55 protein-coding genes and 1 pseudogene (1 of these 56 running past the window's edge) are annotated in these 56,567 nt (G+C 62.6%); 30 read left to right on the top strand and 26 right to left on the bottom strand.

Annotation, left to right across the window (positions count from 1 at the left end):
• Positions 1-125 carry the 5' portion of a class I SAM-dependent methyltransferase gene (locus tag JNB71_RS22465; protein ID WP_220374011.1) on the bottom strand. It extends 919 nt beyond the left edge of the window, so only the first 125 of its 1,044 coding nucleotides appear in the window; the start codon lies at positions 123-125; its stop codon lies beyond the left edge, outside the window.
• A 309-nt stretch (positions 126-434) separates the two neighbouring features.
• Here JNB71_RS22465 and JNB71_RS22460 point away from each other — a divergent pair, with 309 nt between their 5' ends.
• The 14 genes and pseudogenes from JNB71_RS22460 (at position 435) to JNB71_RS22395 (ending at position 15,528) form a co-directional block, all read left to right on the top strand.
• Complete coding sequence (locus JNB71_RS22460; RefSeq protein ID WP_220374010.1) at positions 435-2,435, top strand: putative bifunctional diguanylate cyclase/phosphodiesterase; 2,001 nt, start codon at positions 435-437, stop codon at positions 2,433-2,435.
• Positions 2,436-3,503: 1,068 nt separating this feature from the next.
• A complete protein-coding gene (gene rpsF, locus JNB71_RS22455; protein ID WP_026204037.1) occupies positions 3,504-3,950 on the top strand; it encodes a 30S ribosomal protein S6 in 447 nt (148 codons plus the stop codon).
• Between the two features lie 12 nt (positions 3,951-3,962).
• The gene (gene rpsR, locus JNB71_RS22450; protein ID WP_018329714.1) at positions 3,963-4,211 is read left to right on the top strand and encodes a 30S ribosomal protein S18; all 249 of its coding nucleotides are present in this window, start codon (positions 3,963-3,965) and stop codon (positions 4,209-4,211) included.
• 252 nt (positions 4,212-4,463) lie between these two features.
• Positions 4,464-5,440: pseudogene (locus JNB71_RS22445) on the top strand (DUF2232 domain-containing protein).
• Between the two features lie 24 nt (positions 5,441-5,464).
• Positions 5,465-6,040, top strand: a complete 576-nt coding sequence (gene rplI, locus JNB71_RS22440) for a 50S ribosomal protein L9 (protein WP_220374009.1) — start codon at positions 5,465-5,467, stop codon at positions 6,038-6,040.
• Between the two features lie 390 nt (positions 6,041-6,430).
• Positions 6,431-7,930: a replicative DNA helicase gene (locus tag JNB71_RS22435; protein ID WP_220374008.1), complete on the top strand. Its 1,500-nt coding sequence runs from the start codon at positions 6,431-6,433 to the stop codon at positions 7,928-7,930.
• Positions 7,931-8,074: 144 nt separating this feature from the next.
• The gene (locus JNB71_RS22430) at positions 8,075-8,716 is read left to right on the top strand and encodes a TerC family protein (RefSeq protein ID WP_220374007.1); all 642 of its coding nucleotides are present in this window, start codon (positions 8,075-8,077) and stop codon (positions 8,714-8,716) included.
• A 126-nt stretch (positions 8,717-8,842) separates the two neighbouring features.
• Positions 8,843-10,003, top strand: coding sequence for an alanine racemase (alr, locus tag JNB71_RS22425; RefSeq protein ID WP_220374006.1), 1,161 nt, complete (start codon positions 8,843-8,845; stop codon positions 10,001-10,003).
• Between the two features lie 54 nt (positions 10,004-10,057).
• Positions 10,058-10,321, top strand: coding sequence for a type II toxin-antitoxin system ParD family antitoxin (locus JNB71_RS22420; RefSeq protein WP_220374005.1), 264 nt, complete (start codon positions 10,058-10,060; stop codon positions 10,319-10,321).
• Entirely contained in the window at positions 10,311-10,628 is a 318-nt protein-coding gene (locus JNB71_RS22415; RefSeq protein WP_220374004.1) for a type II toxin-antitoxin system RelE/ParE family toxin, read from the top strand. The genes JNB71_RS22420 and JNB71_RS22415 overlap by 11 nt, the downstream gene beginning before the upstream one ends.
• Positions 10,628-12,031: a DNA repair protein RadA gene (radA, locus tag JNB71_RS22410; RefSeq protein ID WP_220374003.1), complete on the top strand. Its 1,404-nt coding sequence runs from the start codon at positions 10,628-10,630 to the stop codon at positions 12,029-12,031. Before JNB71_RS22415 ends, radA begins: the two co-directional genes overlap by 1 nt.
• Before the next feature lie 238 nt (positions 12,032-12,269).
• On the top strand, positions 12,270-12,884 hold the full coding sequence (locus tag JNB71_RS22405) for a CvpA family protein (protein WP_220374002.1): 615 nt from the start codon (positions 12,270-12,272) through the stop codon (positions 12,882-12,884).
• A gap of 156 nt (positions 12,885-13,040) precedes the next feature.
• Positions 13,041-14,531 carry an amidophosphoribosyltransferase gene (gene purF, locus JNB71_RS22400; protein WP_220374001.1) on the top strand — a complete coding sequence of 497 codons (1,491 nt, stop codon included), beginning with the start codon at positions 13,041-13,043 and terminating at the stop codon, positions 14,529-14,531.
• Between the two features lie 256 nt (positions 14,532-14,787).
• Entirely contained in the window at positions 14,788-15,528 is a 741-nt protein-coding gene (locus JNB71_RS22395; protein WP_220374000.1) for an SDR family NAD(P)-dependent oxidoreductase, read from the top strand.
• A gap of 72 nt (positions 15,529-15,600) precedes the next feature.
• Here JNB71_RS22395 and pssA read toward each other — a convergent pair whose 3' ends face one another.
• The 4 genes from pssA to JNB71_RS22375 all read right to left on the bottom strand — a co-directional run bounded on the left by pssA (position 15,601) and on the right by JNB71_RS22375 (position 21,221).
• Positions 15,601-16,452 (bottom strand): CDP-diacylglycerol--serine O-phosphatidyltransferase, encoded by an 852-nt coding sequence (gene pssA, locus JNB71_RS22390; RefSeq protein WP_220373999.1) that lies wholly within the window; start codon positions 16,450-16,452, stop codon positions 15,601-15,603.
• Between the two features lie 36 nt (positions 16,453-16,488).
• Entirely contained in the window at positions 16,489-17,187 is a 699-nt protein-coding gene (locus tag JNB71_RS22385; RefSeq protein WP_220373998.1) for a phosphatidylserine decarboxylase, read from the bottom strand.
• Between the two features lie 153 nt (positions 17,188-17,340).
• Positions 17,341-19,227 carry an ABCB family ABC transporter ATP-binding protein/permease gene (locus tag JNB71_RS22380; RefSeq protein WP_220373997.1) on the bottom strand — a complete coding sequence of 629 codons (1,887 nt, stop codon included), beginning with the start codon at positions 19,225-19,227 and terminating at the stop codon, positions 17,341-17,343.
• A 194-nt stretch (positions 19,228-19,421) separates the two neighbouring features.
• Positions 19,422-21,221, bottom strand: coding sequence for a LysM peptidoglycan-binding domain-containing protein (locus JNB71_RS22375; RefSeq protein WP_220373996.1), 1,800 nt, complete (start codon positions 21,219-21,221; stop codon positions 19,422-19,424).
• Between the two features lie 258 nt (positions 21,222-21,479).
• On the opposite strand from JNB71_RS22375, the gene JNB71_RS22370 reads away from it, so the two are divergent.
• Positions 21,480-22,100, top strand: coding sequence for a TIGR00730 family Rossman fold protein (locus JNB71_RS22370; RefSeq protein ID WP_220373995.1), 621 nt, complete (start codon positions 21,480-21,482; stop codon positions 22,098-22,100).
• 23 nt (positions 22,101-22,123) lie between these two features.
• On the opposite strand, the gene rarD is transcribed toward JNB71_RS22370, so the two are convergent.
• On the bottom strand, positions 22,124-23,062 hold the full coding sequence (rarD, locus tag JNB71_RS22365) for an EamA family transporter RarD (RefSeq protein ID WP_220373994.1): 939 nt from the start codon (positions 23,060-23,062) through the stop codon (positions 22,124-22,126).
• 203 nt (positions 23,063-23,265) lie between these two features.
• Here rarD and JNB71_RS22360 point away from each other — a divergent pair, with 203 nt between their 5' ends.
• On the top strand, positions 23,266-25,251 hold the full coding sequence (locus JNB71_RS22360; RefSeq protein ID WP_220374205.1) for a bifunctional 2',3'-cyclic-nucleotide 2'-phosphodiesterase/3'-nucleotidase: 1,986 nt from the start codon (positions 23,266-23,268) through the stop codon (positions 25,249-25,251).
• 3 nt (positions 25,252-25,254) lie between these two features.
• On the opposite strand, the gene JNB71_RS22355 is transcribed toward JNB71_RS22360, so the two are convergent.
• From JNB71_RS22355 to cysS, 8 genes are all read right to left on the bottom strand, one after another.
• Positions 25,255-25,584, bottom strand: coding sequence for a DUF5615 family PIN-like protein (locus JNB71_RS22355; RefSeq protein ID WP_220373993.1), 330 nt, complete (start codon positions 25,582-25,584; stop codon positions 25,255-25,257).
• On the bottom strand, positions 25,584-25,808 hold the full coding sequence (locus JNB71_RS22350) for a DUF433 domain-containing protein (protein ID WP_220373992.1): 225 nt from the start codon (positions 25,806-25,808) through the stop codon (positions 25,584-25,586). The genes JNB71_RS22355 and JNB71_RS22350 overlap by 1 nt, the downstream gene beginning before the upstream one ends.
• 72 nt (positions 25,809-25,880) lie before the next feature.
• Positions 25,881-27,494 (bottom strand): citramalate synthase, encoded by a 1,614-nt coding sequence (cimA, locus tag JNB71_RS22345; protein WP_220373991.1) that lies wholly within the window; start codon positions 27,492-27,494, stop codon positions 25,881-25,883.
• A gap of 211 nt (positions 27,495-27,705) precedes the next feature.
• Positions 27,706-28,665: a prolyl aminopeptidase gene (gene pip, locus JNB71_RS22340; RefSeq protein ID WP_220373990.1), complete on the bottom strand. Its 960-nt coding sequence runs from the start codon at positions 28,663-28,665 to the stop codon at positions 27,706-27,708.
• Positions 28,662-29,138 (bottom strand): GFA family protein, encoded by a 477-nt coding sequence (locus tag JNB71_RS22335; RefSeq protein WP_220373989.1) that lies wholly within the window; start codon positions 29,136-29,138, stop codon positions 28,662-28,664. Before JNB71_RS22335 ends, pip begins: the two co-directional genes overlap by 4 nt.
• Positions 29,139-29,140: 2 nt before the next feature.
• Positions 29,141-29,635: a GFA family protein gene (locus tag JNB71_RS22330; protein ID WP_112856705.1), complete on the bottom strand. Its 495-nt coding sequence runs from the start codon at positions 29,633-29,635 to the stop codon at positions 29,141-29,143.
• Complete coding sequence (locus JNB71_RS22325) at positions 29,632-30,120, bottom strand: GFA family protein (protein ID WP_222857387.1); 489 nt, start codon at positions 30,118-30,120, stop codon at positions 29,632-29,634. Before JNB71_RS22325 ends, JNB71_RS22330 begins: the two co-directional genes overlap by 4 nt.
• Complete coding sequence (gene cysS, locus JNB71_RS22320) at positions 30,117-31,508, bottom strand: cysteine--tRNA ligase (RefSeq protein WP_220373988.1); 1,392 nt, start codon at positions 31,506-31,508, stop codon at positions 30,117-30,119. Before cysS ends, JNB71_RS22325 begins: the two co-directional genes overlap by 4 nt.
• A 418-nt stretch (positions 31,509-31,926) precedes the next feature.
• Here cysS and JNB71_RS22315 point away from each other — a divergent pair, with 418 nt between their 5' ends.
• Entirely contained in the window at positions 31,927-32,082 is a 156-nt protein-coding gene (locus tag JNB71_RS22315) for a hypothetical protein (protein ID WP_220373987.1), read from the top strand.
• Between the two features lies 1 nt (position 32,083).
• On the opposite strand, the gene JNB71_RS22310 is transcribed toward JNB71_RS22315, so the two are convergent.
• A complete protein-coding gene (locus JNB71_RS22310) occupies positions 32,084-32,848 on the bottom strand; it encodes an SOS response-associated peptidase (RefSeq protein WP_220373986.1) in 765 nt (254 codons plus the stop codon).
• A 155-nt stretch (positions 32,849-33,003) separates the two neighbouring features.
• Here JNB71_RS22310 and JNB71_RS22305 point away from each other — a divergent pair, with 155 nt between their 5' ends.
• From JNB71_RS22305 to JNB71_RS22270, 8 genes are all read left to right on the top strand, one after another.
• Entirely contained in the window at positions 33,004-33,441 is a 438-nt protein-coding gene (locus JNB71_RS22305; protein ID WP_220373985.1) for an NUDIX hydrolase, read from the top strand.
• A 55-nt stretch (positions 33,442-33,496) separates the two neighbouring features.
• A complete protein-coding gene (locus JNB71_RS22300; protein ID WP_220373984.1) occupies positions 33,497-33,919 on the top strand; it encodes a TIGR02301 family protein in 423 nt (140 codons plus the stop codon).
• 124 nt (positions 33,920-34,043) lie between these two features.
• Positions 34,044-34,313, top strand: coding sequence for a hypothetical protein (locus JNB71_RS22295; protein WP_026204033.1), 270 nt, complete (start codon positions 34,044-34,046; stop codon positions 34,311-34,313).
• Between the two features lie 13 nt (positions 34,314-34,326).
• Positions 34,327-35,064, top strand: a complete 738-nt coding sequence (locus JNB71_RS22290; protein ID WP_220373983.1) for a hypothetical protein — start codon at positions 34,327-34,329, stop codon at positions 35,062-35,064.
• A 72-nt stretch (positions 35,065-35,136) separates the two neighbouring features.
• Positions 35,137-35,976 carry a YgfZ/GcvT domain-containing protein gene (locus JNB71_RS22285; RefSeq protein WP_220373982.1) on the top strand — a complete coding sequence of 280 codons (840 nt, stop codon included), beginning with the start codon at positions 35,137-35,139 and terminating at the stop codon, positions 35,974-35,976.
• The gene (locus JNB71_RS22280) at positions 35,973-36,581 is read left to right on the top strand and encodes a YfbR-like 5'-deoxynucleotidase (protein ID WP_220374203.1); all 609 of its coding nucleotides are present in this window, start codon (positions 35,973-35,975) and stop codon (positions 36,579-36,581) included. The genes JNB71_RS22285 and JNB71_RS22280 overlap by 4 nt, the downstream gene beginning before the upstream one ends.
• Positions 36,581-37,120, top strand: coding sequence for a tyrosine phosphatase family protein (locus JNB71_RS22275; protein WP_220373981.1), 540 nt, complete (start codon positions 36,581-36,583; stop codon positions 37,118-37,120). Before JNB71_RS22280 ends, JNB71_RS22275 begins: the two co-directional genes overlap by 1 nt.
• On the top strand, positions 37,110-38,087 hold the full coding sequence (locus tag JNB71_RS22270) for an NUDIX hydrolase (protein WP_220373980.1): 978 nt from the start codon (positions 37,110-37,112) through the stop codon (positions 38,085-38,087). The genes JNB71_RS22275 and JNB71_RS22270 overlap by 11 nt, the downstream gene beginning before the upstream one ends.
• Before the next feature lie 45 nt (positions 38,088-38,132).
• Here JNB71_RS22270 and JNB71_RS22265 read toward each other — a convergent pair whose 3' ends face one another.
• Complete coding sequence (locus JNB71_RS22265; protein WP_220373979.1) at positions 38,133-38,645, bottom strand: superoxide dismutase family protein; 513 nt, start codon at positions 38,643-38,645, stop codon at positions 38,133-38,135.
• A 200-nt stretch (positions 38,646-38,845) separates the two neighbouring features.
• Positions 38,846-39,577: a sulfite exporter TauE/SafE family protein gene (locus JNB71_RS22260; protein WP_220373978.1), complete on the bottom strand. Its 732-nt coding sequence runs from the start codon at positions 39,575-39,577 to the stop codon at positions 38,846-38,848.
• 119 nt (positions 39,578-39,696) lie between these two features.
• Between JNB71_RS22260 and JNB71_RS22255 the strand changes: the two genes are divergently transcribed.
• Positions 39,697-39,927: a hypothetical protein gene (locus tag JNB71_RS22255; RefSeq protein WP_220373977.1), complete on the top strand. Its 231-nt coding sequence runs from the start codon at positions 39,697-39,699 to the stop codon at positions 39,925-39,927.
• 9 nt (positions 39,928-39,936) lie between these two features.
• Entirely contained in the window at positions 39,937-40,158 is a 222-nt protein-coding gene (locus JNB71_RS22250) for a DUF6434 domain-containing protein (protein WP_220373976.1), read from the top strand.
• An 18-nt stretch (positions 40,159-40,176) separates the two neighbouring features.
• Here the strand turns inward: JNB71_RS22250 and nadC are convergent, their stop codons facing one another.
• The 4 genes from nadC to JNB71_RS22230 form a co-directional block, all read right to left on the bottom strand.
• On the bottom strand, positions 40,177-41,079 hold the full coding sequence (gene nadC / locus JNB71_RS22245) for a carboxylating nicotinate-nucleotide diphosphorylase (RefSeq protein ID WP_220374202.1): 903 nt from the start codon (positions 41,077-41,079) through the stop codon (positions 40,177-40,179).
• Between the two features lie 186 nt (positions 41,080-41,265).
• Positions 41,266-42,864, bottom strand: coding sequence for an L-aspartate oxidase (locus JNB71_RS22240; protein ID WP_220373975.1), 1,599 nt, complete (start codon positions 42,862-42,864; stop codon positions 41,266-41,268).
• A 220-nt stretch (positions 42,865-43,084) separates the two neighbouring features.
• Positions 43,085-44,164, bottom strand: a complete 1,080-nt coding sequence (nadA, locus tag JNB71_RS22235) for a quinolinate synthase NadA (RefSeq protein ID WP_220373974.1) — start codon at positions 44,162-44,164, stop codon at positions 43,085-43,087.
• A 174-nt stretch (positions 44,165-44,338) separates the two neighbouring features.
• The gene (locus JNB71_RS22230; RefSeq protein ID WP_220373973.1) at positions 44,339-45,580 is read right to left on the bottom strand and encodes an MFS transporter; all 1,242 of its coding nucleotides are present in this window, start codon (positions 45,578-45,580) and stop codon (positions 44,339-44,341) included.
• 212 nt (positions 45,581-45,792) lie between these two features.
• Between JNB71_RS22230 and JNB71_RS22225 the strand changes: the two genes are divergently transcribed.
• Positions 45,793-46,785: an aldo/keto reductase gene (locus JNB71_RS22225; RefSeq protein WP_220373972.1), complete on the top strand. Its 993-nt coding sequence runs from the start codon at positions 45,793-45,795 to the stop codon at positions 46,783-46,785.
• An 18-nt stretch (positions 46,786-46,803) separates the two neighbouring features.
• Here the strand turns inward: JNB71_RS22225 and JNB71_RS22220 are convergent, their stop codons facing one another.
• The 3 genes from JNB71_RS22220 to JNB71_RS22210 form a co-directional block, all read right to left on the bottom strand.
• On the bottom strand, positions 46,804-47,649 hold the full coding sequence (locus tag JNB71_RS22220) for an MOSC domain-containing protein (protein WP_220373971.1): 846 nt from the start codon (positions 47,647-47,649) through the stop codon (positions 46,804-46,806).
• 82 nt (positions 47,650-47,731) lie between these two features.
• Positions 47,732-48,388, bottom strand: coding sequence for an HD domain-containing protein (locus JNB71_RS22215; RefSeq protein ID WP_220373970.1), 657 nt, complete (start codon positions 48,386-48,388; stop codon positions 47,732-47,734).
• Positions 48,389-48,424: 36 nt separating this feature from the next.
• Entirely contained in the window at positions 48,425-51,283 is a 2,859-nt protein-coding gene (locus JNB71_RS22210; RefSeq protein ID WP_220373969.1) for a DUF2339 domain-containing protein, read from the bottom strand.
• Positions 51,284-51,466: 183 nt separating this feature from the next.
• Between JNB71_RS22210 and JNB71_RS22205 the strand changes: the two genes are divergently transcribed.
• Positions 51,467-53,467 (top strand): PhoX family protein, encoded by a 2,001-nt coding sequence (locus tag JNB71_RS22205; RefSeq protein ID WP_220373968.1) that lies wholly within the window; start codon positions 51,467-51,469, stop codon positions 53,465-53,467.
• Between the two features lie 186 nt (positions 53,468-53,653).
• Here JNB71_RS22205 and recO read toward each other — a convergent pair whose 3' ends face one another.
• On the bottom strand, positions 53,654-54,400 hold the full coding sequence (recO, locus tag JNB71_RS22200; protein ID WP_220373967.1) for a DNA repair protein RecO: 747 nt from the start codon (positions 54,398-54,400) through the stop codon (positions 53,654-53,656).
• 275 nt (positions 54,401-54,675) lie between these two features.
• Between recO and JNB71_RS22195 the strand changes: the two genes are divergently transcribed.
• Positions 54,676-55,503: a heparin lyase I family protein gene (locus JNB71_RS22195; RefSeq protein WP_220373966.1), complete on the top strand. Its 828-nt coding sequence runs from the start codon at positions 54,676-54,678 to the stop codon at positions 55,501-55,503.
• A gap of 44 nt (positions 55,504-55,547) precedes the next feature.
• Here JNB71_RS22195 and JNB71_RS22190 read toward each other — a convergent pair.
• Positions 55,548-56,567, bottom strand: a 1,020-nt coding sequence (locus tag JNB71_RS22190) for a tetratricopeptide repeat protein (RefSeq protein ID WP_220373965.1), incomplete at its 5' end; no start/stop codon positions are given.

Here is a 56,567-nt window from a genome sequence, read left to right as displayed (position 1 = left end):
AGTTCGGCTTTCGCCGTTGCCAGTTGCTCGTCGTGTCGATCGGTTTTGGAGGAAGAAAGTTCGGTGATGATGGATTGGGGGGTGATCAGGCTTTCGCCGTCGAAGGCAATATTAGATTGGGACACTCGAACCTCGTGGGTTAATAGATCATTAATATAATGGTGAAAAATAGATGAAGTGCCAATCCGAGCGGCCCCGCTTTCGTGGGGTATGGTTAACGCACGGGCCCGTAGCGGGCTCGGCTGTGGTCGCACGCGGCTGCTCTTTTACCGAGTTCAGAAAAAGTTAATGCACCTCCCCTATGGTGCGGAAAAGTGCTGCCCTTTCCAGATAGATATCCTGTCTGGATGGCCGGCGTGGGGCGCCTGAAACAGCGTCGATTGCTGGAAAGAGGCCTCAAGCTCGAGAATGCGACGCAACGCAATGGAAAGTGCATGAAGCACACGTTGGCCGACGTAGTTGAAATCGATCTCCATACCGAGCCGCCGAGACCGGCCTCGGCGGAGCTTCGTGCGCTCTATCGGCAGGAGGGCCAACGCAAGCGCAAGCAGGCCACGAGACACGGCCTGTGGATCGCGGTCCCCGCCTATCTGCTGTTTTCGATCACCGACATATTGCTCGTTCCGGACGTCGCGCTCTACACGATCGCCGCCCGCTTCGCCGTCGGCGTCATCGCTATCGCCGCGCTGGAAACGCAGTTCCGCCTGAACGCCAGCGCCGACGCGATCGACGCCACCTGTGCGGGCGCGGTCATCCTCGCCTATGCCGGCTGGCTGTGCACAGCCATGATGACCGCCGATATCCAGAGCATATCCTACTACATGGTCTTCGGCGCCATCTTCATGATGAGCGTCAACCTGTTCTTCAGCTTCCACTTTCGCCTGTCGGTCGTCGCGTCGATCATCATCCTCGTCATTTTCCTGGCCGCGCTCCTGTCCTTCCCGCCGATGGATACCACCTACAAGCTGGCATTCGGCACCTTTTGCGCCTCATGCTTCGTCTTCACCTCCTATGTGAACTGGAAGCTCAACAGGGAACGCTACAAGGTCTTCCTCAACGCCCTGGAGGCGAAGGTCCAGCACAACGAGGCATCCGAACGCGGCAAGGCTCTGCTGAGGCTGTCGAACACCGATCCTTTGACCGGCCTTGCAAATCGCCGGGCCATCGACCAGAGGCTGCGCAGCCTGTGGAACGACTGGCAAAAATCCGGCAAGAGCTTTGCGGCGATCCTGATCGACGTCGATTTCTTCAAGCGGTACAATGACTGCTACGGCCATCAGGAAGGCGATCGCTGCCTTATCCAGGTGGCCAACGCGCTCGAGGCCACGATCAGCGCCTTTGGCGGCTCGATCGGACGCTATGGCGGCGAGGAATTCATCGTTCTTGCCCACCTGGATGCCGGCGAGCGGGTGGCGCAACTTGCCGAAGCCATTCGACGCACGGTCGAGGAGCTGGCGCTGGCGCACGGCCAGCGGCGGGACGGCACGTCGATCGTCACCGTCAGCGTTGGTGCATCGTTCACCCGCAATCAAACGGGCACGAAACTCGAGAAGGTCATCCACGAGGCGGACCGCGCCCTTTACGCAGCCAAGGCAAGCGGCCGCAACTGTGTGCGCCTGTTCGATCCGAACGATCCCCAGAGCAGCGACGAAAGCGAGAACGTCGCGGCCCTGCTGAAGATCGCCATCGACCAGCATCTGGTTTCCCTCGTCTACCAGCCGATTCGCAATGTCGCCTCCGGCCGGGTCGAGGCCGTCGAAGCGCTGATGCGCCTGAGAATGTTGGACGGCACAGCGGTCACGCCGAGCCTTTTCATTCCCGTCGCGGAGCGGACCGGGGCCATCCTGGAACTCGGGCGCTGGGCCATACGGACGGTTTGCCGTGAACTCCTGGTGAACGACCACGTGCCGGTGGTCAGCGTCAACGTCTCGCCCCTCCAGCTCAAGACCCCCGGCTTTGCCGCATCCGTCGCGGCGATCCTCGGAGAGACCGGTGTCGGCGGCGGCCGGCTGGCGCTGGAGATCACCGAAGGTCTCGAAATGGAGATGCATTCGGACATTCTGCGCTGCATCAGCGACCTGAAGACGCTGGGCATCAAGATCTGGCTGGATGATTTCGGGACGGGCTTTGCCGGTCTTTCCTGGCTTCGCCTGATCGATTTCGACACGGTGAAGATCGACCGTTCGTTCCTGCACGACTGCGGCACCCCGCGCGGCAAGGCCATGCTCCAGGACATCATCGGCCTCGTGCGCAATCGCGGCCACAACATCCTCGTCGAAGGGGTGGAAACCAATGAGCAGCTCAGGCTCATGCAGGAATTCCGCATAGACCAGGTGCAAGGCTACTACGTCGGCCGCCCGGCCCCCGCCGAAACCTTCACGACGCCCCCACCCGCCGACCCGCGCCGGGCGCGGCTGATGAGACCGGCTGGGTGATGACGGCCCTCCAAGATGGTCATCCTCGGGCCTGACCCGAGGATCCATCCCCAAGCCCATCAACGCTCAGCCATCCGGCGATGCGCGTGCTTGGATCCTCGGGTCGAGCCCGAGGATGACAACCCTTCCTGGGCCAGCAACCCGCCCATCCTGCGATCGACGGCTTGCCGCCTCAGGACACCCTTGTCCGCCGGTCATCCCGCCATGCCTCAACGTCAGGAAGTGCCCATCGGCCCTCCAAGATCGTCATCCTCGGGCCTGACCCGAGGATCCATCCCCGAGCCCCTCAACGCTCAGCCATCCGGCGATGCGCGTGCTTGGTTCCTCCGGTCGAGCCCGAGGATGGCAACCCTTCTAACTGGCGGATTTTGTTGGTGAGGGACAGGCCCCACGTCCCCATCCATCCCCGCCATCAAAACCTCTGCCATAATCTTCCCGTCCCGCCCACGGATACGCTGCCAGCCGTGGCAGCGAGGCGGGACCGGCGCCGGTCTCAGGGAAAGGACGGAAGTCCTTGGGATCGGGGTTCGCGAGAAGGTTCCCCTCCGCAGGCTGATGCTGCTGCGGGCGTGCAAGGGCACAGAGGGCCGACAAGGCCGTAGCGGAACGAGTTTGCGGACAAAAACCGCTGAACGGGGCGCTGAGAGGTGTCACTATTCTAATTCCTACGAGGCAGCTTTCAGCGCCCCGTCCGACTTGCTCTTTGACAACCACGGCGGTTTTCCCGCGCGTGAACGAAGGCGTTGCGCACTTCCGCGCGCTTCGAGAATCGGGCACTGTGCCACGCGGCTCCGCGCTAATTTCCCGCTGCCCCTTGCTTCTCGGACAAAAATGCGTATAAGCGCGCTGTTCGCAACATCCGGTCTTCTGGCTGGTGGCTGAACGGAGGGCCGGTTTCCGCTTTTTAGAAACCTGTCAGGACCTAAAGGGGTCCAGCCTCCCGTGTCTCCGCTCTCGACCGTCTCGAAACAACACTTTCTTGCCCGCTCATCTGAGCCAAAAGAACAGTCGTTGAGGCTTAGCCGCCGGGGTCCGGGTGACGATTAACGCAAGAAAGGCAAAGCCCTCATGGCTCTTTATGAACATGTATTCCTTGCCCGGCAGGATATTTCCGCTCAGCAGGTCGACGCTCTCGTCGAACAGTACAAGGGTGTACTGGAAGCTAACGGCGGAAAAGTCGGGCGCGTCGAAAACTGGGGCCTCAAGTCCCTGACGTACCGCATCAACAAGAACCGCAAGGCTCACTACGTTCTGATGGACATCGATGCTCCGGCACCGGCCGTTCACGAAGTCGAGCGCCAGATGCGCATCAACGAAGACATCCTTCGTTACATGACCATCGCTGTCGAGAAGCATGAAGACGGCCCGTCCGCCATGATGCAGAAGCGTGACCGCGACGACCGTCCGCGCCGCGATGGTGATCGTCCGGAGCGTGGCTTCGGCGACCGCGGTCCGCGTCCGGACCGTGGTGATCGTGAAGACCGTCCGCGCCGTCCGCGCGAAGACCGGGCATAAGGAGAGAAGATCATGGCTGACATTTCATCCGCTCCGGCGCGCCGCCCGTTCCATCGCCGCCGCAAGACCTGCCCCTTCTCCGGTGCCAACGCTCCGAAGATCGACTACAAGGACATCCGCCTCCTGCAGCGCTACATTTCCGAGCGCGGCAAGATCGTTCCGTCCCGCATCACGGCGGTTTCCCAGAAGAAGCAGCGCGAACTGGCCCAGGCCATCAAGCGCGCCCGCTTCCTCGGCCTCCTGCCCTACGTCATGTCCTGATGCATCTCCCCTTGGAGCCCTGCTCCGAGGAAAGGCATCAGCATCTGGATTGACTTGACTCTCCGTTGAGAGATTGACTCGACGGAAGCTCCCTCAGGGTGAGGCGAACAGCCACCCGGCATCGCCTCACCTTCTCCCTTTCGCGTTGGGCGCGGATCGGAAACACCGGCGCATAGGCGCTAGAACCCATGTTGGGGCTTCGTTCCTTCATCAGGAAACGCCTCTAACTGCTTGATAAGCAGGACAGCGACCGTGAAGACACCGAATGCAACATCGCTGCTGACCGGCGCGCTCGCCGGCGTGACCGCCGCCCTGCTTTTGCTCGGCGCGAACACGCAGTCGTATTTTGCCATTCTGTTCGTCGCTGCTGCAGCGCTGCCTGTTCTCATCGTCGGCCTCGGCTGGGGCAATGCCGCCGCCGCCGTAGCCGTCGTCGTCGCGGGCCTCGGCCTTGCGATGTTTGCCTCGCCCTTGTCTGCGCTGTTCGTCGTGATCATCATGCTCGCACCGGCCGCCTGGCTCAGCCACCTCGCCAATCTGGCACGGCCGGCTTCCGAACTCGGCGGTCCGGACGGCGCGCTTGCCTGGTATCCTCTGTCGGATATCCTCAGTCACCTGGTCCTTCTGGTAACGGTCGGCGCCATCATCATCGGCGCGATCACCGGATATGACGACCGCCTTGCCAGCCTTGTGGTCGATCAGGTGGTGATCGCGATGAAGGCACAGGATCCGCAGTACGACCTGAGCCCTGAAGTGATCGAGCAGCTCAAGTCTGTCTTCAATATCGGCTGGCCGCTGCTGTTTGGCACGCTCTGGGTCATGATCCTGTTTACGGCCTATTACGTCGCCAGCCGCATCGTCCAGATGTCGGGCAAGAACCTGCGCCCGCGCGAGGACATGCCGTCGACACTGCGCATGCACCGCTATTCCATCTTCGCCTTCCTCGCCGGCCTGGTTCTCGCCTTCATGGGCGGAGGTCTGGCCACGATCGGCGCAGTCATCTGCGGCACCTTCGGCGCGGGGTTCCTGCTTGCCGGGTTCGCCGTCTTCCATTTCCGCACGCGTGGCAAGTCCTGGCGGCTGCCCGTTCTGTGGATCGGCTACATGTCGGTCTGATCTTTCAGGTACCGGCATTCTTCTTTCTCCTGTCCGGCCTGATGGACACGCGGCGCGCCATCGCGCTGTCGCCGGCAGGGAAAACAACTGACACTGAAACAAAAGACCTCTGAACAGACAAACGAAAGGACACCCACATGCAAGTCATTCTTCTCGAACGCGTCGCCAAGCTCGGCCAGATGGGCGAAACCGTCAAGGTTCGCGACGGCTTCGCCCGTAACTACCTCTTGCCGCTCGGCAAGGCGCTGCGCGCCAACGAAGCAAACAAGAAGCGTTTCGAGGCCGAGCGCGCGACGCTTGAAGCCCGCAACCTCGAACGCAAGTCCGAGGCCCAGAGCGTTGCCGAAAAGCTGGACGGCAAGTCCTTCATCGTCGTTCGCTCGGCTGGCGAAACCGGTCAGCTCTACGGTTCGGTCGCTGCCCGCGATATCGTTGAAACGCTCGCTGCCGAAGGCTTCAACATCGGCCGCAACCAGGTCGACCTCAACAACCCGATCAAGACCATCGGCCTGCACGACGTCGTGCTGCACCTGCATGCCGAAGTCGAAATCAAGATTCAGATGAACGTTGCCCGTTCGGCTGAAGAGGCAGAACGCCAGCTCAAGGGCGAAAGCCTGACCTCCGCCGACGCCATCTACGGCGTTGACGAGGACGCCCTGAAGCCGGAAGACTTCTTCAACCCGGAAGCTGAATACGAAGCCGAAGAAGAGTAAGAGCGGCCGCGCCGCTTCCGACCTCGGTCTTCAGCAAACAGAAGGGCCCGCGATTGACGTCGCGGGCCCTTCTGTGTCCGGGGGCTACGTGAGCGTCGCTGCATCCTGAGCGGTGGACAGCCTTACAGTTGCGGCTAAAAATCCTGCACCCGGTTCGAACCGAGGTTAGAATGATCGCGGACGACGGCGATTCGCGTCAGAAATCCAGTCAATAGCCGATGCCAGTATCGACCGCGATTTTTCCTGCTGAGCAGCGCGACCCTGTGAACAATGGTGACGGCTTGCCGTCGGATCAAATGCGTCCACGGCTGTTGCAGCTATACACTAGACCCCTCACCGCAATGTTCGCAAATCGGTACCGTAATCATCAGACCACAGAGACGGAACGCCATGAACGAAGCAGCGCGCAGACTTGTCCCCCTAGCCAAGGATCAGGCCGAAGCACACTATCGCGAGGCGCCGAGCAATCTCGAGGCCGAGCAGGCGCTGCTGGGCGCCATTCTCGTGAACAACGACGCCTTCTACCGCGTCTCGGACTTCCTGAAGCCCGTCCATCTCAATGAGCCGCTGCACCGCAAGATCTTCGAGGTTGCCGGCGACATCATCCGTATGGGCAAGACCGCCAACCCGGTCACCATCAAGACCTTCCTGAAGGCCGACGAGAAGGTCGGCGACATGACGGTGGCGCAATATCTCGCCCGGCTGGCCGCGGAAGCCGTCTCGATCATCAACGCGGAAGATTACGGCCGGGCGATCTACGATCTGGCACTGCGCCGCTCGCTGATCACCATCGGCGAGGACATGGTCAACATCGCCTATGACGCGCCGCTCGACATGCCGCCGCAGAGCCAGATCGAGGATGCCGAACGCCGCCTGTTCGAACTCGCGGAAACCGGCCGCTACGACGGCGGCTTCCAGTCGTTCAACGACGCGGTGGCATTGGCAATCGACATGGCGGGGCAGGCCTTCGAGCGCGACGGTTCGCTGTCGGGCATCTCGACCGGCATTCACTCGCTCGACGCCCGCATGGGCGGCCTGCAGCGCTCCGACTTGATCGTGCTTGCCGGACGTCCGGGCATGGGCAAGACGTCGCTTGCCACCAACATCGCCTACAATATTGCCGCGGCTTATGAGGGCGAAGTTCAGGCAGACGGGTCGATGAAGGCCAAGAACGGCGGCGTCGTCGGCTTCTATTCGCTCGAAATGTCGTCGGAGCAGCTGGCAACCCGTATCATTTCCGAACAGACGGAAGTCTCCTCCTCGAAGATCCGGCGCGGCGATATTTCCGAGCACGATTTCGAGAAACTCGTCGCCTGCTCGCAGCACATGCAGAAGGTGCCCCTTTATATCGACCAGACCGGTGGCATCTCGATCGCCCAGCTTTCAGCCCGAGCGCGCCGTCTGAAGCGCCAGCGCGGACTCGACTGCCTGGTGGTGGACTATATCCAGCTGATGACCGGGTCGGGCAAATCCAGCGACAACCGCGTACAGGAAATCACCCAGATCACCACCGGCCTGAAGGCGCTCGGCAAGGAGCTGAACGTGCCGATCATCGCACTCTCCCAGCTTTCCCGCCAGGTGGAAAGCCGCGAGGATAAGCGGCCGCAGCTCTCCGACCTTCGTGAATCGGGCTCGATCGAGCAGGACGCCGACGTCGTGCTGTTCGTCTTCCGTGAGGAATATTACGTCAAGAACTTGGAGCCGCGCGACGAGTTCGATCCGAAGTACGAAGAGTGGAAAATGCAGTTCGAAAAGGTCAAGGGCACCGCCGACGTGATCATCGCCAAGCAGCGCCATGGGCCGACCGGCACCGTCAAGCTCGCCTTCCAGTCGGAGTTCACTCGCTTCACGGATCTCGCCGATCCGTCCTTCACACAATACGAGCATTGACCGGAAAAGCCGCTTGCCGCTGGCCAATGGTCGCTCCGCACGTTGCAAATTGCCGGACTTCCGGATAAGCGAAAAGAAAATTCATCTGAATAACCGCGACGGCAACGGTCGCGGTCCAACGTCTCTAGTGTGGGGAATCTGTTCATGGACGCCTTAATCGCGCTGCTGCAGGTGCTTGCGATCGACCTTGTGCTCGCAGGCGACAACGCCATCGTCATCGGTCTTGCGGCAGCCGGTCTTCCCAAGGAGCAGCGCGGCAAGGCGATCCTGATCGGGATCGCGGCAGCAACTGTGCTGCGTATCATATTTGCCCTCCTCACCACGCAACTGCTGCAAATCCTGGGCCTGCTGCTCGTCGGCGGCATCCTGCTCCTGTGGGTCTGCTGGAAAATGTGGCGCGAACTCAGAACCACGGCCAAGGAAGAAGCCGAGGGCCTGGAATCCCTGACCGGCGAGGACATGGACGAGAACGGCACGATCGGCGGCGCTCCCCGCAAAACGCTGAAGCAGGCAGCCATTCAGATCGTCGTCGCCGACGTCTCGATGTCGCTCGATAACGTGCTCGCCGTTGCGGGTGCTGCCCGCGAACATCCCACCATCCTCATCATCGGCCTTGCGGTATCGATCGCGCTGATGGGTGTCGCCGCATCGTTCATCGCCAAGCTGCTGCACCGCTTCCACTGGATTTCCTATGTCGGTCTCGCCATCATCCTCTTCGTTGCGCTGAAGATGATCTACGAAGGCATCGTGGAAGTTGAGCCCGTTCTGACATCGTCGTTCCTGTAATCGGCGAATGGCTGCCGGCGGCAAGGCTGCCGGCTGTCGCCTGAATAGCCGGGAAGCGGTGACAGACCTGCCGCTTCCGCGAGCGCTGCGATTGCAGTCGGGGCCGCTTGGCTGTATCCCTTGTGCATGGCCCAATCGCACGATCCCTCCTCCACCCTTCCCGCATTCGATGCCGCCTCCAACCGCTTGATCATCGATCTCGGTGCGCTTGCGGACAATTGGCGCAAGATGGACAGGCTTTCCGGCAAGGCGCGTGCGGCCGCGGTGCTGAAGGCCAATGCCTATGGCATCGGCATCGAACCCGCAGCCGAAACACTGTATGCCGCCGGGGCCCGGGACTTCTTCGTTGCCAATGCCGAGGAGGGCGTTGCGCTGCGTCCCTTGGTGCCTGACGGGCGCATCTATGTCCTCGCCGGCATGTGGCCGGGCAACGAGCAGCTTTTCTTCGACAATGGCCTCGTGCCGATCGTCAACTCGCAAGAGCAGTTTGCCTTCTTCATGTCGGTCCTGTCGGAACGCGGCGATCATCCTTGCGTGCTGCATGTCGATACCGGCATGAACCGGCTCGGATTGACCGCGTCCGAGGCTCTGGCGCTGGCAAACGACCCGGCCCGCCCCGCAAGCTTTTCGCCTGTCCTGGTGATGAGCCACCTCGCCTGCGCCGACGACCCGGACCATCCGCTGAACCGTCGTCAGCTTGAATCGTTCCGGGCGGTTACCGCCGCTTTCGAAGGCATCGAATCAAGCCTGGCCAACTCGGCCGGCGTGCACCTTGGACCGGATTTCCATTTCGACCTGACCCGTCCCGGCATTGCCGTCTATGGCGGCGAGGCCGTCAACGGCCTAGCCAATCCCATGAAGCCGGTCGTGACCGCGCAGGCCCGTATCATCCAGATCCGCAGCGTCCGGTCCGGCGAAACCGCAAGCTACGGCGCCTCGGCGCAATTCTCCCGCGACAGCCGGGTGGCAATCGTCGCCATCGGCTATGCCGACGGGTATCATCGCTCGGTGTCGGGCGGCGGCGTCACCTTGCGTCAGGCAAGGCCGTCGGGCGCGTTCGGTTTCCTCAACGGTCATAGAGTTCCGCACCTCGGCCGTGTCACCATGGATTTGAGCCTGTTCGACGTCACCGACCTGCCGGAAAATGCGGTCCGGCCCGGCGACTATGTGGAGCTCTTTGGCAATAACGTCGCGATCGACGATGTGGCCCGGGCGGGCGGCACGATCGGCTACGAGATGCTGACGAGCCTTGGACACCGCTACGAACGAGCCTATATCGAAGCATAGGCTGGTAGGAACTGTTCTCACCTCATGCTAGAATGACGCGAAAAGGAGCTTCCCATGTCCAACGCGAAAAAATCCTTCGTCATCGGCGATCACTTCGACGGCTTCATCGAGGAACAGGTGAGGTCCGGCCGTTTCAACAATGCCAGCGAAGTCGTGCGCGCGGGGTTGCGGCTGCTCGAAAGGGACGAAGCGAAACTCGCGGAATTGAGGCGGCTGATCAAGGAAGGTGAAGACGATATCGCGGCGGGGCGTGTCTATGAGTATGAAGATGGCGAGGCGCTGCTGAACGATATAATGCACGGGCAGCATGACGATTAAGAGCCGCAAGTCAGTTTTCTCGCGGGCGGCTCGCGCGGACCTTAGGTCAATCTTCAAGTACATTGCGAGGAGAAATCCTGAAGCGGCCGCCAACTTCGTTCTCGACATTAACCTGAAAATTCGCTCAATCGCACGCAGCGGCTTTACAGGCGTCGCGCGCGATGAAATCGGTCAGAGCCTCCGCGGTTTGCCTTATCGCGAGCGTTGCATTTATTTCCGTATCGAGGATACCCGTATCTACATCCTCCGCATCCTCCACGGCCGCCAGGACATCTCCTCCGAAGACTTCCCCGAAAGCGAAATTTGATGGCGAAAGCCCGGACACAATTCATCTGCCAGAACTGCGGCACCGTTCATCCCCGCTGGGTGGGAAAATGCGAAGGCTGCGGCCAGTGGAACACCATCGTCGAGGAAGACCCGATGGGTGGCATAGGCGGCGGCCCCGGCAAGACACCGAAGAAGGGCCGGCCGGTAGCGCTGACGACATTGTCCGGCGAGATCGAGGACGCACCGCGCATTCAAAGCGGCATTTCCGAACTTGACCGGGCGACCGGCGGCGGTTTCGTGCGCGGCTCGGCCGTCCTTATCGGCGGCGACCCCGGCATCGGCAAATCGACGGTGCTGATGCAGGCGGCAGCGGCGCTGTCCCGGCGCAAGCATCGTGTCATCTACGTCTCAGGCGAGGAAGCGGTGGCGCAGGTTCGCCTGCGGGCCCAAAGACTGGGGGCGGCCGATACCGACGTGCTGCTGGCGGCCGAAACCAATGTCGAGGACATTCTGGCGACGCTGGGTGAAGGCAAGCGGCCCGACCTCGTCATCATCGATTCCATCCAGACCCTGTGGAGCGACATCGTCGATTCCGCCCCCGGCACGGTGACGCAGGTGCGCACCGGCGTACAGGCGATGATCCGGTTTGCCAAGCAGACGGGCGCGACGGTCGTGCTCGTCGGCCACGTCACCAAGGAGGGCCAGATCGCGGGGCCGCGCGTCGTCGAGCATATGGTCGATGCCGTTCTCTATTTCGAAGGAGATCGCGGCCATCACTACCGGATTCTCCGCACCGTCAAGAACCGCTTCGGTCCGACCGACGAGATCGGCGTGTTCGAGATGTCGGACAAGGGCCTGCGCGAGGTCAGCAACCCGTCGGAACTTTTCCTCGGCGAGCGCAATGCGAAATCTCCGGGCGCCGCCGTCTTTGCCGGCATGGAGGGAACGCGGCCCGTCCTGGTCGAGGTTCAGGCGCTGGTCGCGGCAACGTCGCTCGGCACGCCCCGCCGGGCCGTCGTCGGCTGGGACGGAGCCCGGCTGTCGATGATCCTTGCAGTCCTTGAAGCGCATTGCGGCGTGCGGCTCGGCCAGCACGATGTCTATCTCAATGTCGCCGGTGGATACCGGATTTCGGAGCCCGCAGCCGATCTGGCTGTCGCTTCCGCACTGGTTTCGTCGCTTGCCGGTCTTGCCCTTCCCTCCGATTGCGTTTATTTCGGCGAAGTCAGTCTGTCCGGCGCCATCCGGCCGGTTGCCCATACAGCGCAGCGCCTTAAAGAAGCCGAAAAGCTCGGCTTTTCACAGGCCGTCCTGCCCTCCGCCTCCGCCGACCTGCCCAAGGGTAACGGCATGAGTTGGAGCGAGATGGAAAGCCTGCCGGATCTGGTGGCACGCATCGCCGGCTCGAAGGGAGCCTTGAAGCAGGCGGACAACGATGATTAAGGAAAACGCCGCGTAAAATCGGCGAATTCCGGTGAAAACAGTGTTCAACGATGAACCATCGAAAGACGCTTGCGGCGTGATGATATATGGTTCGCGGAAAATCAGCATGGGGTCGCGCTGCATAGTTTTTTAAATCCCGCTCGATTTAAAAATTATGCAGCAGATACAAAGGGGTTGTTGCGTCCTTGCGCGTCCGATGTGACGCGCGGCGCAGCAGGCGGTTTCGGAGTAGCACAATATGCCCATTACAATTCTCGACGGTATCGTTCTCGGCGTCGCGCTTTTCTCGGCCATCCTGGCAATGGTGCGCGGCTTTTCCCGGGAAGTGCTGTCGGTCGCAAGCTGGATCGGCGCCGCCGCCGCCGCCTATTTCCTCTACCCCTTTCTCCTGCCTTACGCGAAGAACTACACCAGCAGCGACACCGTCGCGATGATCGGCTCGGCCGGCGTGGTCTTCCTCATCGCCTTGATCGTGATCTCGTTCATCACCATGCGGATCGCCGATTTCATCATCGACAGCCGTATCGGCGCGCTTGACCGGACGCTCGGCTTCCTCTTTGGCGCTGCCCGCGGTATTCTTTTGGTCGTCGTCGCCATGCTGTTCTTCAACTGGCTGGTCGCGCCGCAGCAGCAGCCGGGTTGGGTGACCACCGCCAAGTCAAAGCCCTTGCTCGACAATCTCGGCGGCAAGCTGGTCGCGCTCCTGCCGGAAAACGCCGACGCGACGATCCTCGACCGCCTGCGCGGCAAGGACACGACCGGCGAAGGCGAGAACGAAGGTATTGGCGGCGCGACCACTCAACCGCCGGCCGAGGAAACGCCCGCGACCAATGGCGCGGCGACCAATGGCTAAGGCCGGGTGTTGGAAAAATATGGGCCCGCTCCGGCGGGCTCTGTCCATTTGGCAATGATGGCATGCAATTCCCTCGAGTCCCTGTGGCTTGAAGGGCCGATGACCCGATACAATATGCGCAACGCGTTCCTGCCCTTAGGATAAAGGCCAACAGCGATGACCCATTTGCGATCCGAAGAGATCAACGACGAATTCGATGGCGATACGTTGCACGAGGAATGCGGCGTCTTCGGCATCCTCGGGCATCAGGACGCAGCGACCTTGACGGCGCTCGGCCTGCATGCGCTCCAGCATCGCGGACAGGAAGCGGCCGGCATCGTCACCTTCGACGGCAGGCAGTTCCGTACCGAAAAACGCATGGGCCTCGTCGGCGATCACTATACCGATCCGGCGATCCTCGCCAAATTGCCCGGTTCGATCGCCATCGGCCACACCCGCTACTCCACCACCGGCGAAGTGGCGCTGCGCAACGTACAGCCGCTGTTTGCGGAACTCGAAGTCGGTGGCATCGCCATTGCCCACAACGGCAACTTCACCAATGGCCTGACGCTGCGCCGCCAGATCATTGCCACCGGCGCCATCTGTCAGTCGACCTCGGACACCGAGGTCGTGCTTCACCTGATTGCCCGCTCGCGCCACAGCTCCACGGCTGACCGCTTCATCGACGCGATCCGGCAGATGGAGGGCGGCTATTCGATGCTCGCGATGACGCGCACCAAGCTGATTGCCGCGCGCGACCCGACCGGCATCCGGCCGCTGGTCATGGGCGAGCTCGACGGCAAGCCGATCTTCTGCTCGGAAACCTGCGCGCTCGACATCATCGGCGCGAAATATATTCGCGACGTCGAAAACGGCGAAGTCATCATCTGCGAAATCCAGCCGGACGGCTCGATCGACATCGACGCCCGCAAGCCGGCGAACGCGCAGCCGGAACGTCTCTGCCTGTTCGAATATGTCTATTTCGCCCGCCCCGATTCGGTCGTCGGCGGCCGCAGCGTCTATGTGGCGCGCAAGAACATGGGCGTCAATCTCGCCAAGGAATCGCCGGTCGAAGGTGACGTGGTCGTGCCGGTTCCGGATGGCGGCACGCCGGCGGCGCTCGGCTATGCACAGGCGAGCGGCATTCCCTTCGAATACGGCATCATCCGCAACCACTATGTCGGACGCACCTTCATCGAGCCGACGCAGCAGATCCGCGCCTTCGGCGTCAAGCTGAAGCATTCGGCCAATCGCGCCATGATCAAGGGCAAGCGCGTCGTTCTGGTCGACGATTCGATCGTGCGCGGCACCACCTCGCTGAAGATCGTGCAGATGATCCGCGATGCCGGCGCGACGGAAGTCCATGTCCGCGTTGCCAGCCCGATGATCTTCTATCCCGATTTCTACGGCATCGACACGCCGAATGCCGACAAGCTGCTCGCCAACCAGTATGCCGACGTCGAGGCGATGGCGAAATATATCGGCGCCGACTCGCTGGCGTTCCTGACGATCGACGGGCTCTACCGCGCCGTCGGCGGCGAGGATCGCAATCCGGCCCGCCCGCAGTTCACCGATCACTATTTCACCGGCGACTATCCGACCCGGCTTCTCGACAAGAACGGCGAAACCGCCGGGCTTAAGCTGTCGGTGCTTGCCAGCAACGGCTGAGTCGCTTCTCGCGATTACGTCCGTTGCTTGCGTGCTCCTCATCCGCCCTCCCTTTTAGACAAGAAGGGCGGGCACCTTCGCCCCGTGAACGAGGAGAAGGAACAAGCGGCGAATCTCGGACAAATCCCCTCTCCCCGCCTGCGGGGAGAGGGCTAGGGTGAGGGGGTGGTGCTTGTACCCGGCCGCCTATCTTGCGTTCGTGCCCCCACGTGTGCCACAGCAAGCCCGCATCAAATGAATTCGGAGCCACTCAGACATGATCGATCTTACGGGCCGCATAGCACTGGTCACCGGCGCATCGCGCGGCATCGGCTATTTCACCGCACTTGAGCTGGCCAAGGCCGGCGCCCAGGTGATTGCCTGCGCCCGCACTATCGGGGGGCTTGAAGAACTGGACGATGCGATCAAGGCTGCGGGCGGGCTGCCGGCAACCCTGGTTCCCTTCGACCTTGCCGACATGGCGGCGATCGACAAGCTCGGCGGTGCCATCCATGAACGCTGGGGCAAGCTCGACATCCTCGTTGCCAATGCCGGCGTGCTCGGCGTCATCTCGCCGATCGGCCATGTCGAGGCCAAGGTGTTCGAGAAGGTGATGACGATCAACATCACCGCCACCTGGCGCCTGATCCGCTCCGTCGATCCGCTCTTGCAGCAGTCGGATGCCGGCCGCGCGCTCATCCTGTCCTCCAGCGCCGCCCACAAGTGCAAGCCGTTCTGGGGCCCCTACTCCGCCTCCAAGGCGGCCGTCGAGGCTTTGGCGCGCACATGGGCCGGCGAGACGCAGCGACTGCCGCTGCGCATCCTCAGCGTCGACCCGGGCGCGACCCGCACCGCCATGCGCGCGCAAGCCGTTCCCGGCGAGGACCCGTCGACCGTGCCGCATCCCTCGGAAGTGGCCGCCAAGCTGCTGCCGCTGGTCGGTCCGGACCAGAGGGAGACGGGCAAGCTCTTCATCCTGCGCGAAAACCGGATCGTCGATTACCGGCTGCCGGATTGATCTTCGAATACAGAAATTGAAAAAGCCGCCGCGGGTTTCTCGCGGCGGCTTTCTCTATGAGTAGCCAAAGACCTACTTCTTGTCTTCCGGCAACCCGTCCTCGAGCGGCGCCGGGTGATCCGGATGGAGCGGCCAGTCGCCGTATTTCTTCTGCCATTTGCGCGCCCCGAACGGCAGGCTGAGGAGATATCCGACAGCCGTGATCACCATCGTCTCCCAGGTGAAGCTCATCAGCGTCGCGACGTAGAGCACGACGAAGAGGATGACGGGCAGGACGAGATCGCGGCGGACGCGGTTTTCCGACTTGCCGGACCAGACCGGCAGGCGGCTGACCAGCAGGAAGGCGATCAGCACGGTATAGGCCGACGAAACGAGAGCGACGAGGCGGTCCGGCGCGAGGCCGAGAAGACCGAGATACATCGGCAGGAGAACGAGCATGGCGCCGGCCGGCGCCGGCACGCCGACGAAGTATTCCGACTGCCAGGAGGCCTTCACTTCGCGCTCGGCCATGACGTTGAAACGGGCAAGCCTAAGGCCGGCGGCGATCACATAGATCAGCGCTGCGATCCAGCCGAGCGAACGGGCCTGGTCGAGGACGAAGGCGTAGAGAACCAGCGCCGGCGCGACGCCGAAATTGACGATATCGGCGAGCGAATCCATCTGCGCACCGAACTTCGAGGTGGCCTTCATCAGCCGTGCCACGCGGCCGTCGATGCCGTCGAGGAACGCTGCGACCAGAACCATAGCGACGGCGAGCTCGAAGCGGTTTTCGAACGCCAGCCGGACGCCGGAGAGGCCGGCGCAAATGGCGAGCACGGTGATCATGTTGGGCACGATCAGCCGCAGCGGAATTTCCCGAAGGCGCGGCCCGCGCGCCTCGTCGTTCGGGCCGTTCGGTTCAAAGGACGGAAAGGGCGTTTCCATGACGTGCTCCTGTTCCAGTTTCGATGACGCCGCCGATCAACCGCGGCGGCTGATGACCGGACCCTTGGCGGAGCGGAATTCCGCAATCACCGTTTCGCCCGCAATCGCGGTCTGGCCGAGGCTGACGCGCGGCTGCGCCCCCTCCGGAAGGAAGACGTCGAGCCGGGAGCCGAAACGAATGAGCCCGAAGCGCTCGCCCGGCTGCAGCGTATCGCCTTCCGCCGACCAGCAGACGATGCGGCGGGCGACGAGGCCGGCGATCTGGACAACGCCGATTTCGCCGTGGGCGGTTTCGATGACGAGGCCGTTGCGCTCGTTTTCGTGGCTTGCCTTGTCAAGCTCGGCATTGACGAACTTGCCGGCGCGATAGGCGATGCGGCGGATCGTGCCACGCATCGGCGCGCGGTTCACGTGGCCATTGAAGACATTCATGAACACCGAGATGCGCAGCATCGGGTCGGTGCCAAGGCCAAGTTCGTCCGGCGGCGTGACGAGCGCGATCGAGGAGACGCGGCCGTCGGCCGGGCTGATGACGAGATCGTCATCGAGCGGCGTCATGCGTTCGGGGTCTCGGTAGAAATAGGCACACCAGGCCGTCAGGACGAAGCCGATCCACATCAGCGGCTCCCAGAGAAATCCGAGGATCAGCGAGACGACGAAGAAACCGGCGATGAAGCGATAACCTTCCTTGTGCACCGGAACCAGCGTGTTGCGCACCGTATTGATCAAGCTCATGAAAAGGGATCTCCAGATTTTCGTTCGGCTAGGACGTACAGGGAAATGGCGGGCCGGGCAATGCGATGTGGCGAATAGCGAATAGGGAGTAGCGAATAGGAGTAGCGGACGAATTGCAGCATATCTATTGGCTATTCGCTATTCGCCTCCCCCTCACACTGCCGCTGCACCGCGCACGACAACGCCCAGATCGTCGCTTTCACGGACCTTCTTCAGCATTTCCTCGGCCTGCGTTGCTTCACGCTGGCGGTTCCACATGGAGGCATAAAGGCCGCCGCGCTCGATAAGTTCCCCGTGCGTGCCCCGCTCGGCGATGCCGCCATCCTTGAGCACGATGATCTCGTCGGCGTGGATGACCGTCGACAGGCGGTGGGCGATGACCAGCGTCGTGCGGTTCTGCGAGACGATATCGAGTGCTGCCTGGATCTCCTGCTCGGTGCGGGTGTCGAGCGCCGAGGTCGCCTCGTCGAGGATCAGGATCGGCGGGCTTTTCAGCACCGTGCGGGCGATGGCGACGCGCTGCTTCTCGCCGCCCGACAGCTTCAGGCCGCGCTCGCCGACCATGGCGCCGTAGCCCTCCGGCAGGCTCTCGATGAATTCGCCGATCTGGGCGATATCCGCCGCTGCCTCGATCTCCGCCTGCGTGGCCGAGATGCGGCCGTAGCGGATGTTGTAGGCGATCGTGTCGTTGAACAGCACCGTATCCTGCGGCACCATGCCGATCACGGCGCGCAGGCTCTGCTGCTTCACGTCGCGCACGTCCTGGCCGTCGATGGTGATTGCGCCCTGCTGGACATCGTAGAAGCGGTAGAGAAGCCGCGACAGCGTCGATTTGCCGGCGCCCGAGGGACCGACGACGGCGACCGTCTTGCCGGCCGGCACTTCGAAGCTGATACCCTTGAGGATCGGGCGGGCGGGATCATAGGCGAAATGCACGTCCTTGAAGGCGATCGCGCCGCGATCGATCACCAGTTCCTTCGCGTCCGGACTGTCGACGACCTCGGCCTCGACGTCGAGCAGGTCGAACATCTTCTCGATATCCGTCAGGCCCTGGCGGATTTCGCGATAGACGAAGCCGATGAAGTTGAGCGGGATGGCAAGCTGTATCAGCATCGCGTTGATAAAGACGAAGTCGCCGAGCGTCTGCTCGCCGCGCTGCACGGCCAGGGCCGACATGACCATCATGACCGCGGTGCCCGCGCCGAAGATCAGCGCCTGGCCGAAGTTGAGCCAGCCGAGCGAGGTCCAGACCTGCGTGGCGGATCGCTCGTAACGTGCCATGGACTGGTCGAAGCGCCTGGCCTCCATCTCCTCGTTGCCGAAATACTTGACCGTCTCGAAGTTCAGAAGGGAATCGATCGCCTTGGTATTGGCGTCTGTATCGCTGTCGTTCATCGAGCGGCGGATCGAGATACGCCAGTCGCTCGCCCTGATGGTGAACCAGATATAGAGCCAGACGGTGATGGCGGTCACAGCCAGGTAGCCGAAGCCATACCCCCACCAGAAGACCACCGCCGTCATAAGGAACTCGATCAGGGTCGGCACCGTATTCAGGATGGTGAACCGGACTATCGTTTCGATGCCCTTGGTGCCACGCTCGATGATGCGCGACAGGCCGCCGGTGCGGCGTTCCAGGTGGAAGCGCAGCGACAGCTGGTGCATGTGGACGAAGGTGCGATAGGCAAGCTGGCGCACCGCATGCTGGCCGACGCTGGCAAAGAGTGCGTCGCGCAGCTGGTTCAGTCCCGCCTGCAGCAAGCGCGCCAGGTTATAGGCAAGCACGAGCATTACGGCGCCGGTGAAGACGGCGGGGAGAACGCCGGCAATCTCGGTCCTGCCGTTCAGGGCATCGGTCGCCCATTTGAAGAAATAGGGCACGAGCAGCAGCACGATCTTGGCGACCACCAGGATGAGGGTCGCCCAGACGACCCGCATCTTGAGGTCGGTACGGTCGGTCGGCCACATATAGGGCCAGAGATTGATGATCGTCTGCAGCGGATTGCCTGCGTCCGCCGATACCGTCTTCTTCTGCGCTGCCACGTGCGTGTCCGCCTTCGTTCTTCGACTGTTGTTTCTCGACAGCGTCTGCGCGCTTTGGATGTCATGACGATGACCATCGATGGAAAGCGCGCCCGCAATCTCCAATCAAAAGCGGCGCCTTTCTCAAGGCGCCGCTTTTCGTTTCAGATAGGCTTCACAAACACCGGCCGCAATGGAGCGCCGGCAAAAACCGATCACGGCAGATGCTTCACGCGCTTGCGATGCATCTCCCGCGCTTCAGTCTCCGACATCGCCTCGTCCGGCACGCCGAAGATCTGGCCCGGCAAGATACGGTCCGGATCGGCGATCTGGCCCTCGTTGGCGAGATAGATCGTCGTGTAGCGAACCCCCGCACCATAGACGCGGCGCGAAATCTGCCAGAGCGTATCGCCACGGCGGATGATCACCGACGTCTTGCTCTGCTGCAGCGGCGCCTGCTGCACCGTTTCCGGCTCGGCAGCTGCCTGCCCGGTTACCGGTTTCTCGGCCGGTGCGGCACTGTCGGTGCCTGTCGCAGCGGCAACGCCTGACTCTGCGGAAGGCGTGGCTGACTCTGCGGCAGGCTTCTCGGCCGTTTCCGCCGCCGGCTTTGCAACCTCGTTCTGTACCGGCTGGGTCGTTGCGACCGCATTGCCGCCGGCGCCGTCGGTACGCGGCATCAGCGCCGAGCCAACCGCCGCCTCGATCTTGCCGAGCGATGCGGAAACGCTGGCGGCATCCGCCGGCAGCGCTTTCAGCACGGCGAGCGCATCGGCCGCGGACTTGGCCGTCTTGGCCGCCAGTTCCTGGGCACCGGCATCCAGGTTGTCGGCGACCTTGAAATCGGCGAGTGACTTCAGGGCAATTTCCGTTGCCGAGCGCGCCGCCGCCAGTTCTTCCGCCGTCGGCACCTTGCCATCGGCAAACAGCCCCTTCAGCAGGCCAAGAGCCTTCGTCGCTTCCATTCGCAGGCCATCGAAACTGCCGCCCTCGAGAGGCGTCACGGTGCCTTGCGCGCCGGGTTGAGCGACCGCTGCCACCTGATCGCCAGCCGGGCGATCAAAGGGAACGGATGCCCGCGTTTCAACCGTGCTGCCGTCAGCGCCCATCACGTCGGCGCGGATCGTGTGGCCGCCGACCGGCAGGTCGATCGCGCCTTCAACGACGAACCGCCCCTGCTCGTCGGCCTTGATTTCGCCGACAGGCTTGTCATCGGCATAGACGCGCACCAACGCGCCGGCCTTGGCGTTGCCGGCGACGAAAATCTTCCTGCCTTCGATCTCGACCGCGGAGACAGAGACGGCCGGCTTCTCGCCGGTTGCCTGGGTCTGGGACGAAACGGAGGTATCGGTTGGCGTCGCCGTTGCCGATTGACCGGGAACAGGTTCTGCCTTTGCAACCTCCCCCGCCGCCGTCGCCGGCTCGGCAGCCCCATCGGCAGGCTTTGCCTCGGCCACCGGTTTGGTGATGATGCGGCTCGCCTCGCCCGGCTTCGACACCATGGCGAGCAGTTCGCCGGCCTTGTCCTTGGGGATCGAAACGGTGGCAACCTCCTCGGAGGACTTGGTTGCGCCGTTTTCGCCGACGCTGCGCAGCGTCAGTTGATAATCACCGGCTGCAAGCGGCTTCTCGAAGACCGCGGCAAAATTGCCTTCCGCTCCGACATCCGCCGTGCCGATGACAGTATCGCCGCTCATGATTTCAAGCTTGGTATTGGGCTGAGCGCGCCCCGCAATGACCGTCGACCCGTCCGGTTCGACGCGCAGGACATCGAAACCCGGCACCGTCCACGCAGCAACCGGATCGGTGGACTTGGCGGTGTCGGTCGCCGCCTCGCCCCCGGCAGTGGGCTTTGCGCTCTTCGGTTCGGCCAAGGTTGCCGACTTGTCCGCCGGGGCATCGGCCGTGAGCGTGTCCTTGCCCTTGTTGATATTCGGCAGCACAAAGAAAACCATCAGCAGGGATGCAATTGCCAGGACGATAAGGGCCACCCAGCCGGCCTTGTTCTTCATCATGCATTTCTCCAAATGGCCCGAGCCGCCTGTGCCCGACATGGGCGCGAAAGGATGGCTCTCCCCAAGCCTACATGCCTGCCGCTTTCCGTTTGCCTAATCTTGCGGAATCAGCCCCGTACATATCGTCTGCTCATTCTTAAAAATTGCTAACGATTTCCGCTGCTTTCCACAAGCACCGCCGCATATTCGGACGCATCCGCGGGCCTGTTTTCCGTCATTTTTCTTGACGCGTGCTGCGACGCGATGTCTCTTTGGACCATGAACGAGAAAAATATCCCGATTCGATCCATTTGCGTCTATTGCGGCTCGCAACCGGGTCGCGATCAATCCTTTATCGATGCCGGGCGTATTCTCGGCAAATCCATCGCCGAAAACCATCTTCGGCTCGTCTATGGCGGCGGCACGAAGGGCATCATGGGCGCGGTCGCAAGCGGCGTTCTTTCGCACGGTGGCCGCGTTACCGGCATTATACCAGAATTTCTGATGGATATGGAGGCGACGCGCCATTCGCTCGGGCAGCTCAGCGAACTGATCGTGACGCCCGACATGCATGACCGCAAGCACAAGATGTTCGAGCGCTCCGATGCCTTCGTCACCCTGCCGGGCGGTATCGGCACGCTTGAGGAGATCGTCGAGATCATGACCTGGGCGCAGCTTGGCCGCCACCGCAAGCCGATCGTGCTCGTCAATGTCAACGGCTTCTGGGATCCGCTCATGACGCTCATCCAGCACATGGCGGAAGCCGGCTTCATCCACACCGCCCATCTCGTCCAGCCGCTCGTCATCGACGCGGCGGAGGAGGTCGTTCCCGCATTGCTGGCCCATTGGGCAAGCGAAGTCGATCGCGACGGCGAGGCCGGGATCATCTCCAAGCTTTGAAATATTTGGCTGGCCCGCCCGTATTACTCCGCCGGGCTTGCCACGACAGCGCGCCGCGCGCGGCTTTCCATGAGCATCGACGTCGAGTAGACCGCCAGTGCCGCCCAGATCAAAATGAAGGCGATGAGCTTCGGCGTGCCGAAGGGTTCGTGGAAGACGAACACGGCGATGAGGAAGATCATCGTTGGGGCGATGTACTGCATGATGCCGATGGTCGAGAGCCGCAGCAGCTTGGCGCCGTTGGCGTAGATCATCAGCGGTACGGCGGTGACGACGCCGCTGGTCATGAGCAAGGCGACATCGGCAAGGCCTGTATCGAAGAAGTGGCCCTGCCCCGACGCTTCCAGATAGGCGATGTAGCCGAGCGCCGGCACGCTGAGCAGCAACACTTCCAGGAAGAAACCCTGATTGGGTCCGACCGGCAGGGTCTTGCGGAAAAAGGCATAGAAGCCCCAGGAGAGCGCGAGGCCGATCGAGACCCAGGGCAGGCCACCCGCATCGAAGGCAAGAACGACGACGGCGATTGCGGCGAGAACGATGGCGACGATCTGCGCCGGATTGAGCTTTTCCTTCAGGAGCACGGCGCCGAGGAAGATCGAGAACAGCGGGTTGATGTAATAGCCGAGTGCGGTCTCAAGCGCCCGCCCTGCCCCGATCGCCCAGACATAGATGCCCCAATTGATGGTGACGAGGAAGGCAGTGACCATCGCCATCTTCAGCATGCGCGGGGAGCGCAGCGCCATCCTTATGTCATCGGTGCGGCCAAGCAGGACGAGCACGGCTCCCGCGAGCGGCAGTGACCAGACGATCCGGTGGGCGACAACCTCGAAGGCCGGGATATGCGCGACGGCTTTCATGAAGAAGGGCAGGAAACCCCACAGCAGATAGGCCGTCAGCGCGAAGGCGAAGCCGCGCGGCGAATCGCCGTTCTGCACCACCGGTGTCTTTTCCGCATCAGCCATGGCGTTTCGTCCCGTCGAGAATTTTATCATTGGCTCGTCCTACTCCAAAGGCCGTTGATGAACCAATTCATTTCCGTGAACTTGCATGCAGCAGGGCTGATCGAAACCTGCTGAAAATAGGTGATATTTTGCGGGGTGCATTCCGCAGCTTCCCACCCTAGGTTTCAGCCAGGCAATGACCGGTCAGACGAAGGGACTTCATGATGTCTTCCAGCCTCGCGCTCCACCCGATAACCCGCCGCTCGCTCCTGAGCGGTGCCGCCGCCAGTTCCGCCCTCATCCTGCTGCATCCCTTTGCCGCCCGCGCGGCCGGCAACCAGGCGCATCTGCGCATCATGGAAACGACCGACATCCACGTCCATGTCTTCCCCTACGACTACTACGGCGACAAGCCGAACGACACGATGGGGCTTGCCCGCACCGCCTCGATCATCGACGCCATCCGCGCCGAGGCCGGCAATTCCTTCCTCATCGACAATGGCGATTTCCTGCAGGGCAACCCGATGGGCGACTACATGGCCTATCAACGCGGCATGAAGGACGGCGACGTCCATCCGGTCATCAAGGCGATGAACGTGCTCGGTTACGAGGCCGGCACGCTGGGGAACCATGAGTTCAACTATGGCCTGGATTACATGTTCAAGGTGCTCGCCGGGGCCAATTTCCCCTACGTCTGCGCCAACCTGACCAAGGGGCAGCTCGCCTCCGACCCGAAGAAGGACGAACTGTTCTTCAAGCCCTATACGGTCGTCGAGAAGATCGTCACCGACGGTTCGGGCGCCACCAGTCCTCTGAAGATCGGCATCATCGGCTTCGTGCCGCCGCAGATCATGCTCTGGGATGTCAAGAACCTGGAGGGCAAGGCGCAGACCCGCGACATCGTCGAGGCGGCAAAGGCCTGGGTGCCGGCCATGAAGGAAGACGGCGCCGACATCATCATCGCGCTTTCCCACTCCGGCATCGACGGTTCGGGTCAGAGCGAACGGATGGAAAACGCCTCGCTCTATCTCGCCGGCGTTAAGGGGATCGACGCGATCTTCACCGGCCACCAGCACCTCGTCTTCCCCGGCCCCAAGAGCTTCGACGGCATCGAGGGTGTCGATCCCACGAAGGGAACGCTGCTCGGCAAGCCGGCGGTGATGGGCGGCTTCTGGGGTTCGCATCTCGGCCTGATCGACCTCCTCATCGAGAAGGACGGCAACAGCTGGCGGATCGTCGATTTCACCACCGAGGCGCGGCCGATCTACCACCGCGAGGACAAGAAGATCGTCGCCGACGTGGCGGACAGGGCGGATGTGCTGAACGCCGCCAATGCCGAGCATGAGGCGACGCTCGCCTATATCCGCACCCCGGTCGGCAAGACATCGGCACCGCTCTATTCCTATTTCGCGCTGGTGGCGGACGACCCGTCCGTGCAGATCGTCTCCAATGCGCAGACCTGGTACATCAGGGAGATGCTGAAGGACACCGAATACAAGGACCTGCCCGTGCTTTCGGCGGCAGCGCCGTTCAAGTCCGGCGGCCGCGGCGGCGCGGACTACTACACCGACGTTCCGGCCGGAGACATCGCCATCAAGAACGTTGCCGATCTCTATCTCTATCCCAACACCGTGCAAGCCGTGGTCATCACCGGCGCGCAGGTGAAGAACTGGCTGGAAATGTCGGCCGGCATGTTCAACACCGTCGAGCCGGGCGCCAAGGACGCGCCGCTGCTGAACCCCGACTTTCCCTCCTACAATTTCGACATCATCGACGGCGTGACCTATGAGATCGACCTCTCGCAGCCGGCCAAATACGACAAGGACGGCAACGCTGTTAATCCCAACTCAAACCGCATCCAGAACCTCTCCTTTAAGGGCAAGCCGATCGATCCGGCGCAGAAATTCGTCGTCGCCTCCAACAATTATCGCGCCGGCGGCGGCGGCAAGTTTCCCGAGATCGGCGCCGACAAGGTGGTGTTCGCAGCCCCCGACACCAACCGCGACGTCATCGTCCGCTACATCATCGCCGAAGGCACGATCAACCCGTCCGCCGACGGCAACTGGAGCTTCAAGCCGATGGCAGGTGCCACCGCAGTGTTCGAGACAGGTCCGAAGGCACGCGGACTGATTGCCGACATCAAGGGCGTGAAGATCGAGGATGCCGGCGACGGCGCGGATGGGTTTGCGAAGTTCAGGCTGGTGCTGTGAGCGTCAAATCACTTCGATTAACGTTTCGCCGCGCACGAGCGCGGCGACGATCGCGGGTAGAACCACTTCGAACCGGACGAGGAGTTGATGGCGTCGCGTATTCGGCCACCTGATCCAGACCACAGCCGGGCCAGCTTGCGTGAACACCTTGTGCTGCGCAAAGTCCTCGTCCTTCGTCACGATGACCCAGCCCTCCATCAAAGCACAATCCCAGATCAGCCGGTCGGTCGCGGCTTGCATTCCCTTTTCAGAGACATGCACCGCTTCGTAGCCGTGTATAGTCAGCCAACGCGCAAGCGCCGGCGGCAATTGCGCGTCGATCAGGAACCGCATCAGGCGACGTGAAGGACAGTATGGTCGCTTTGGCGCGCGGCATATTCGAGCGCGGCCAAAACGTCGCCCTCTTCGAGCGCGGGGTAATCCTGGAGAATCTCAGCATGACTGGCCCCTGCCGCCAGTAGGTCCAGCACGTCCTTGACGCGGATGCGAAGGTTGCGGAGCGTCGGGCGGCCGCCGCACTGCTCTGGATCAACAGTGATCCGATGGATTTCGCTCATTGAAGTCTCCTCGGAGAGTCACGCTGCGCGCCCGAATAGTCATAGCACAGCACGAACCGGCCGTCGCCTCCCCTACTCCGCCGCCGCCAGTCCCGCCTGGTCCCGGTTTTTCAACAGCTTGAAGACGATCGAATCCATCAGGGCCTGGAAGGAGGCGTCGATGATGTTGTCGGATACGCCGACCGTCCACCAGCGGGCGCCGGTGGCGTCGACCGATTCGATCAGGACGCGGGTGACGGCGCCGGTGCCGCCGTTGAGGATGCGCACCTTGTAGTCCACCAGTTCCAGATCCTCGATCTCCGACTGGTATTTGCCGAGATCCTTGCGCAGCGCCAGATCGAGCGCATTGACGGGGCCGTGGCCTTCGGCGACCGACATCATCGTCTCGCCGTCGACCGAGACCTTCACCACGGCTTCAGAGACGGTCTTCAGCTTGCCGTTGGCATCGAAGCGGCGCTCCACCATGACGCGAAAACTGTCGACCAGGAAGAAATCCGGCACCGAGCCGAGGATGCGCTGGGCGAGGATGGCGAAGCTCGCATCGGCGCCTTCATAGGCATAGCCGGTCGCCTCGCGTTCCTTGACGATGGAAATCAGCCTGTCGAGCTTCGGATCATCCCTGGAGACGACGATGCCGCGCCGTTTCAGGGCATTGATGAAATTGGCCTTGCCGCCCTGGTCCGACACCATGACCTTGCGCAGGTTGCCGACGCTTTCCGGCGTCACATGCTCGTAGGTGCGCGGGTCCTTCAGCAACGCGGACGCATGAATGCCGGCCTTGGTGGCGAAGGCAGACGCGCCGACATAGGGCATCTGGTGATCCGGCGAGCGGTTCAGAAGCTCGTCGAAGGAATGGGAAAGCTGGGTCAGCTCCTGCAGCCGGTCGGCATCGATCGCTGTCTCGAAACGGCGGTTATAGGCTTCCTTGAGCGCCAGCGTCGGGATCAGCGTGACGAGATTGGCGTTGCCGCAGCGCTCGCCGATACCGTTCAGCGTGCCCTGAACCTGGCGCACGCCGGCCTCGACCGCCGCCAGCGAATTGGCGACCGCCTGGCCGGTATCGTTATGGGCGTGGATGCCGAGATTGGCGCCGGGCACGCCATGGGCGATCACCGCGGCGACGATGTCGCGGATCTCCGGCGGCTGGGTGCCGCCATTGGTGTCGCAGAGCACGACCCAGCGGGCGCCGGCGTCATAGGCCGTCTTGGCGCAGGCCAGGGCGTAGCCGGGATTGGCCTTGTAGCCGTCGAAGAAATGCTCGCAGTCGATCATCGCCTCGCGGCCGCTTTGCACGACGGCTTCGACGGACGTGCGGATCGCCTCGAGATTTTCCTCGTTGGAACAGCCGAGCGCCACGCGGACATGATAATCCCAGCTCTTGGCGACAAGACAGATCGCGTCGCTTTGCGCCTGCAGGAGCGCCGTCAGCCCCGGATCGTTGGACGCCGACACGCCGGCGCGCTTGGTCATGCCGAAGGCGACGAAGCGTGCCTTGTGGGTGCGCGTCTTCTCAAAAAACTCCGTATCGGTCGGGTTGGCACCCGGATATCCGCCTTCTACATAGTCGATGCCGAATTCGTCCAGCATCTTGGCGATGGCGATCTTGTCCTCGACGGAAAAATCGATCCCCGGCGTTTGCTGCCCGTCGCGAAGCGTGGTGTCGAAGAGATAGATGCGTTCTTTCACTGCAATGCCTCCGATGATGGGGCGCTCTGAGTTCGCGGCGGCTTACCCCCCTCTGTCGGCGACGCCGACATCTCCCCCTCAAGGGGGGAGATTTCTCGCAAGTGTTGTGCCTCCCTTGCGCCGAAATCAGCGAGGGAAAGGAACAATCTCCCCCCTTGAGGGGGAGATGTCACGCAGTGACAGAGGGGGGTGCGAGCCGCAGACACAATCATCACACCTTCCCTGCAAACCGGTCGGTTGCCCGGATGAGCCTGTCGAGAATGCCCGGCTCGGAATAGGCATGGCCTGCGCCCTCGACCAGATGAAATTCCGCTTCGCCCCAAGCCTTGTGCAGCGCCCAAGCATATTTTGCCGGGCACGGCATGTCGTAGCGGCCGTGGACGATGACACCGGGAATGCCATGCAGCCGGTGCGCATCCCGCAGAAGCTGCCCCTCCTCCAGCCAGCCGGCATTGACGAAGAAATGGTTTTCGATGCGGGCGAATGCGTAGGCGAATTCGTCTTCCTCGAACTTGTCGCTGGTTGCGGGTTCCGGCAAGAGCGTGATCGTCTCGCCCTCCCAGATGCTCCAGCTCTTGGCGGCGGCAAGACGGGTCGCCTTGTCGTCGCTGGTCAGGCGGCGGTGATAGGCGAGCATCATCTCGTGGCGCTCATCTTCCGGGATCGGCGCGATGAAGCGCTCCCATTTGTCCGGGAACATTTCCGAGACGCCGAACTGATAGTACCAGTCGAGTTCGGCCTTGGTCAGCGTGTAGATGCCGCGCACGACGAGTTCCGAAACTCGCTCAGGATGTTTTTGCGCATAGGCGAGCGCCAGCGTCGAGCCCCAGGAACCGCCGAAGACCAGCCACTTGTCGACGCCGGCCAATTCGCGCAGCCGCTCGATATCGGCGACGAGATGCCAGGTCGTGTTGGCGGCAAGTTCGGCATTCGGGGTCGACTTGCCGCAGCCGCGCTGGTCGAACAGGGTGACGTCGTAAAGCTTCGGATCGAACAGACGGCGGTGGCTTGGCGAGATCGTGCCGCCGGGGCCGCCATGCAGGAAGACGGCGGGCTTGGCCCCGGGCGTCCCGGCCTTCTCCCAATAGATCACGTGGCCGTCGCCGACATCGAGATGGCCGGATGCGTAAGGTTCGATTTCCGGATAGAGCGTGCGCAGTTCTGCTGTCATAGGTTCAAACCATGGGTGGGCCATTCGGCCGTATCGTGATCGGGATGCTGGAAGGAGATGATCTGTTCCTGCTTTGAATAGTAGTCCGGATCGTCATGGACCGGCTGGTCGAAGATCGTCGTCACCCAGGGCAGCCGGGAGGCGTAGTTGACCTGGATCTGCGGCGCGAGGTCGCTTCGGTCGTCGAAGGCGCCGATGGCGATTTCGAGACCACCGGGATGACGATAGGTCAGCGGGGTGCCGCAGGATGCGCAAAAACCGCGGCTGATGTTCACCGACGACTGGAAATAGTTCGGTTCGTTGCGCGTCCACTCGACGCCGCCGTCCGGCGCGGTGACCAGCGGGCCGAAAAAGCCGCCAAAGGCCTTCTGGCACATTCGGCAATGGCAGATCGACGGACGGCCGAGCGCTCCGTGAATCCTGAAACGCACGGCGCCGCACTGGCAGCCTCCGGTTCGAATGGTCTCGCTCATGTCTATTCCTCCGGTGGCCAATGTTCAGTATCGTAGTCGGGATGCTGGCGGTTCGTTTCAAGGATCGCCAGATGCCGTTCCGCGCCTGCATCGTTAGCGGCATCGGTCTCTCTACCCGGCAGCCCCGGCAGATGTGAAAACCAGGGTACGCACGATTCCATGCCGGACTGCGTCAGAGGCCGCACATCATAGGGATCGTCGAGCGAACCGAGCACGATATTGATGAAATCCGCCCCCGGCATGTCGTAGAACAGCGGCGTGCCGCAGGCGGCGCAAAAACCGCGCCGGGCAAATTGCGAGGAATGAAACCAGCTCGGTTCCCCCCGCGTGATGCGGAACGACGCGCGCGGCGCATTGGCAAGCGGCATGAAATAATTGCCGGCCGCCTTCTGGCACATGCGGCAATGGCACAGATGCGGATCACCGAGCGTGCCTTCCGCCCGATAGCGCACCGCGCCGCACTGGCAGCCGCCGGTATAGATTCGGGAAATGCTCATTCGCGCCCCTTCGGTGGCCACTCGGCCGTATCATGGTCCGGATGCTGGTAAGACACGAGCGTTGCAAGAAAGGACGCCGCATCCTGATCCGCCATCGTCTCCTCGCCCGGCAGGTCAGGGATGTGGTCGACATAGGGCAGCTTTGCCTCGGTGCCCCACTGGATCTGCGGAACGATGCCCTGCGGCTTGTCGAAGGCCGCGATCGCCAGCGCCACGCCATCCGGCGCCTCATAGGTCAGCGGCGTGCCGCAATCGCCGCAGAAACCCCGGAACACCGCATTCGACGACTGAAACCGCTTCGGCTCGCCGCGCGTCCAGGTGAGCCTTGCCCCGCGCACGGAAACCAGCGGCAGATAAAAATTCCCAGCCGCCTTCTGGCACATGCGGCAATGGCAGACGGAAGCATCGCCGAGCATGCCTTCGACGCGGAAACGGACGGCACCGCATTGGCAGCCGCCGGTGTGGAGGGGAGTGGCTATCGTCATCGCTTGACCTCCCAGGTCGTCACCCGCTCGCCGGTCGCCGCGTCCTTGCCGTCCTTGAGCTGGACGCCCTTCACTGCGAGATCCTCGCGGATCTTGTCGGCTTCGGCGAAGTTCTTGGCCTTGAGCATTTCCAGCCGCATCGCCACCAGGGCATCGACAGCGGAGGCCAGCGCTTCGTCGATCTCGGTTTCCTTCGGCTGAACGCCGAGCAGAGCCGCGCTCGCGGCATAAGTTGCAAGCAGAGCCGGCTCGGCATTGGCAGCCTGGGCGAGAGCGTGCAGCGCCTGCACGGCTGCGACCGTATTGAGATCGTCGGCGAGCGCACTGATCACCGTTGTGTCGGGTGCCGCGCCGCTTTCCTTGACCAACGGCCATTTGGCGAGAAGCCGCTCGGCCTCCTCCAGCCGCTTGATCGAAAAATCGATCGGTTCACGGTAATGGGTCATCAGCATTGCCAGACGCAGGACCTCGCCTGGCCACTTGCGGCCGCCGAACTTTTCCGTGTGCAGCAATTCGTAGATGGTGACGAAATTGCCTTCGGACTTCGACATCTTGCGGCCTTCGACCTGCAGGAAGCCGTTGTGCATCCAGACATTGGCCATGACGTCGGTGCCGTGGGCGCAGCGCGACTGGGCGATCTCGTTTTCATGATGCGGGAAGATCAGGTCCAGCCCGCCGCCGTGAATGTCGAAGACCTCGCCGAGATAACGCTGGCTCATCGCCGAGCATTCGATATGCCAGCCCGGACGGCCACGGCCCCATGGGCTGTCCCAGCCGGGTTCGCTCTCGGACGAGAGCTTCCAGAGCACGAAATCGCCGGGGTTCCTCTTGTGCGCATCGACGGCCACGCGGGCACCCGCCTGCTGGTCCTCGAGGTTGCGGTTGGAGAGCCGTCCGTAATCGGCCATCGAGCGCGTATCGAACAGCACCTCGCCTTCTGCCTGATAGGCATGGCCTTTGGCGATCAGCCTTTCGATGATCTCGATCATGCCGGCGATGTTTTCTGTCGCCCGCGGCTGCACGGTCGGGTCCAGGCAGCCGAGCGCCTTGGCGTCCTCCAGATACTGCGTCTCGGTCTTCTCGGTGACGAGGCGGATGGCTTCGTTCAGCGCCAGGCCGGGATGGTCGCGCAGCGCCCGCGCGTTGATCTTGTCATCGACGTCGGTGATGTTGCGGGCATAGGTGACATGATTTTCGCCATAGACGTGGCGCAGCAGCCGGAACAGCACGTCGAAGACGATGGCAGGCCGCGCGTTGCCGATATGGGCGTAGTCGTAAACGGTCGGACCGCAGACATACATGCGGACATTGGTCGGATCGATCGGCGCGAAAGCCGCCTTCTCCCGTGTCAGCGTGTTGTACAGTTTCAGTATCGGCTGTCCGGCCATTCCATTCTCCCCTTCCGCATCACGTCAAATACACGCAACCGCCCGGCTGGACCTTCGCGTTGTCATCTTGATGTTTGGGAGACGAAAACGGCCAGGCCAGCGTCGAGGCTAGCGAATAATAATCCGGCAGATGATGCAGATAACCGTTTTCATGGGCAGCGTTATCGCGCTTCGCGTGCGCGCGGTCAAGAGGTCACGCGTTGCCCGATCGTCATATGTTGGGATGTCGGAGAATCCGCCATTGTTTTGTCATGTTTGGCCTTATCTGGAGACGCCGCATTCCCCGGGAATCAAGGCCTTCAGGCACTTGCACATTAATGCCTGTTTCCTGGGGCACAATAAGGGACGCCGTTTTGGAGGACAACACACCGGAACGAAGCGTTTCCAGCTAGGGAAAGCACCAAAAGGAGAGTTTGAAATGCCTGGTAAGAAGACCGACAAGCACAGTCCGCGAGAGGCGGCCAATCTTGTCGAGCAATACCGCCCGCTCGGCCTGAAGGCCGTCCTGGCCGCCGCCTTGCAAGTCAAGCCAAAGCCGGTCAAGAAGCCTGCGGTGCCGAAGCAATTCGCCTGATTCAAAAAAGGGACAACTGACGGTCTGCCGGAGGCTCCTTCAGCTTTGAGGCAGGCCTTGTCGCAACGTTCACCGGGATCTGGATATCGGCGCCGGTGTTTGCCACCCTGTTCACTTTGTCGGATATCGCGACGGCTTCGAAGTAGTCGTCACCCGGCGGCGCCATGAGGTCGACGACATCGCGCGGTTCCTGCGTCTTGCAGTCGAGCCAGCGGGCAAAATCCTCCGGTTTGATGACCACGGGCATGCGCTCGTGGATCTCGGCAATCCGGGCGTTAGCGCGCGTGGTGAGGATGGCGCCGGTATCGACCTCCGAGCCATCCGCCGAGGACCATGTCTCCATGAGACCGGCGAAAGCGACAATGCCGCCATTTTTCGGACGTATCCAGTAGGCCTGCGAGGGCTCGCCGCTCTCCTTGGGGGGGCGATGCCATTCATAGAAACCGGAAGCTGGAATGAGGATGCGCCGATGGCGCATCGCCGCCTTGAACGAGGCCTTGCCTATCGCGGTTTCGGCACGTGCATTGATCAGAAGCGGAAAATCGCGCGGATCCTTCACCCAGGAGGGGGTAAAGCCCCAGCGCACGAGCAGCGCCCTGCGCTCGGGCAGGTTGCTGCCCGGCTGCTGGCGATCGCCGGCAATGACGACGAGAATGGGTTGGGTCGGCGCGATGTTGAACCGTGCCGGAAAGCCCTCCGTTTCCAGGAGACCGAGCAATTCCGCCACTTCTTCCGGTGTCGCCGTTAGCGCAAATCGTCCGCACATGGATTAATCCAGCCTCCCGATGGACACGCAATGATCAAGCATGTCGACAGCAGGACCGTTTTCACCGCCTCGATCAACACACTGCCGCGCCTGGCTTTCTCACATCGCTGCAAGCATTGTATTTCGCTGACGCAAGGGAATATAGGTAGAATGCGATGAAAGACCAAATGCCCCCTTCCTCTCCCCAACTCGCCTCCTCCGCCATCCTCGAGCGCGACGGACGCTACCTGCTCGTGCGGCGCGCCAATCCGCCTTCTGCGGACATGTATGCCTTTCCTGGCGGGCGGGCCGAGATCGGCGAGACGCCGGCGGAGACGGCAGTGCGCGAGTTTTACGAGGAAACCGGGATTCTTCCGCGCAATCCACACCTCTTTGAGACTTATGACCTGCCGCCGCGCGAATCGGATGGGGCGGGAGCGCGACATTTCTTCCTCTCGGTCTTCACCGTGGACGCCGATCCGGACCTTGATGCCGTCGCCGGCGACGATGCGGCTGGTATCGGCTGGTATACGGCGACCGAAATCTTCGCTTTGCCGATCCCCGACAGCGTTCGCGAATGCGTGGAAAAACTTGAGGCGTGCCGGAAGCCGTGATCGTCCGATGGAGATTTGACTTGCCTGCCGGCGTGATTCGGGGCTTCAAAACGACATGATCCGCTTTCTGGCCATTCGATTGTCTCTTTTGCTGGCGCTTGTTGCTGCGCCGTTCGCCGCTCGGGCGCAGGACGCGCCGGCCGGCGGCACCCCGGCGGTGACCGCTGAAAAGCCGGCCCCCTATGACGCGCGGCTGTTGCGGCTTTCGGAAATCCTTGGTTCCGTCCACTATTTGCGGACAGTCTGCAAGGATAAGACGGCAGACAGCTGGCGGCAATTGATGCAGCATCTGCTCGACAAGGAGGCAGGAAACGAGGCGCAGCGGCGGGCTCGCATGACGGCCGCGTTCAACCGCGGCTACCGGACTTTTGCCTCCGTTTACACGGCCTGCACGGCCGCCGCCGTGGTCGCCGACGAGCGATACCGTGCCGAAGGAGCAACACTTGCTTCAGAAATAACCGCCCGCTTTGGAAATTAAGGGGAAATTAACCTCTTTTTTCAGGAGCCCGTGTCGTTTTGGGAAAAGACTGCTAAAGTTGTTAAGAGAGTGGTAAGAAGTGACGCCACCTCAAGTCAGGTGCCAGTAAAAAGCGTGGAACGGCATGGAACGAATGATGGAACCCAGTCTGAATGACATCGACGACATGATCGTTCATGAGAAGATGCAGGCAGCCTTGGAACACCAGAATGAAGCCTGGGCAGATGGTATGGCCGACGGCATTGAGCCGGAGATCATCGCCGATGCTGCCATTGCCCTGGCCATGCGCGAGACGATCCGCCTGCACGGCGAAGACGGGGCCGAAGCCATGCTGAACTCGCTGCGCGAGCGCATGCTTGCCGGGGAATTCTCACCGGAACGCATCCTGCAGTAGTTTCGAGGCGATCATGAAACGCCAGATGTCAGCAAACCGACCAGGTGCGGTTCGTTTTTCTGCGCTGTTGTTCGCCGGCCTCGTCGTTTCCTCTTTCCTTCCTCACCACAGCGCATTCGCGCTCAGTGAGCTCAAACAGATTCCGGGCCAGGCAAAAGAGGAAGAAAAGGACGCTCCCGAAGTGGAGGAGCCGGACGACGTGGGACCGATGCAGATCCCGATGCCCGATCCGCTCGTCAAGCCGGCTGGTGACGCGAAGGACGATTCGGCTCAGGATCCCGTACCTGCTGCCGTCGAAGTGCTGTCGGATGTATCGAAAATTCCGCAGGCCGTCGCCCGCATGCGCGAACTGATCGTCGAGGCCGCCGCTTCCGGCGATATCGAACGACTGCGGCCGCTGCTTGGGAAGGGGCCGACGCAGACACAGGTCGGCGAGAACGGCACCGATCCCGTCGAGGTCCTCAAGGGACTGTCCGGTGATCCGGACGGAATCGAAATTCTGGCAATCCTGCTCGACGTTCTGTCGACCGGCTTCGTTCTGGTCGACAAGGGAACGCCAGAGGAAATGTATGTCTGGCCCTACTTCACCGAAAAATCTCTTTCCTCGCTCACCGCGCCGGAAAAGGTCGATCTCCTGCGGCTGGTGACTGCCGGCGATTTTCTGGGGATGGAAGAGGGCGGCAACTACAACTTCTATCGAGTTGGCATCACACCCGACGGCCAGTGGAAATTTTTCATCGCCGGAGACTGACCGGCGACGCAAAGCGCTTGCTCAGGCTCGCGTGAAATCCTACCTGTTCATGTGATGAACAGGACAGATCTCATGCAACCGACAGCCCTTCCCGATCGCGCCATCGTCACCGTGTCCGGACAGGATGCGCAGGATTTCCTGCAGGCCCTGATCACCACCGATCTCAGGCACTTGGAAGAAGGCGAAGCCAAGCCGGGCGCGCTGCTGACCCCGCAGGGCAAGATCCTTTTCGATTTTCTGGTGACGCGCGACGGCGAAGCAATCCGGCTTGAAGTCGGCGCAGACCAGGCCGATGGCCTGCTGAAGCGGCTGACGATGTACAAGCTGCGTCTTCCCATTACGCTTACGGTCACTTCGCCGGCCGCGGTGAGCATCCGGTACGTGGAGATACCGGGCGGTTATCGCGACACGCGTTTCGCCGCTGCGGGCAACTCGGTTTATCGCGTCTATGGCGAAGAAACGGGAACATCCGCAACCGATGAATACGAGCGCCTGCGGGTTGAAAGCGGCATTGCGGTCGCCGGCAGCGATTACGCGCTGCAGGACGCCTTTCCGCATGATGTACTGATGGACAAGAACGGTGCGCTGTCGTTCAAGAAGGGCTGCTATGTCGGCCAGGAGGTCGTATCGCGCATGCAGCATCGTGGCACGGCGCGAAAGCGCATCGTCATCGTCACGGCTGATGCCGCCCTGCCTGCAACCGGCACGCCTTTGACGGTGCAGGACCGGCCCATCGGCACGCTCGGCACCGTGATCGGGCGATCCGCTCTAGCGATCGTGCGTATCGACAAGGCCGGGCAAGCCATGGCTTCGGACGAAGCTATCCTGGCGGGCGATGTGTCGGTGACACTCGCGCTCCCCGCCTGGACGGGGCTTGAATTTCCGGCCGAAGCCGACGAGGCGAGCGCCTGATGTCTGCCCGCGCCTGGCAGCGGATGCTATCCGGACGGCGGCTTGACCTGCTCGATCCGTCACCGCTTGATGTCGAACTCTGCGATATCGCCCACGGGCTCGCCCGCGTTGCCCGCTGGAACGGCCAGACGGAAGGCGACCATGCCTTTTCCGTCGCCCAGCACAGCCTCGTGGTCGAGGAGATCTTTCGCCGGCAGTACGATGCTACGCCTGACGAATGCCAGTTAGCGCTTCTGCACGATGCGCCGGAATATGTGATCGGCGATATGATCTCGCCCTTCAAGGCGGTGGTGGGCGGTGGCTACAAGGTCGTGGAGAAGCGCCTGGAGGGCGCCATTCACATTCGCTTCGGGCTTCCCGCGGCAACGCCTGCAGAGCTCAAGGCGAAGATCAAGAAGGCCGACCAGATCGCCGCCTATTTCGAGGCGACCGTGCTTGCCGGGTTCTCGCTCGTGGAAGCACGCAAATTCTTCGGCCAGCCACGCGGCATCACCCGCGACATGATCCCGATTGATCCGCTCCCGGCCGTCGAGGCGCAGAAGCTCTTTGCCGAGCGGTTCGAAGCCATCGAGGTGCTGCGCACCAACGCGCGGGTGGCGTCCTGATGCCGCGGATCATCGTCTCCCCCCTGTCGCGCATCGCCGAAATGGCCGTTCGCCACGGCTGCCGCGAAATGATCAGCCTGCTCGCCAAGGACCAGAGCTTTCATCGCCCGGCGGTGATCGACGCGGGCCGACATCTTCTCATCGGCATGAACGACATCAGTTTCGGTGGCAATGACGGGCTGATCGCGCCGCAGGAAGATCATGTCATGCAGATCATCGGCTTCGCGCGGCAGTGGGACCGGGCGGCCCCGCTGCTTGTCCATTGCTGGATGGGCGTCTCGCGTTCGCCGGCAGCCGCCGTCATCGCCGCCCTTTCGGTAGAACCCGATCAGGACGAGATCGAACTGGCACGGCGCCTGCGCGCCGCCTGCGCCTATGTCACGCCGAACACGCGCCTGATCGAGATCGGCGACCATCTTCTGGCGCGCAACGGGCGGCTGGTGGCAGCGATCAAGGCGATCGGCCGAGGCGCGGAAGCGGACGGCAACGCGCCCTTTGTCTTCTCGCCCGTGCCGGAGCCCCTCTCCCATGCCGGTTGACGACGGGGCGATCACCGTCGAGATCGGCCTCAACGCTGCGATCGTCGCGGTCACCAGCCGCTCGCCTCGCATCCTCGCCGTCAGCGAAGGACTGGAGGACAGCCGCGACGGCCTGCCCTTCGGCCCGTTCGATCCCGCGCGGCACCGGACCTTCGAGACCAGCCTGCGCGCCAGCGTCGAGCAGCAGACGGCGCTTGATCTCGGCTACATCGAACAGCTCTACACCTTTGGCGACCGCGGCCGGCATCGCTCGCCCGGGGAAGCCGGCAAGCATATGGTGTCCGTCGGCTATCTGGCGCTGACACGCACCGATGCCGAAAACAATGCGCGGCTGGCGGATGCAGGCGCCCATTGGCGCGACTGGTACAGCTACCTTCCCTGGGAGGACTGGCGACAGGGCCGGCCCGCGATCATCGACCAGGTCATCCTTCCCGCCTTGCGGCTCTGGGAAAAGGCGGGGCATCAGGATGAGCGCATGGGCCTGCCACAGCGGCGCACGCGCATGCGGCTGGCCTTCGGGCTCGATGATTTCCCCTGGGATGAAGAGCGCGTACTGGAGCGCTACGAGCTGCTCTACGAGGCAGGACTGGTCGGCGAGGCAGTGATCGATGGGCGGGCGGTTGCGACCGCGATGCCGCCGATCGGCCTCACCATGCGCCACGACCACCGCCGTATCGTCGCCACTGCCGTGGCAAGGCTGCGCGGCAAGATCAAATACCGGCCGGTGATCTTCGAACTGATGCCGCCGGAATTCACGCTGACGGACCTGCAGGCGACGGTCGAGGCGATTTCCGGCCGGCATCTGCACAAGCAGAACTTCCGCCGGCTGGTCGAAGGGGCCGAGCTGGTGGAGCCAACGGGCATGCTGACGGCGGCGACGGGTGGACGGCCTGCGGCCCTCTTCCGCTTCCGCCGCCAAATTCTCGACGAACGCCCCGCTCCCGGATTGAAAGTCGGCGGCCGATAGTTCATCGACCCCCTCGCCTGTCGCGGAAGGAGGCAGCGAAAGACGCTACTCGATCACGGCGCAGGCCAGGCGTTCGCCGGCATCGCCGGAGGGCTGGCTGCGGTTGTCGTCGGATTGGGCATGGATCATCAAGGCCCGGCCGCGAATGCCGTTTTCGGCATTGTCGAGCACGACCATGCCGTTGAACACCTGCGCACGCAAGACACCGTCGCTGCCGACATACTGGTTTGGCATGTCGCCGGCATGCGGGCCGTTGGCAGCGAGGAACCCGTGTTCGGTCTTGTCGGGATTGAAATGGTTGCCGGCCGTGTCGTGGCCGTGCGCAGCGTCGCATTTGCCGGTTTCATGGACATGGAACCCCACCCATTTTCCTGGCGGCAGGTCGGTCACCTCGACTTCGATGAACACGCCGTTCCTGGCCGCGGTCAGGGCCGCCCTGCCCGTTTCCTTCCCGTCCTTGCCGATGAAATTGGCGACGGCCGTCTGCGACGAAGGCTGGGCAACGATGGGTGTCGCGACACAGGCGGCAAGCGCCACCGTCAAGAGGAGGTTCTTCATCTGGATATCCTTCCGGTTGATCGAGCGCGTGCAATCAACCCTAACGCATGGATGTCGTTGCGGGTTCCCGCCGGATCACGGGATGGAATGCCGCATGGGCTCTTGTCTTTGATGGCGTACAGCAAACGCCCAGACTATCCAGGATGGCCGTGTGGCCTTGAAGCCGCCATTGACAAACGCACGCCAGCGCCACGATGCGCCTAGAAGAACCTGATGGCCGACGTGACGATGATGACGAGGGCAACGGCGATCATCAACGGCCGCACCGGCAGGTGCTTGACCACGAGAGCGCCGGCTGGCGCCGCAAGAATGCCGCCGAGAATGAGGCCGATCGCAGAGCCGAAATCCCTCCAGCCCAGCGTCAGAATGAAGGTTAGGGAGATGGTCAGGGTCACGGCGAATTCCGTGAGGCAGGTGGAGCCTATGACCTTCTTCGGCTCATGGCCGCGGCCGATCAGCGAGGTCGTGACGATCGGCCCCCACCCCCCGCCGCCCGCCGCGTCCAGGGCACCGCCGCCGAAGCCGACGAAAGGCACGACCCAATCCTTGACCTCACGCAGCCAGAGTGGCCTAAACGCCTTGAACAGGATGTAGAAGCCGACCAGCGCCAGATAGGCCGAGACATAGGGTTCGAGCATCTTGCCTTCGATCCTGGAGGCACCATAGGCGCCCAACGCTCCGCCGATAATGCCCGCCGGCGCCAGGCGAAGGACAAGCCGCCAATTGATGTTGCGATGATAGATGTGCGCAGTTCCGGAGGCCGCGGTGGTGACGATTTCCGCAATATGGGTCATCGCGCTTGCCGTTGCCGGCAAAACGCCGAAGGCAAGCAGGCTTGTCGTTGAAAGAAGGCCAAAGGCCATTCCCAGCGCACCGTCGACCAGTTGCGCAAAAAAACCGATGAGAACGAAGACCCAGAAATCTGCCGACACGAACAGTCCTTTTCAAACCTCGCCTCTCGCACCTCGGCCCGTTTGCGCCAACGGTCTGGTGCTGTTAAAGGTTCCACATCGGGATATTGGACTAGCTGCCGAACAGAGAGGCGCGACCGATGCAGACCATTGCTCTCCTTCTCGCCGGCTCGCTTCTGACTGCACCCGACGACAAGCCTAACATCCCTGATTATTTCGACGGCAACGGCAAATCTCACCGGCCGAAGATCACCCGATGCAATCTGAATGGCGAGGATGTGAATGGACCGTTCAAGACCTGCCGCTACGACTGCGGCGAGACGCTGACGATCGGCGCGCGCCTCGTCTGCCCTTTCGTACTGCGGCGGTAGGAGACGGAGATGAAGGATTTCGATTGGCATGCCGACGCAATCGACCGCAACACCGCCATCACGGCGAGCTACCGCAACACCCAGAATGTCCGGCGGTTCCTGACGGCGCACTGCGGCAAGGATTTCGCCTTTGATCGACCCTTCATGGCCTGGATCAAGGACGGCAGGGCGAAGACGATGGGCGATCTCGCGGATGAATGGATGCGGCTGCGAAAGGAAAACGGCCGCTGAAATGGCGCCTCGCGGCGCTCAGCCGATCACCACATCCAGCCCGATGTCCAGCGTCGGCGCCGCCATGGTGATCTTCGAGGTCGAGATGTAATCGACGCCGGTTTCGGCGATGGCGCGGATGGTCTGGAGATTGACGTTGCCGGACGCCTCGAGCTTCGTGCGGCGCGGATCGCTGGCATAGGCATCCCCCGACAGCTGCCAGTGGGCGGCGTTGACGGCAACGGCTTGGCGAAGCAGGTCCGGCCCCATATTGTCGAGCAGGATGACATCCGGACTGGCGGTCAGGGCCTCGCGCATCTGCCCCAGGCCATCGACCTCCACCTCGATCTTGACGAGATGGCCGCAATAGGCGCGGGCGGCGTTGACGGCGCTGGCGACACCGCCGGACACGGCGATGTGATTGTCCTTGATCAGGATCGCATCGTCGAGACCGTAGCGATGGTTGGAACCGCCGCCGAGACGCACGGCATATTTCTCGAGCGCCCGCAGGCCGGGAATGGTCTTGCGCGTACAGCAGACCTTGGCACGCGTATGAGCAATCTCGGAGGCGAATTTCGAGGTATACGTGGCGATACCGCAGAGATGCATGAGGAAATTCAAGGCGACGCGCTCGGCCGACAAAAGCCCGCGCGCAGGACCGGAGATGCGGGCAAGCACCGTGCCGGGATGAACCCGGTCGCCATCCGCGACCAGTGCCTCGAAGCGGATTGCCGGATCGATCAGCCGGAAGGCCGTGCGGGCCAGCTCCATGCCGGCTACCACGCCGTTTTCGCGGGCGTTCATTTCCGCGGTGGCGGTCCTGTCAGGCGCGATCGTCGCACAAGTGGTGATATCGCCGGCGCGGCCGAGATCTTCCAGGAGGGCGGCGCGTACATGCTCCTCGGCCATCAGGGCGGGCAGTTCGGGACGAAGGGCGGTCAGGGGCATGGCAAGATACTTTCGGTTCGGCTGTCTGTTTAGTCGGCCGGCTTTCCTCTTCTCCCCCGCGGGGAGAAGTGCCGAGCGAAGGCGAGGCGATGAGGGGGGCTCGGCGATCTCGGCGCCAGCAGCCCCCTCATCCGGCCCTTGCGGGCCACCTTCTCCCCGTTGGGGAGAAGAGGACTTCCACTACGCCGCCTCCGTCTCTGCCACGTCCGCGACGATGCTGTCGGCCTCCGCGAGCGTCAGGTACGTGCGGCGTTTCCATTCGGCGCGCGGCTCCGGGTGGTCCGAGCGATAGTGGCCGCCACGGCTTTCGCTGCGCTGGAGGGCGGCGACCGCCATCAGCTTGGCCGTGGTGAGGATGTTGCTGAAGCGCAGACGGGTATTCTGCCGCTCGAGATTGGCGATGGCGCGGATGGCGCGGGTCAGGCCCTCCTGGTCGCGGATGACACCGACATGATCGCTCATGATGTGGCGCAGCGCCGTCAGTGGAGGGCTGTCTTCCAGCGTCACCGGATCGTCGTTTTCGCCGGCATTGTTGCCCCAGTCGGTGATCTTCGGCTCCGGCAGCATGCCCTTAATGTTTTCGGCGATGCGGGCGGCGAAGACCACGGCTTCCAGCAGCGAGTTGGAGGCCAGCCGGTTGGCGCCGTGGACGCCGGTCGACGTCACCTCGCCAGCGGCCCAGAGACCATCGATCGAGGTGCGGCCCTCGGCGTCGGTCAGCACGCCGCCCATATGATAATGGACCGCCGGCACGACCGGGATCGGCTGGGTGACCGGGTCGATGCCGGCTGCCATGCAGGAGGCATAGACCGTCGGGAAGGCCTCGGGGAAATGCGCGCCGACAGCCTTGGTGCAATCGAGGAAGGCGCCGCGCTTCGCCTGCACCTCGGCGAACACCCCGCGCGAAACGATGTCGCGCGGCGCAAGCTCGCCGTCCGGATGGATGTCGAGCATGAAGCGGCGGCCGGCGGAGTTGATGAGATGAGCGCCGTCGCCGCGCAGGGCTTCAGTGGCGAGCGGTGCCGGGTCGCGGCCGATATTGATCGCCGTCGGATGGAACTGGACGAATTCCGGATCGGCGATGATGGCGCCGGCGCGTGCCGCCATGCCGACGCCCTGCCCGCAAGCCTCGGTCGGGTTGGTCGTGACCGAAAAAAGATGGCCGACGCCGCCCGAGCACAATACGACAGCGCGGGCCGGGAACGACACGCGCCTCTTCGACTGGCCGGCATCCGGACGGGCGACGACACCGGAGATGAAGCGGCCCTGGCGCACCAGTTCCTCGACGACATAACCCTCCAGCACGCGGATCGACGGCGTGTTGCGCACCGCCGCGATCAACGCCTCCATGATCGCCTTGCCGGCCATGTCGCCCTTGACGCGGACGATGCGGCGCTCGGAGTGGGCGGCCTCGCGTGACAGAAGCAGCTTGCCCTCCAGATCGCGGTCGAACGGCACCCCGTAGCCGAGCAAATCGTGAATGCGGGCGGGACCTTCCGCCACCATCAGCCGCGTCATCTTCTCGTCGACGATGCCGGCACCGGCGGTGAGCGTATCGGCGACATGCTTGTCGATGGTGTCGCCGAGCCCCATGGCCGCGGCGATGCCCCCTTGCGCCCAGGCGGAGGAGGCGCCGTGGCCAATCGGCGCGGCGGCGAGCACGGTGACGGGACGCGGGCTGAGCTTCAGCGCGCAGAAGAGGCCGGCAAGGCCACCGCCGACAATGACGATATCGTCGATGCCGTTGAAGGATTGTGGGCGAAAATGGTCGGTCAGCATAGGCTCAGACTCCCACGGTCGCGGACTGATCTCTCCCCTTGAGGGAAGATGTCACGAAGTGACAGAGGGGGGGCCTACGGTTAAGAGCAGCGCCAGACACACCCCCCTCTGCCCTGCCGGGCATCTCCCCCTCAAGGGGGGAGATTGCAAACCGAGAGCTCCCAGCTCCAAATCGATTGCCCTTGCTGTCTCGCATTTCGCCCCTCCCGGCGGTACCAAACTACTGCTTCAAGTTCACCATCCGCTCGACGGCGAGGCGGGCGCGGTCGGCGATCGCCGGATCGACAAGCACCTCCTCCGTCATGAAGAGCAGGCTGTCGAGGATCTTCGGCAGCGTGATGCGCTTCATGTGCGGACAGAGATTGCACGGCTTGATGAAATCGACGCCCTTGACCTCGGCCTGGATGTTCGAGGCCATCGAGCATTCGGTGACGAGCAAAACGCGGGCCGGACGCTTGTCCTTGACGTAGTTGATCATGCCCGACGTAGAGCCGGCGAAATCGCAGACGGCGATGACGTCCGGGTGGCATTCGGGATGGCCGATGATCTCAATCGACGGATCGGCCTCCTTGTAGGCCAGCAGTTCGGCCGCCGTGAAGCGCTCGTGCACCTCGCAATGGCCCTTCCAGGTGAGGATCTTCTTTTTCGTCTGCCTGGCGACGTTCATCGCCAGATATTCATCGGGAATGCAGAGCACCGTGTCGCTCTCCAGGCTCTCGACGACGGCGAGCACGTTGGACGAGGTGCAGCAGATATCGGTCTCGGCCTTCACGTCTGCGGACGTGTTGACATAGGTGACGACCGGCACGCCGGGATAGCGCTCCTTCAAGAGCCGGACATCCGCGCCGGTGATCGATTCCGACAGCGAGCAGCCGGCCCTGGCGTCGGGGATCAGTACGGTCTTTTCCGGATTGAGAAGCTTGGAGGTCTCAGCCATGAAGTGCACGCCGCACTGGATGATGATCTCGGCATCGACCTTGGTGGCGTCGCGCGCGAGCTGCAACGAGTCGCCGACGATATCGGCGACGCAGTGAAAGATGTCCGGCGTCTGGTAGTTATGGGCGAGGATGACGGCGCCGCGCTCCTTTTTCAGCCGGTTGATGGCGTGCACATAGGGCGCATAGACCGGCCACTCGAAAGCGGGAATGAACTGCTTCACGCGCTCGTAGAGATGCGCGGTTTCGCGGGCGATCTCAGGCGTGAAGGTCAGGTCCGGCTTTTCGATGATGCCAAAGCGCTCGGCGGCGGTCTGGAATGCGGCGGAATTCTGCAAGGACGCCTGGGTTTGCGCGATCGTCATCGGACTGCTCCTCTCGCCGCCCCTCCGGCGGCAATACCCATTTTGCTCAAATTGAGCATAACAGGATCAAAACAAAACCGGCAGTGCCGGTGGACGAGACTTAGAAAGTTTTGTGACAGTTTTCAAGAATGCCCTCCCGCTATTTTGCGGGAGGGCAATGAATTTGCGGGGTCGTCAGGCGATCGCCGGGCGGGCAACCGGCTTCTCCTCGATCGGCCAATGGACGATGGCGGCGAAGATGCCGAGCGCCACGCCGAGCCACCAGACCGGATCATAGGAGCCGAAGCGGTCATAGAGATAACCGCCCATCCAGACGCCGAGGAACGAGCCAACCTGGTGCGACAGGAAGACGATACCGCCGAGCAGGCCGAGATGCCCGGTGCCGAACATGATGGCAACGAGGCCATTGGTCGGCGGCACGGTCGACAGCCACAGGAGGCCCATGACCACAGCGAAGATGATGACCGACGCCGGCGACTGCGGCAGGAGCAGGAAGAGAGAAACGGCAATCGAGCGGCCGAGATAGATCAGCGCCAGGAAATAGGGTTTCGAATAGTGCTGGCCGATGATGCCGGCCGACAGCGAACCGATGATGTTGAAGAAGCCGATCAGCGCCAGCGCGATCACCGCATAGCGCGCATCGATGCCGATATCACCGATATAGGCGGGGAAATGCGCGGTGATGAAGGCCACCTGATAGCCGCAGACGAAGAAGCCTGAAACGAGCAGAAGATAGCTCTTGTGGCCAAGCGCCTCCTTCAGCGCCTCGCCGATCGACTGCTTGTAGAGCGTTTCCTTCTGCGTTCCGGACGAGGAATTGCCGCGCAAGGGAATGGCGAACAGCGGCACGAGCAGCATGATGAGGCCGAGATAAACGAGACTGTCCGACCAGCCATAGGCGGAGATCAGCCCCTGGCTCAAGGGCGCGAACAGGAACATGCCGGCCGAGCCCGCCGCCGTACCGATGCCGAAGGCCATGGAGCGCTGGTGCGGCGTGACATTGCGGGCGAAGGCCGACAGCACCGTGCCGAAAGAGCCGGCGCCGACCGCCAGGCCCACCAGCACGCCGCCGCCGATGTGCAAGGTGGCGGGCGAGCCGCCGAACGACATCAGGAACAGTCCGGCGGCATAGAGAAGCCCCGAAATGGCCAGCACCCGCCAGGTGCCGAACTTGTCGGCGATGGCACCGAAAAAGGGCTGGCTGAGGCCCCAGCAGAGGTTCTGCAGTGCCATGGCAAGGCCAAAGGTGGTGCGGTCCCATCCGGTATCGGTCAGCATCGGCAACTGGAAAAAGCCCATGGCCGAACGCGGTCCGAAGGTGAGCAAGGCGACGATCGAACCGGCAGCGATGATCAACCAGGGAAAATTGGGCCTGGCGGCGTGTACCTGCACGGCGGATTGGGAAATGGCGGACATGGGCAACTCCGGATTGTCGAGGCGACAAGCTACCGTTCATGAAGGCCCAAAAAAAGCGAAATAAAATGACCTTGCGATCAACCAAATTGATGGATGGCCGGAAGGCGCCCGGCACAGCAGGCCGTTTTTCGTTTCTGAAAAACCTCTTCCGCTCCATTGCGTTTCCCGACCGGAAGATGGCTGATAGCCTCGCCGAAAATATGGAGGTCATTATGCTGACAAAAACCAGACCAACGGACATCACCCTCTGGGACGGACGGGCGATCCCGCGGCTAGGCATGGGCTGCTGGGCGATCGGCGGGCCGTTTTATGCCGGCGACGTGCCGCTCGGCTGGGGCGATGTGGAGGATGCGGAATCGATGCGGGCGATCCACCGGGCCATCGAGCTCGGCATTTGCTTCGTCGACACGGCGTCGAACTACGGTGCCGGCCACTCGGAGGAAGTGCTGGGAAAGGCGCTGGTCGGGCATCCCGACATCGTCGTTGCGACGAAATTCGGCTTTGCAACGGACTATGCGACGAAGCAGGCAACCGGCGCGTTCGCCTCGCCGGATTTCATCCGTGCATCGCTGGAAACGTCGCTCATGCGGCTGAAGCGCGAGCGGATCGACCTCCTGCAATTCCATCTCAACGAATTCGATGCCGTCGAGGCCGATGAAGTCTTCGATACGCTCGACGCCCTGCGCGCCGAAGGCAAGATCGCCGCCTATGGCTGGAGCACGGATTGGCCGCAACGCGCCGCCCGCTTCGCCAAACGCGAAGGCTTCGTTTCCGTCCAGCACACGATGAACGTGTTCGAACCCGTCCCCGAAATGATCGCGCTGATCGAGAGGGAGAATCTCATCTCCATCAATCGCGGCCCGCTGGCGATGGGGCTGCTCTCGGGCAAGTTCAAACCGGGCGACAGGCTGGCGGCAAACGACGTGCGCAGCGCCGATCTCGACTGGCTGAAATATTTCCGCGACGGCGCCGTCGATCCGGATTTTTCCAGACGGCTCGATTCGATCCGCGAACTGCTGCGTTCGGACGGGCGGACGCTGACGCAGGGTGCGCTCGCGTGGCTGTGGGCTCGTTCTGCCAACACCCTGCCGATTCCGGGTTTTCGGACGGTGGCCCAAGTGGAGGAAAACGCCGGGGCGCTGGAGAAAGGGCCGCTGTCGTCTTCCATCATGGAGGCGATCGACCAGGCCCTGGAACGAGGGTGATGCCCAAAGGCTCGCGGATCACGCCCTGATCTTCATCGGCCAACGTTCTTGCCGCGCCTTCACGACGCGCATCTCGTCGCCGAGGCTGAGGGTCCCCTCGCCGCGCGGCACGGCATTCCAGCCGAACAGGACGCCCGGCACACGGCGGTCGGCCGACATGCGCTTTTCGGCAAGCCCCTGGATCGGATTGCCGCCGATGCGCTCGCCGGTCACCTGATCCTGCGTCGTCATGATGCAGCGGGCGCAGGGCTTGACGAGATCAAAGACGATGCCGCCGATCTCGACACTTTCCCACAGGTCTTCCTCCCAGGGCTCGTCATTGTCGATGAGGATATTGGTGCGGAAGCGATCCATGCCGACCGGCTCCTGGCCCTTGGAAATCAGCGAGAGATTGAGATCGGCAAGCGACGCTGTCGTGGTGATCAGCACCTGATAGCCGTCGGCAAAGCTCATCGGGCTCTCGGGCCCTGCCCATTCCGGACTGGCAAAGCGGCTGGCGACGGCATCGATATGGACGAGCTTGACCGGCCGGCCGAACCAGCCCGACAGCGTCGCATTGGCATGATCGGCGGCGACGGCCGCATCGACGTCACTCGACCAGACGCGGACATTCATTCGCCGTTCGGGATCGAACGATACCGTGACGTTGCGGCTTCCCATTTTCAGATGAATGCCGCCCGCGACATGAGTCGCCTCGACCTGTGCCAGAATCTGCAATTCCCTCTGGGTGATGAACTTGCCATCGGGATCGACCAGCATGAAGCGACGATCGCCGGCAAACCCGTCCGGATGGACGGAGACGGAGGTCCGCGCGATGGCGCGGCCGCTTTTCAGCGGATGAATGTTGAGCCCCGTCACCTTCATGTCGTTAATCCCCTGCCGTTCAGAGTGTGATTCAAGTCCATCGCAGACTGATTCCGCCGATGGCAGCAAGTCCTTGTCTTCACTAGATTTCCTCGATCAGCATGCCAAGCACGGCGCGCAGCCTTTCCTGCCGTTGCCGGGCAAGCGCCCTGCCTGCTGCGGTCTGGAAACCGTCCGTCAGCTTGAACAGCTTCGTCTCGAAATGGTCAATGGCATAGGCTTTGTCATCGAGCGGCCGGTCTTCTGCCAGAGGGTCGAGCGGATCGTAGAGACCGCTGCCCATGCGCCCGGCAATGTAGAAGCAGCGGGCCGCGCCGATCATGCCGATCGCATCGAGCCGATCCGCATCCTGCAGGATTTTTGCCTCCAGACTTTCCGGCGGAATGTTGGCGGAGAAACTGTGCGTGAGGATCGCATGGGCGACGGCGGTAATCTCTGCGGTGCGCCAGCCGAGCTCATCGAGCAGTTCGAAGGCCCTTTCGGCGGCGAGGCGCGACGCCTGGGCGCGCACGGGCGAATTCTTCTCGACCGAGACGCAATCATGCAAAAGCACGGCAGCGGCAAGGATGCGAAGGTCGCCACCTTCGGCTCCATGGATACGCCTCGCGTTCTTCCACACGCGGATCAGATGCGCGGTATCGTGCGAGCCGTCGTTGCCGGAAACCGCGTGCGGCAGCAGCCGTTCGGCAAGAGCTTCGTGGGGGGCGAATGCAGCAGCAAGCGAAGGCAGGTGGCTCATACAAAATCCATCCGAAGGCAGACAGTCCTGAAACGGTCAGGCTGTTTGGCCCGGTTCCGCCTCGATGTCCACCGGCTTTTGCGGTTCGGGCGGAGCATTCGCCCCGCCGGACAGGATCTTCTGGTAGAACAGGCCGATGCCGATCAGCACGCCGCCAAGGCCGATGAACGACAGCGCCCGCAGGAAGCCTTCGAGATTGGCCATGTCGATCAGGAAGACCTTCAGCACGGCGACAAAGACGAGCACGGCCGAGGCGACGCGGATGCTCTTGGCGTTGAACCGCGACCCGAGCACCAGAAGCAGAACGCCGAGAACCAGCCAGACGACGGAATAGGTGTAGGTCTCGCCCTGCTGGAATCCTTTCCAGTCTGCGATGCTTTCACCCTGCCAGAAGCGGCGCACGGACAGCGTTGCCCAGGCGAAGGCGAGGATCGCCCCGGTGACGGCAACAGCGGCGACGTAAGGAAGGGGCCGCTTGCCGCGGGCATACCAGGCAAGGCCGGCATAGCCGAGCCCCGGCAACAGATAACCGATCAGGAGCAGGTCGAAGAACGGCACGGGGCCGAGCAGTTCGCCGCTGAAATAGGGGTTGAGGCCAAGCAGATGCGCTCCGAGGATCGACAGCATCGACAGGACGCCAACCGCCATGCTGCCGTAGCGGAAGACATGGCTCGGCGACTTCACGTCGAGCGTCATCAGAATGCCGGAGGCGCCGATCGCAAGCAGCGTGTAGATCGACTGTTCGCCGAGCGTCGGCACCGAACTGTCGAGGACGCCGCCGTTCATGGCGTGGCGCACGAGAATCGCGACCGTCAGCAGGGCAAACAGGCTCGCCAATGCCTGCAGGAGGTTGCGGGCGCGCAGGTCAGGCCAATTCCTGAGCTCGAAAGCGGACAGTACGAGAAGCAGCGCCGGAATGCCGTAGCCGGCGAGCAGCGCGTTGAAGACCGGCGTCGTGCCGAGATCTTGCGCCCCAACGATGGTCGGTTCCCAGGCGATGCGGGCAAGCACCACGATCGCGGCGCCCACCATCATCCACGGCAGCGCCGGCCAGGTGCGCAGGCGTGTTGCCGCGACATAGGCCGCGCCCAGCACGGCAATCAGGATCGTGGTTGCAAGACCATCCGTCAGCGCATGCAGCGCAATGACGAACAGCCCGAGCGAGCCGGCGACCAGAAACAATTGAGGCAGCGCGATCGCTTCCTTTTGTCCATCCCGACGCGGAAGCCATTCGGCAAGACCGAGCAGGACAAGGCCCGCGGCCAGCGCAAACAATCCGTGCGGCAGGTCGAAGGTCAGGTTACCGGTCATCAGTAGCGACATGCCGATGAGCGCGAAGGGCACGATCGCCGCGATCGCCGCCCATATGGTCGCCAGAGGCGGACGGTCGTTCAGATGCAGATGGTTTGCCAGGGCTCCAAGCGCGATGAAGACGGAAGAGAGCACCATGCTGGCGAGCATTGCCGTTCTTCCGGACACGGCAAGGGTCGTGATGGTCCCGGGAAAGGCCGGATCGACAAACGTCAGGAGACCGCTCGACGCCGTCATACTCCACAAGCCGACGATTGCCGTGAAGGCGGCAAGCACCGCAGGATAGAGGGCATAGCTGCGCCAAGCGCCCAGCCCCGCAAGAGCGGCAACGACGACGCAGAACTCCGTGACGGGGTAGCCGGACGCGGTGACGAGAGGACTGATCATGGCGAGCACAGTCAGCAGAGCGGCGATGCCCGCCGTCACCGTGATAGCGCCAAGGGGCGGCGCTATCATTCGGTCCCACGCGCGTGACGGCGCCGCCGGTTGATCATCCGCAACCTCCGGCAGATCGGCGGGAGCATCATCACCGGTCGCGCCCGGCCAGACAAATCCGACACCGGCGATCATCACCAGCATGACCAGTGTTACCGGCAGCGTCTCGAACGGCGTGGCCGAAGCGATATAGGCGAGCGCCCAGAGGCAAAGCCCGATATTGGCGAACGCGGGTACGACGATCCAGCGCCGGACGCGCGCGGCCAGCAGCGTTGCGCCCCAGGCGATCGCCAGGAAGCCGAACAGGCTCCATGGGCTCGGGCTTTCGGTGGACACCAGTGCGGGGGTGACGAGCGAAGCGAACAATCCAAGCCCCGCCAGCGTCTGTCCGTGCAGCAAGGAAAGGCCGACTGTTGCAAGCGACACCAGCGCCAGCAGTACGAAAGCCGCGACCGGGCCGATGAACCCGTAAATGCCGTGGGCGGCATAGCAGACGCCGAAGAGTGTCACCGCCCCTGCCGCCGTCAGGATGCCGGGGATCATCGCGTTCTGGAACGTGTCGGCGACCAGCGGCACGGCGCGGCGGCGGACGAACTCGCCGATGGCCATCAGCACGAGACCGAAGAGGGCCGCCATGAACAGCCGCACCGCCGGGCTGATCAGGCCCGCGTCGATCGAATATTTGACCATGAAGATACCGCCAAGCGCCAGCGCGATGCCGCCGACCCAGACGGCCCAGCGTGCGCCAAGGCGGCTTTCGAGACTTTCCTTCGGCCGTGGTGTGACTGAATCGACTACGGATGCTTGCGGGGCTGCCGCCACGACCGGCTCGCCGCGCGACGCTCTTTCCACCGCATCCTGGCTGGGCGGTGGGCCGCCGAAGATCGCGTCACCCTTGCTGATCTCGGCGAGGCGCTTGCGCTCCACGGTCGCAGGCTCGGCCGGTTGCGGGGTGTCTTCGACCGTCTCGGCTGGCGCAGCAGCCTCGGCTTCGATCGCGGCGGAAACAGCCGGCCGCAACTCCTCGATCCGCTTCAACTCTTCCTTGAGTGCCGCGATCTCGGTCTCCAGCCGCTCGGCTGTCTTGCGTGCGTTGAGAAGCGCTGCCAACGCGATGCCAAAGGCAACGAAAGCAATGACTTCGATCATGTTGTCTCCTCAAGGCGGGTCGCCGCGCAACGCCACGACCATACAGCTTTTCGGGCGCAGTCCAAATCGAAGACGGCTGAGGAAGACAATCTCTTCACCGGAGTGTCGCAAACCTGTCATTATCCGGCGGCTATGCATGTTTCGATGCGCCTCTGCGCAGTTTCCGGACAAAGGAGATTGATCATGGATCACGTTGCTGCCCCCGCCCCCGAAATCGAGACGCTGACCGACCGGCGCGAAGCGCTCGAAGACATCGGCCGGAACTGTTCCTCCAACCCGACCATGGGCGACATCATCAACCGCCGCTTTTCGCGCCGGTCGTTCATGGCCGGTTCGCTCGCCGTGGCCGCCATCAGCACCACTGTCAGCCCGCTCGCGATCCTGACGGCAGAGGACGCGCGCGCCAATGGCAGCAACCTGTCCAGCTTCAATTTCACCGAAGTCGAAGCCGGCGTCGACGAGACCCATCATGTCGCCGAAGGTTATGACGCTGATATCCTCCTGCGCTGGGGCGACAAGCTGTTTGCCGACAGCCCGGATTTCGATCCCATGAACCAGACGGCCGCAGCGCAGGAAAAGCTGTTCGGCTACAACAACGACTATATCGGCTTCATTCCGCTCGACGGCAATCCGGATCACGGCCTGCTGGTCGTCAACCACGAATATACCAATGCGGAAATCATGTTTCCGAAGTTCGCCTCCGTGGTGAAGGAAACCAAGGACGGGAAGGAGGAAGAAAAGGTCAAGCTCGGCGAATACACCAAGGAGCTCGTCGATATCGAAATGGCGGCCCACGGCGGCACGATTGTCGAAATTCGCAAAGTCGACGGCAAGTGGCAGCCGGTGCTCGACGGCAAGTACAATCGCCGCATCACGGCCAAGACCGAGATGCAGCTTTCCGGTCCCGTCGCCGGCCATGAGCGGGTAAAGACGCCATCCGACCCGACCGGCAAGCAGGTCTTCGGCACCATCAACAACTGTGCCGGCGGTGTCACCGCCTGGGGCACCTATCTGATGGCGGAGGAGAACTTCAACGGCTATTTCGGCGGCGAGATCGCCGAGGACCATCCGGAGTTCAAGCAGTTGAAGCGGCTCGGCGCGCCGGGCGGCAATTATGAATGGTCGAAATTCTACGACCGCTTTGATGTCTCCAAGGAGCCGACCGAAGCCAACCGCTTCGGCTGGATCGTCGAAGTCGACGTGATGGACCCGAACTCGGTGCCTAAGAAGCGCACCGCAATCGGCCGCTTCAAGCACGAGGGCTGCGAATCGGTCGTCAACAAGGACGGCCGGGTGGTGCTCTACTCCGGCGACGACGAGCGGTTCGACTATGTCTACAAGTTCGTGACCAAGGCGGCCTTCAACCCGAACGACCGCGCCGCCAACAGGGACATTCTCGACGAGGGCACGCTCTATGTCGCGAAGTTCGAGGCCGACGGCACCGTCGAGTGGATGCCGCTCGTCCATGGCGAAGGTCCGCTGACGGAAGCGAACGGCTTTGCCTCGCAGGCCGACGTTCTGATCAACACGCGTCTTGCCTCCGACGCGCTCGGCGCCACCAAGATGGACCGGCCGGAAGACATCCAGCCGAACCCGAAGACCGGCAAGGTCTATGTGATGCTGACCAACAATACCAAGCGCAAGGCAGACCAGGTCGACGCCGCCAATCCGCGCGCCGAAAACGCCTTCGGTCACATCGTCGAGATCACCGAGACCGACGGCGACTATGCTTCGACCAAGTCGACGTGGGACATTCTCTTGAAGTGCGGCGATCCGTCCGTGGCTGAAGTCGGCGCATCCTTCTCGACGGCAACGACGAAGAATGGCTGGTTCGGCATGCCGGACAACTGCGCCATCGATGCCGACGGCCGCCTCTGGGTCGCGACCGACGGCAACAACGAGAAGGATACGGGCCGCACCGACGGCATCTGGGCCGTCGATACCGAGGGTGAGGCCCGCGGCACGTCGAAGCTGTTCTTCCGCGTACCGGTCGGCGCCGAAATGTGTGGACCAAGCTTCAACCCGACATCCGACACGTTCTTCGTCGCCGTCCAGCATCCGGGCGATGCCGGGCTTGCGACGTTCGAAGCTCCGGCAACGCGCTGGCCGGACTTCAAGGACGACATGCCGGTGCGTCCCGCCGTCCTCACGATCACCAAACAGGGTGGCGGCAAAATCGGCTAACGCTTCGCTCAATAGAGAAATGGCGCCGCGGACGCGGCGCCATTTCTATTCCATCCCGGTCTCAGCGCTTCCAGACGCCGCCCCATCTGGAGCAGTTCGCCCCCCACGCTGTTCGATGACGAGACAAGACGGCGGGGGCGCACGGTCACCGCATCGTGCTTGTCGATCAGACTTTCCCAAATTTGCCTATGTGTGTGCGACGGGGTCCTGCTTCATCAGCGCCTTAAGGGCGGCCTGCACGAAACCGTCCCGGGCCGCCGAAAGGACAATGCCACGCGGTTCATAGACGTGGCGATGCAGAAAGAATGCCGTCATCCGGAAGGCCGCGAGCAGGCTGTCATAGTCGGCGGCGCCACCTTCGACAAGAAAGGCGGGCAGCGCCAACATCTTGTCGGCATAGGGCGCACCCGCCGCGCGGCTGACGGCGCGGCCGGATTTCGGCGAGACGTAAGCAAGATCGGCGCGAGCGCCGGTCGCAACACATTCCGCCAGATCAAGGCCAAAGCCGAGATCGTTGAGCACGGCGATCTCGAAGCGGACGAACAGTTCGCCGGCGTCGCGCGGATCGTGCAGGTTCTCCAGAATGACATCGAGCGCCTCATATAGATGCGGATGCGGATCGCGTTCGGGCAGCAACCGCAGCAACGCGCCCATCGCCTGCACGCCGTAGACAGACGTCGCCGCTTCCATCAGCCGCGCCGCACGCAGGTGCACCGGCTCGATGCGGAATTCGCCGAGATGCTCGTCCAGCCGCGCCCGCCAGGTGACCTCGACCTCGTTTCCAGGCTGCAGTACCGGCTGCATCGCCCGCGAGCGGCCACCTCGCACAAGCCCGAGATGACGCCCATGCGCGCGCGTCATCACCTCGGCAATGACGGAGGCCTCGCCATGCCGCTTGACGCCGATGATGATCGCCTGGTCGCTCCATTGCATCGGATTGTTCTACCCCCGGCGACCTGTGAAAACAACGGCCGAAGCCATGCGGGTGATCTCAACATCCGCGCCGCGGCAGCCAGCCCTATCTGGTTGTGAACGCGCCACGTTATGCTCGCATTCGTGTACTACCCCATCGCGGAGAGTGGCGACCGCCTTTGCGTTTGGAACGAGAATACTGAAGTATTTTGCCGCGGTCGATCTGTGACCGGTTTTACCGAGCAAATTTAGCCACGTGCAGAAGCGCGGCGGCGCAATGGTTCAGGAATAAAGGAATGGTGACTATTTTCAATCGCCGAAGCGCCGGCCTTTCCTGTGCGGCTCTGCTGCTCGCATCAGCGATCGGCCTGTTCCAACACCTGGGCTACGCCAACGGGCGACGCTCCATCGACGCCAATGAGGCCGCATCACCGACCGGCGTGACGCCATTGCAGGCCGAGAGCTTCGATTATAATAGTGACGCATATGAGAACCAATCCGCCCGGAAAGCCTATTCGCTCGGCGTGCGACGCAGTTCCAACAACGACCTCGTCTTGCGCTTTGAAGTCCGGGCCGGCGAGCGCGCCGATTTCGACGGCGAAGACAGGAACCGCTCGGAGGCGACAAGCGGCATAAGGTTCCCAAAAGGCGAGGTCATATGGAACGCCTACCGCGTCAAGATCGCCAATGGTTTCTCCATTCCCAGTGACGAACGCTCATGGTTCATCGTCGGCCAGTGGCACGGCAGCAAGGATGACAAGCGTTCGCCCTATATCGCGGCCGAAGTGCAGGGCAAGGATCTGGTCTTCCTGCGGCGCTATCTTTCTGACGGTAAACCGGTCAGCAGCGAAATGTACCGGATGAAGGGCGTGCCGCGCGGCGAATGGCTGAACATCGTGATCGAACACAAGGTGTCCTCGACCAATGGACTTCTCAACGTCTGGCTAAACGGCCGGCAGGTGGTGAATTTCAAGGGCCCAGTGGGTTATTGGGACCATGACGAGGCCGGTTACTGGAAATTCGGCATCTACCGCAGCCGCGGCGACACGGATGCCGTGGTCGAGTATCGCGATGTCGTCACCACGACGGAGAACCTCGCTGAGCGCGCAATGACGGCCAACTGAGCATCTGGCCTCAAGTTGGACCGCCAGCGTGCGCCCGGCGCATCTCAAGAATTCGCTTCGCGCAGCAAATCGAGGAACACGTCGCGCGCCGGTTTGCTGAGAGGACCAAGCCGGCAACGTGCCGCCTTGTCGCGCCTTTCGCACATTTCGTTGAAGGCGCGGATGGTGGCCGCGGTCAACACACCGTTCAGTTTGTCCTTGTAGTCGCCGGTCCGCTTGAGTTCGCTTTGAAGAATGTAGACGTAGGCGTTGCCGTTGGCGCTGACGAGGCGCCCGACCAGGTTGACGCGTGCTGCCTGCGCCAAACCCGCAATCTTCTCCGCGAAAGCTGCATATTGGCCAACAGAACCGGCAGCAGCGCCCTCGACGAACAGTTCTTCGCCTTGGCGTTGGTCCTGCGGCATCAGGCTTGCGAAGCTTGCAAGAGTGGTCCTCGCCAGAGAAATATTCTTCGCAACGTCCTTGCCTCGCCCCTGGGCATAAAGCTGGACAAGCGTTGACGCCGCATTGGCGTCTCCCGCAACGCTCGCCTTCCTGAGGATTTCAATGGCGCGCTCGGGGTTCTTCGGAACGCCCACCCCGCCCAGCACCGCGTTGGCGAGAACGGAAGAGATGCCGGGAGCACCTTCCGCCTGTCCCTTCAGAATGAGATCGTGCGCTTGTCTTTGCTGGGATTGGGTACCGCCAAGAAGAGCGCTTGCAGCACTTGCCAAACCGGACTTTCTGCCCGCGCGATAGGCGTCCTGATACAGATCAGCCGCTTTGGAAACGTCCCGGGGAAGCACAAGACCATCACGATAAAGGCTGGCGAGGCCGATCATTGCGCCGGCATCGCCAGCCTCAACGCCCTGCCGGTAATAGCCGACGGCTTTCGCGGGATCGAGGCCGACCTCGTCTCCCCTGAGATAGAGCGCCGCCAGCGCCGACACCGCCCAACTGCCGCCGGCGGCGATGATCTCCTCATAGAGCGCAACAGCCTTCGGAATATCGCGACCGACCAGCACGCCTTCGGCATAGAGCGCGGCCATGCCTGCCTTGGCCCCGGCATCGCCACCCTGAACGCC

It is taken from the genome of Rhizobium herbae, assembly GCF_019511375.1.
In the GTDB taxonomy this organism is placed as follows: Bacteria; Pseudomonadota; Alphaproteobacteria; order Rhizobiales; family Rhizobiaceae; genus Pararhizobium; species Pararhizobium herbae_A.
Note: the sequence above shows the minus strand (reverse complement) of the source record. Positions and strands in the feature narration are given on the sequence as shown.

Excerpts from the sequence above, each read along its gene's own strand:
- JNB71_RS22460 (WP_220374010.1), top strand. The coding sequence starts at position 435 with ATGAAGCACACGTTGGCCGACGTAGTTGAAATCGATCTCCATACCGAG.
- rpsF (WP_026204037.1), top strand. The coding sequence starts at position 3,504 with ATGGCTCTTTATGAACATGTATTCCTTGCCCGGCAGGATATTTCCGCT.
- rpsR (WP_018329714.1), top strand. The coding sequence starts at position 3,963 with ATGGCTGACATTTCATCCGCTCCGGCGCGCCGCCCGTTCCATCGCCGC.
- rplI (WP_220374009.1), top strand. The coding sequence starts at position 5,465 with ATGCAAGTCATTCTTCTCGAACGCGTCGCCAAGCTCGGCCAGATGGGC.
- JNB71_RS22435 (WP_220374008.1), top strand. The coding sequence starts at position 6,431 with ATGAACGAAGCAGCGCGCAGACTTGTCCCCCTAGCCAAGGATCAGGCC.
- JNB71_RS22430 (WP_220374007.1), top strand. The coding sequence starts at position 8,075 with ATGGACGCCTTAATCGCGCTGCTGCAGGTGCTTGCGATCGACCTTGTG.
- alr (WP_220374006.1), top strand. The coding sequence starts at position 8,843 with ATGGCCCAATCGCACGATCCCTCCTCCACCCTTCCCGCATTCGATGCC.
- JNB71_RS22420 (WP_220374005.1), top strand. The coding sequence starts at position 10,058 with ATGTCCAACGCGAAAAAATCCTTCGTCATCGGCGATCACTTCGACGGC.
- JNB71_RS22415 (WP_220374004.1), top strand. The coding sequence starts at position 10,311 with ATGACGATTAAGAGCCGCAAGTCAGTTTTCTCGCGGGCGGCTCGCGCG.
- radA (WP_220374003.1), top strand. The coding sequence starts at position 10,628 with ATGGCGAAAGCCCGGACACAATTCATCTGCCAGAACTGCGGCACCGTT.
- JNB71_RS22405 (WP_220374002.1), top strand. The coding sequence starts at position 12,270 with ATGCCCATTACAATTCTCGACGGTATCGTTCTCGGCGTCGCGCTTTTC.
- purF (WP_220374001.1), top strand. The coding sequence starts at position 13,041 with ATGACCCATTTGCGATCCGAAGAGATCAACGACGAATTCGATGGCGAT.
- JNB71_RS22395 (WP_220374000.1), top strand. The coding sequence starts at position 14,788 with ATGATCGATCTTACGGGCCGCATAGCACTGGTCACCGGCGCATCGCGC.
- pssA (WP_220373999.1), bottom strand. The coding sequence starts at position 16,452 with ATGGAAACGCCCTTTCCGTCCTTTGAACCGAACGGCCCGAACGACGAG.
- JNB71_RS22385 (WP_220373998.1), bottom strand. The coding sequence starts at position 17,187 with ATGAGCTTGATCAATACGGTGCGCAACACGCTGGTTCCGGTGCACAAG.
- JNB71_RS22375 (WP_220373996.1), bottom strand. The coding sequence starts at position 21,221 with ATGATGAAGAACAAGGCCGGCTGGGTGGCCCTTATCGTCCTGGCAATT.
- JNB71_RS22370 (WP_220373995.1), top strand. The coding sequence starts at position 21,480 with ATGAACGAGAAAAATATCCCGATTCGATCCATTTGCGTCTATTGCGGC.
- rarD (WP_220373994.1), bottom strand. The coding sequence starts at position 23,062 with ATGGCTGATGCGGAAAAGACACCGGTGGTGCAGAACGGCGATTCGCCG.
- JNB71_RS22360 (WP_220374205.1), top strand. The coding sequence starts at position 23,266 with ATGTCTTCCAGCCTCGCGCTCCACCCGATAACCCGCCGCTCGCTCCTG.
- JNB71_RS22355 (WP_220373993.1), bottom strand. The coding sequence starts at position 25,584 with ATGCGGTTCCTGATCGACGCGCAATTGCCGCCGGCGCTTGCGCGTTGG.
- JNB71_RS22350 (WP_220373992.1), bottom strand. The coding sequence starts at position 25,808 with ATGAGCGAAATCCATCGGATCACTGTTGATCCAGAGCAGTGCGGCGGC.
- pip (WP_220373990.1), bottom strand. The coding sequence starts at position 28,665 with ATGACAGCAGAACTGCGCACGCTCTATCCGGAAATCGAACCTTACGCA.
- JNB71_RS22335 (WP_220373989.1), bottom strand. The coding sequence starts at position 29,138 with ATGAGCGAGACCATTCGAACCGGAGGCTGCCAGTGCGGCGCCGTGCGT.
- JNB71_RS22330 (WP_112856705.1), bottom strand. The coding sequence starts at position 29,635 with ATGAGCATTTCCCGAATCTATACCGGCGGCTGCCAGTGCGGCGCGGTG.
- JNB71_RS22325 (WP_222857387.1), bottom strand. The coding sequence starts at position 30,120 with ATGACGATAGCCACTCCCCTCCACACCGGCGGCTGCCAATGCGGTGCC.
- cysS (WP_220373988.1), bottom strand. The coding sequence starts at position 31,508 with ATGGCCGGACAGCCGATACTGAAACTGTACAACACGCTGACACGGGAG.
- JNB71_RS22315 (WP_220373987.1), top strand. The coding sequence starts at position 31,927 with ATGCCTGGTAAGAAGACCGACAAGCACAGTCCGCGAGAGGCGGCCAAT.
- JNB71_RS22310 (WP_220373986.1), bottom strand. The coding sequence starts at position 32,848 with ATGTGCGGACGATTTGCGCTAACGGCGACACCGGAAGAAGTGGCGGAA.
- JNB71_RS22305 (WP_220373985.1), top strand. The coding sequence starts at position 33,004 with ATGAAAGACCAAATGCCCCCTTCCTCTCCCCAACTCGCCTCCTCCGCC.
- JNB71_RS22300 (WP_220373984.1), top strand. The coding sequence starts at position 33,497 with ATGATCCGCTTTCTGGCCATTCGATTGTCTCTTTTGCTGGCGCTTGTT.
- JNB71_RS22295 (WP_026204033.1), top strand. The coding sequence starts at position 34,044 with ATGGAACGAATGATGGAACCCAGTCTGAATGACATCGACGACATGATC.
- JNB71_RS22290 (WP_220373983.1), top strand. The coding sequence starts at position 34,327 with ATGAAACGCCAGATGTCAGCAAACCGACCAGGTGCGGTTCGTTTTTCT.
- JNB71_RS22285 (WP_220373982.1), top strand. The coding sequence starts at position 35,137 with ATGCAACCGACAGCCCTTCCCGATCGCGCCATCGTCACCGTGTCCGGA.
- JNB71_RS22275 (WP_220373981.1), top strand. The coding sequence starts at position 36,581 with ATGCCGCGGATCATCGTCTCCCCCCTGTCGCGCATCGCCGAAATGGCC.
- JNB71_RS22270 (WP_220373980.1), top strand. The coding sequence starts at position 37,110 with ATGCCGGTTGACGACGGGGCGATCACCGTCGAGATCGGCCTCAACGCT.
- JNB71_RS22265 (WP_220373979.1), bottom strand. The coding sequence starts at position 38,645 with ATGAAGAACCTCCTCTTGACGGTGGCGCTTGCCGCCTGTGTCGCGACA.
- JNB71_RS22255 (WP_220373977.1), top strand. The coding sequence starts at position 39,697 with ATGCAGACCATTGCTCTCCTTCTCGCCGGCTCGCTTCTGACTGCACCC.
- JNB71_RS22250 (WP_220373976.1), top strand. The coding sequence starts at position 39,937 with ATGAAGGATTTCGATTGGCATGCCGACGCAATCGACCGCAACACCGCC.
- JNB71_RS22240 (WP_220373975.1), bottom strand. The coding sequence starts at position 42,864 with ATGCTGACCGACCATTTTCGCCCACAATCCTTCAACGGCATCGACGAT.
- nadA (WP_220373974.1), bottom strand. The coding sequence starts at position 44,164 with ATGACGATCGCGCAAACCCAGGCGTCCTTGCAGAATTCCGCCGCATTC.
- JNB71_RS22230 (WP_220373973.1), bottom strand. The coding sequence starts at position 45,580 with ATGTCCGCCATTTCCCAATCCGCCGTGCAGGTACACGCCGCCAGGCCC.
- JNB71_RS22225 (WP_220373972.1), top strand. The coding sequence starts at position 45,793 with ATGCTGACAAAAACCAGACCAACGGACATCACCCTCTGGGACGGACGG.
- JNB71_RS22220 (WP_220373971.1), bottom strand. The coding sequence starts at position 47,649 with ATGAAGGTGACGGGGCTCAACATTCATCCGCTGAAAAGCGGCCGCGCC.
- JNB71_RS22215 (WP_220373970.1), bottom strand. The coding sequence starts at position 48,388 with ATGAGCCACCTGCCTTCGCTTGCTGCTGCATTCGCCCCCCACGAAGCT.
- JNB71_RS22210 (WP_220373969.1), bottom strand. The coding sequence starts at position 51,283 with ATGATCGAAGTCATTGCTTTCGTTGCCTTTGGCATCGCGTTGGCAGCG.
- JNB71_RS22205 (WP_220373968.1), top strand. The coding sequence starts at position 51,467 with ATGGATCACGTTGCTGCCCCCGCCCCCGAAATCGAGACGCTGACCGAC.
- recO (WP_220373967.1), bottom strand. The coding sequence starts at position 54,400 with ATGCAATGGAGCGACCAGGCGATCATCATCGGCGTCAAGCGGCATGGC.
- JNB71_RS22195 (WP_220373966.1), top strand. The coding sequence starts at position 54,676 with ATGGTGACTATTTTCAATCGCCGAAGCGCCGGCCTTTCCTGTGCGGCT.